This window comes from Streptomyces hyderabadensis (assembly GCF_020404845.1).
Classification (GTDB): domain Bacteria; phylum Actinomycetota; class Actinomycetes; order Streptomycetales; family Streptomycetaceae; genus Streptomyces; species Streptomyces hyderabadensis.
Genome location: NZ_JAIOJZ010000057.1, coordinates 1 through 44,875, shown reverse-complemented (window position 1 = coordinate 44,875; position 44,875 = coordinate 1). Strand labels below are relative to the sequence as shown.

The 44,875-nt window shown below is 72.2% G+C and carries 32 protein-coding genes; 13 read left to right on the top strand and 19 right to left on the bottom strand.

Annotated elements, in window-relative coordinates; genetic code table 11:
- From K7854_RS31470 to K7854_RS31410, 13 genes are all read right to left on the bottom strand, one after another.
- Nucleotides 1-544: SCO3242 family prenyltransferase (locus K7854_RS31470; protein WP_226029958.1), on the bottom strand; the 544-nt coding region annotated here is incomplete at its 3' end.
- Between the two features lie 134 nt (nucleotides 545-678).
- Nucleotides 679-1,863 carry an inositol-3-phosphate synthase gene (locus tag K7854_RS31465; RefSeq protein ID WP_226029956.1) on the bottom strand — a complete coding sequence of 395 codons (1,185 nt, stop codon included), beginning with the start codon at nucleotides 1,861-1,863 and terminating at the stop codon, nucleotides 679-681.
- Between the two features lie 227 nt (nucleotides 1,864-2,090).
- The gene (locus tag K7854_RS31460; RefSeq protein WP_226029955.1) at nucleotides 2,091-5,807 is read right to left on the bottom strand and encodes a ThuA domain-containing protein; all 3,717 of its coding nucleotides are present in this window, start codon (nucleotides 5,805-5,807) and stop codon (nucleotides 2,091-2,093) included.
- Nucleotides 5,808-6,072: 265 nt separating this feature from the next.
- On the bottom strand, nucleotides 6,073-7,071 hold the full coding sequence (locus tag K7854_RS31455; protein WP_226029954.1) for a sugar phosphate isomerase/epimerase family protein: 999 nt from the start codon (nucleotides 7,069-7,071) through the stop codon (nucleotides 6,073-6,075).
- A gap of 16 nt (nucleotides 7,072-7,087) precedes the next feature.
- Nucleotides 7,088-8,389, bottom strand: coding sequence for a Gfo/Idh/MocA family protein (locus K7854_RS31450; protein ID WP_226029953.1), 1,302 nt, complete (start codon nucleotides 8,387-8,389; stop codon nucleotides 7,088-7,090).
- Between the two features lie 89 nt (nucleotides 8,390-8,478).
- Nucleotides 8,479-9,525 carry a substrate-binding domain-containing protein gene (locus tag K7854_RS31445; protein ID WP_226029952.1) on the bottom strand — a complete coding sequence of 349 codons (1,047 nt, stop codon included), beginning with the start codon at nucleotides 9,523-9,525 and terminating at the stop codon, nucleotides 8,479-8,481.
- Between the two features lie 17 nt (nucleotides 9,526-9,542).
- Nucleotides 9,543-10,562, bottom strand: coding sequence for an ABC transporter permease (locus K7854_RS31440; protein WP_226029951.1), 1,020 nt, complete (start codon nucleotides 10,560-10,562; stop codon nucleotides 9,543-9,545).
- Nucleotides 10,559-12,076 carry a sugar ABC transporter ATP-binding protein gene (locus tag K7854_RS31435; RefSeq protein ID WP_226029950.1) on the bottom strand — a complete coding sequence of 506 codons (1,518 nt, stop codon included), beginning with the start codon at nucleotides 12,074-12,076 and terminating at the stop codon, nucleotides 10,559-10,561. Before K7854_RS31435 ends, K7854_RS31440 begins: the two co-directional genes overlap by 4 nt.
- Nucleotides 12,077-12,230: 154 nt before the next feature.
- Nucleotides 12,231-13,412 carry an ROK family transcriptional regulator gene (locus tag K7854_RS31430; protein WP_226029949.1) on the bottom strand — a complete coding sequence of 394 codons (1,182 nt, stop codon included), beginning with the start codon at nucleotides 13,410-13,412 and terminating at the stop codon, nucleotides 12,231-12,233.
- 278 nt (nucleotides 13,413-13,690) lie between these two features.
- A complete protein-coding gene (locus K7854_RS31425; RefSeq protein WP_226029948.1) occupies nucleotides 13,691-14,368 on the bottom strand; it encodes a GntR family transcriptional regulator in 678 nt (225 codons plus the stop codon).
- 125 nt (nucleotides 14,369-14,493) lie between these two features.
- Nucleotides 14,494-15,444 (bottom strand): beta-ketoacyl-ACP synthase III, encoded by a 951-nt coding sequence (locus K7854_RS31420; RefSeq protein ID WP_226029947.1) that lies wholly within the window; start codon nucleotides 15,442-15,444, stop codon nucleotides 14,494-14,496.
- A gap of 162 nt (nucleotides 15,445-15,606) precedes the next feature.
- Complete coding sequence (locus tag K7854_RS31415) at nucleotides 15,607-15,759, bottom strand: MFS transporter small subunit (protein ID WP_226029946.1); 153 nt, start codon at nucleotides 15,757-15,759, stop codon at nucleotides 15,607-15,609.
- Entirely contained in the window at nucleotides 15,728-17,089 is a 1,362-nt protein-coding gene (locus K7854_RS31410; RefSeq protein WP_226029945.1) for an OFA family MFS transporter, read from the bottom strand. Before K7854_RS31410 ends, K7854_RS31415 begins: the two co-directional genes overlap by 32 nt.
- Before the next feature lie 199 nt (nucleotides 17,090-17,288).
- Here K7854_RS31410 and K7854_RS31405 point away from each other — a divergent pair, with 199 nt between their 5' ends.
- From K7854_RS31405 to K7854_RS31380, 6 genes are all read left to right on the top strand, one after another.
- Complete coding sequence (locus tag K7854_RS31405) at nucleotides 17,289-18,260, top strand: 2-dehydropantoate 2-reductase (RefSeq protein WP_226029944.1); 972 nt, start codon at nucleotides 17,289-17,291, stop codon at nucleotides 18,258-18,260.
- A complete protein-coding gene (locus K7854_RS31400) occupies nucleotides 18,257-20,185 on the top strand; it encodes a molybdopterin oxidoreductase family protein (RefSeq protein ID WP_226029943.1) in 1,929 nt (642 codons plus the stop codon). Before K7854_RS31405 ends, K7854_RS31400 begins: the two co-directional genes overlap by 4 nt.
- Complete coding sequence (locus K7854_RS31395; protein WP_226029942.1) at nucleotides 20,166-22,097, top strand: NAD(P)H-dependent oxidoreductase subunit E; 1,932 nt, start codon at nucleotides 20,166-20,168, stop codon at nucleotides 22,095-22,097. Before K7854_RS31400 ends, K7854_RS31395 begins: the two co-directional genes overlap by 20 nt.
- Nucleotides 22,094-22,954, top strand: coding sequence for a 2Fe-2S iron-sulfur cluster-binding protein (locus tag K7854_RS31390; RefSeq protein ID WP_226029941.1), 861 nt, complete (start codon nucleotides 22,094-22,096; stop codon nucleotides 22,952-22,954). The genes K7854_RS31395 and K7854_RS31390 overlap by 4 nt, the downstream gene beginning before the upstream one ends.
- A gap of 31 nt (nucleotides 22,955-22,985) precedes the next feature.
- Nucleotides 22,986-23,834 (top strand): formate dehydrogenase accessory sulfurtransferase FdhD, encoded by an 849-nt coding sequence (gene fdhD / locus K7854_RS31385; protein ID WP_226029940.1) that lies wholly within the window; start codon nucleotides 22,986-22,988, stop codon nucleotides 23,832-23,834.
- 236 nt (nucleotides 23,835-24,070) lie between these two features.
- On the top strand, nucleotides 24,071-25,957 hold the full coding sequence (locus tag K7854_RS31380; protein WP_226029939.1) for an exo-alpha-sialidase: 1,887 nt from the start codon (nucleotides 24,071-24,073) through the stop codon (nucleotides 25,955-25,957).
- 24 nt (nucleotides 25,958-25,981) lie between these two features.
- On the opposite strand, the gene K7854_RS31375 is transcribed toward K7854_RS31380, so the two are convergent.
- Nucleotides 25,982-27,019 (bottom strand): bile acid:sodium symporter family protein, encoded by a 1,038-nt coding sequence (locus K7854_RS31375; RefSeq protein WP_226029938.1) that lies wholly within the window; start codon nucleotides 27,017-27,019, stop codon nucleotides 25,982-25,984.
- Between the two features lie 152 nt (nucleotides 27,020-27,171).
- Between K7854_RS31375 and K7854_RS31370 the strand changes: the two genes are divergently transcribed.
- Nucleotides 27,172-28,053, top strand: a complete 882-nt coding sequence (locus K7854_RS31370; protein WP_226029937.1) for a LysR substrate-binding domain-containing protein — start codon at nucleotides 27,172-27,174, stop codon at nucleotides 28,051-28,053.
- On the opposite strand, the gene K7854_RS31365 is transcribed toward K7854_RS31370, so the two are convergent.
- Nucleotides 28,032-29,015, bottom strand: a complete 984-nt coding sequence (locus tag K7854_RS31365) for an Lrp/AsnC family transcriptional regulator (RefSeq protein ID WP_226029936.1) — start codon at nucleotides 29,013-29,015, stop codon at nucleotides 28,032-28,034. The two genes, K7854_RS31370 and K7854_RS31365, sit on opposite strands and share 22 nt — an antisense overlap.
- A 116-nt stretch (nucleotides 29,016-29,131) precedes the next feature.
- On the opposite strand from K7854_RS31365, the gene K7854_RS31360 reads away from it, so the two are divergent.
- The 3 genes from K7854_RS31360 (at nucleotide 29,132) to K7854_RS31350 (ending at nucleotide 33,603) form a co-directional block, all read left to right on the top strand.
- Nucleotides 29,132-30,646, top strand: coding sequence for an MFS transporter (locus K7854_RS31360; RefSeq protein ID WP_226029935.1), 1,515 nt, complete (start codon nucleotides 29,132-29,134; stop codon nucleotides 30,644-30,646).
- Nucleotides 30,647-30,859: 213 nt separating this feature from the next.
- The gene (locus tag K7854_RS31355; protein ID WP_226029934.1) at nucleotides 30,860-32,686 is read left to right on the top strand and encodes an AMP-dependent synthetase/ligase; all 1,827 of its coding nucleotides are present in this window, start codon (nucleotides 30,860-30,862) and stop codon (nucleotides 32,684-32,686) included.
- A gap of 83 nt (nucleotides 32,687-32,769) precedes the next feature.
- Entirely contained in the window at nucleotides 32,770-33,603 is an 834-nt protein-coding gene (locus tag K7854_RS31350) for an aldo/keto reductase (RefSeq protein ID WP_308112582.1), read from the top strand.
- Nucleotides 33,604-33,667: 64 nt separating this feature from the next.
- On the opposite strand, the gene K7854_RS31345 is transcribed toward K7854_RS31350, so the two are convergent.
- The 3 genes from K7854_RS31345 to K7854_RS31335 all read right to left on the bottom strand — a co-directional run bounded on the left by K7854_RS31345 (nucleotide 33,668) and on the right by K7854_RS31335 (nucleotide 37,316).
- A complete protein-coding gene (locus K7854_RS31345; RefSeq protein ID WP_226029933.1) occupies nucleotides 33,668-34,369 on the bottom strand; it encodes an SDR family oxidoreductase in 702 nt (233 codons plus the stop codon).
- Between the two features lie 111 nt (nucleotides 34,370-34,480).
- Nucleotides 34,481-35,419, bottom strand: coding sequence for a class I SAM-dependent methyltransferase (locus K7854_RS31340; protein WP_226029932.1), 939 nt, complete (start codon nucleotides 35,417-35,419; stop codon nucleotides 34,481-34,483).
- Nucleotides 35,420-35,576: 157 nt separating this feature from the next.
- Nucleotides 35,577-37,316 carry a cellulose 1,4-beta-cellobiosidase gene (locus K7854_RS31335; protein ID WP_226029931.1) on the bottom strand — a complete coding sequence of 580 codons (1,740 nt, stop codon included), beginning with the start codon at nucleotides 37,314-37,316 and terminating at the stop codon, nucleotides 35,577-35,579.
- A 543-nt stretch (nucleotides 37,317-37,859) separates the two neighbouring features.
- Here K7854_RS31335 and K7854_RS31330 point away from each other — a divergent pair.
- Both K7854_RS31330 and K7854_RS31325 read left to right on the top strand, forming a co-directional pair.
- The gene (locus K7854_RS31330; protein WP_226029930.1) at nucleotides 37,860-40,781 is read left to right on the top strand and encodes a glycoside hydrolase family 48 protein; all 2,922 of its coding nucleotides are present in this window, start codon (nucleotides 37,860-37,862) and stop codon (nucleotides 40,779-40,781) included.
- A gap of 138 nt (nucleotides 40,782-40,919) precedes the next feature.
- Complete coding sequence (locus K7854_RS31325; protein WP_226029929.1) at nucleotides 40,920-43,592, top strand: xyloglucanase; 2,673 nt, start codon at nucleotides 40,920-40,922, stop codon at nucleotides 43,590-43,592.
- On the opposite strand, the gene K7854_RS31320 is transcribed toward K7854_RS31325, so the two are convergent.
- Nucleotides 43,585-44,265 (bottom strand): hypothetical protein, encoded by a 681-nt coding sequence (locus K7854_RS31320; protein ID WP_226029928.1) that lies wholly within the window; start codon nucleotides 44,263-44,265, stop codon nucleotides 43,585-43,587. The two genes, K7854_RS31325 and K7854_RS31320, sit on opposite strands and share 8 nt — an antisense overlap.
- Before the next feature lie 281 nt (nucleotides 44,266-44,546).
- Here K7854_RS31320 and K7854_RS31315 point away from each other — a divergent pair, with 281 nt between their 5' ends.
- Complete coding sequence (locus K7854_RS31315) at nucleotides 44,547-44,792, top strand: hypothetical protein (protein WP_226029927.1); 246 nt, start codon at nucleotides 44,547-44,549, stop codon at nucleotides 44,790-44,792.
- Nucleotides 44,793-44,875: the final 83 nt, after the last annotated feature.

Genomic DNA, 44,875 nt, shown 5'->3' with positions numbered 1-44,875 from the left:
CGCCGGTGGTCTCCCGGCGGGAGACGGCGGTGACCGCGAGGGTGTGGCTGCCGAGCAGCGCGGCGGAGGGCAGCGCGGCCCGGGTCCCGCCGCCGGTCGCGGCGGCGCCGAGGAGCAGGTCCAGGCCGCGGGCCGCCGCCATCGCCGCGGGACCGGCCGGGGTGTGCTTCAGGGCCAGGTCGTAGGCCCAGACGGTGGCCGCCAGCGGGGCGGCCACCGCGAGGGCGGGCCGTCCCGCACCGGCCGCGAGCGCCAGGCCGGCGCCGGTGAGGGCCCCGGCGGCGGTCAGCGCGGCGGCGGGGCGGATGCGGCCGGACGGGAGGGGGCGGTGCGGGCGTTCGGCGGCGTCCTCGGCACGGTCGGCCCAGTCGTTGAGGGCCATGCCGGCCTCGTACAGGCACAGGGAGGAGCCGATGGCGAGCAGGGTGCGAGGGCCGGGGCGCGCACCGGCCGCCGCCGCACCGGCCAGGGCGTCGCCGGGGACGGTGAACAGGGCGGGCAGGCGGAGGAGTTCGGCCCAGGCGCCGAGGCGGGCGGAGCGCATGCCGGGGGTGTGCGGTGGGTGCGGCTCGGGGCCGCCTCGGGGCGGTGCGGCGGCCCGGGGGCCGGGAGCGGAGGCCGCCTGCGCCGTTCCGGCCTCCCGTGCGGTCGTCTCCCGGTCCGCGGCGACGGCGCGGTTCATCGCCGCGCCCCGTGTTCGTCGGCCGCGGCATCCCCGGAACCCGAGCCGTCGGCGCCGTCGGCCAGCCGCCTGGCGAAGCGTTTCAGCTCCGTGTACTGCTCGGCCAGGGACGACGGACCGTCGCCCACCGGGTCCTTGAAGAAGAAGCCCAGTTCGCCCAGCGGGCCGGACAGGCCGCGCTCGTGGGCGCGGGCGACGAGACGGGCCAGGTCCAGGACGAGCGGGGCGGCGAGGGACGAGTCGCAGCCCTGCCAGGTGGTCTGGAGGACCATGCGCGCGCCGAGGAAGCCGTCGAAGGCGACGTGGTCCCAGGCGGTCTTCCAGTCGCCGAGCGCGGGCACGTCGTCGATGTGGACCTCGCCCTCCACGGGGGCGCCCAGGGTGTCGGCCAGCACGCGCTCCTTGCCCGCGTTCTTCGCCGCGGCGGCCGCCGGGTCGGCGAGCGCGGCTCCGTCGCCGCCGCCCAGCAGGTTCGTGCCCGACCAGGCGCGCACCGCCAGCGCCCGCTGCGCGAACATCGGGCCCAGCACCGAGCGCAGCAGGGTCTGCCCGGTCTTGCCGTCGCGGCCCGCGTGGGGCAGCCCGCTCGCCGCGGCCGGTGCGGCCAGCGCCGGGTGGTGCAGGCCGGTCGAGGGGGTGAAGTTGACGTATGGGCAGCCGGCCCGCAGGGCGGCGGCCGCGTACAGGGAGCTGGCGGGCAGGGTGTTCCCGGTGGGCGCGGGCTCGGTGGAGGCCACGTTCACGACCACCGTCCGTTCCGCTCCGGTGCGTCGGGCGAAGTCGGTGATGTCCGCGGCGAACGCGGCGATCAGCTCCTCCTCGCCGCGGGTGTCGCCGGGCAGCGGGCCGCCCGGGCGGATCTCGCGGTCGGCCGCGCCCAGCTCGGCGCCGACGGCCGAGGGCAGCCCGTGCGGCAGCACGCCCCCCGCGGCCAGCGCCTCCGCCCGCTTGGGCAGGGGGCAGTCCACGGTGTCGTGGCCGCCGAAGACGAGGGACGGCAGGGCGGGCAGTCCGGCGCCGGCGAAGTCGGGGGTCTCGGTGACCATGCCGGTCGGGGGGTGCAGCCCCGCGGTCACGGCGGCGCAGCCCGCCACCACCGTGGTGGCGACGGAGCCGCGGGCTCCGATCAGCCAGACACCGGTGCGGGAGCCACGGGAGGAAGCAGAGGGGGACGCGGACATGGGCAGCCTCCTTGTCGAGCGCGTCGGGCACACACGAGCGGTGGTGCAGCCTGGCCTGGTGCGGCCGGGCGTGAAACGGCCGGCGTGGGACAGCCGGGGGTGGTGCGGCCGGGGGTTTTGTTCGAGGTGACGGCGGGCGGAGGTCCGGCGTCCTCCGCCCGCCGCCGTTCCGGTCGCCCCTCGGGGGCGCCTCCCGCGGGAGGTCACCCCTCAGGGGCGGGTCCGCCCTAGGAGGGCAGTTCCTTGAGCTGGATGTTGCGGAAGGAGACCTGGTCGTCGGCGCCGTGGTTCTGCAGGCCGATGTAGCCGTCGGTCAGGCTCCGCTCGGGGTCCTTGTTGGTGAAGTCGTTGATCTTGACTCCGTTGAGGAACACCTGGAGGCGTTCGCCCTGGACCTTGATCTCGTAGGAGTTCCACTGGCCGGGCGGCCGCAGGACCTGGTCACGGGCCTTGATGTTCGCCGCCTTGAAGGTGTAGATCGCACCGGTGGTGCGGTCCACGGCGTCCGTGGCGTCGATCTGGATCTCGTAGCCCTTGTTCACCGCCGACCAGGGGTCGTCGGAGGCCGGGAAGCCCACGAAGACACCGGAGTTGTCGTCGCCCCGCATCTTCCAGTCGAGCTTGAGGGAGTACGACTTCAGCTCCTTGGCCTGGTACCAGAGCAGGCCCATGCCGCCCTCGGACTCCAGGACGCCGTCCTTGACGTTGAACTTGCCGGGACCGGCCTGCTTCCAGCCCTCCAGGGTCTGGCCGTTGAAGATGTCCCGGTAGCCCTTGGCCGGCTTGCAGTCGGCCTTGACCTGGCCGGTGGCGTACTGCATGCCGCCGAGCAGGTGGCCGCGGAAGGCCTCGTCCGCGTAGGACTCCTTGGTGTGGCCCATGCCGGTGTAGAAGGAGCGGCCGCCGCCGTAGTTCTGGCACCAGGCGATCGGGTGGTCGCCCTTCATGTTCCCGCCCTGGTAGGTGGTCTCGTCCAGGGTGGCCAGGACCTTGGCCTGCTCGCGCGGGTTGGTGCGGTAGTTGTACCACTCGTCGGTGCGCTCCCAGGCGTCGTCCAGGTGCGCGGTGGCCGGGTGGTCGTGGTCCTCGACGCGGACGGTGGCCTTCTGGATGGCCGGGTGCGAGTCGAAGTAGGCGCCGACCAGGCCGCCGTAGAACTCCCAGTCGTACTCGGTGTCGGCGGCGGCGTGGATACCCATGTAGCCGCCGCCGTTCTTGACGTAGTTCTCGAACGCCTTCTGCTGGTCGGCGTTGAGGACGTCACCGGTGGTGGACAGGAAGGCCACCGCGTCGTACTTGGCGAGGTTGGCCGTGGTGAACTGCCCGGCCTCCTCGGTCGCGGTGACGGAGATCCCGGCCGGGGTGCCCAGCTCCTTCAGGGCGGCGATGCCCGCCGGGATGGAGTCGTGGCGGAAGCCAGCGGTCTTGGAGAAGACCAGGACCTTCTTGCCGGCCTTGAACGGCTCCGTGGAGAACTCGAAGTCGTCGATGTCGAACAGCGCGCCCTCGCCGCCCTTGAAGACCAGGTAGATGTCGGTGGTCTTCTTGGGCAGGGCCCGCAGCGGCACGTCGACGTCCTGGAAGGTCTCCCAGCTGCCGGTCGGCGGGATGTACGCCGAGCCGTGCAGCGGACCGGTGGGCGAGCCGGTGCGCAGCTCGACGTAGCCGCCGGCGCCGCCGGAGGAGGCCCGGACGGTCAGCTTCTTCTGCCCGTCGAACTTGTAGGGGCTGAAGGAGATCCAGTCGCCGTCGTTGATGTCACCGACGGTCTTGCCGCCGTTGGCGCCGGTCTTGTCGATCGGCGACACGCCCTGCTGGGCGGAGAAGTGCTCGGCCTGGCGGTGCGGGGGCTGGATCACGGTGCGGGCGGTCCCGGTCAGGGCCTCCTGGCCGTTGGCCCCGCCGTCGGTGTAGCTGGCGCCGACGACGCCGTAGATGTTGGCGTTGGGGTCGTGGCCGCCGTCGCCGGGCGGCGGGTTGAGGGTGCCCTCACAGCCCATCTCGCTGGTCAGCTCGTGGGCGTGGGAGTCGTGGCCGAGGCTGTAGGCGACCTTGACCTTGGAGCAGTCGATGGTCTCCTCGGGGTCGGTGACCTTCACCTTGAAGGGGATGGGCTCGCCCATGGGCAGCAGGGTGCCGTTGCCCGGGGTCTCGATGACCACCTTCGGCTCGGTGTTGCCGACCACGATCCGGACGCTGGCGTTGCCGGTGTTGCCCTCGGGGTCCTTGGCGGTGAAGGTCGCGGTGTAGGTGCCGACCTTCTTGTACTTGTGGGTGGGCGTGAGGCCCTCGCCCTTGGTGCCGTCGCCGAAGTCCCAGCTGTAGGTGAGGTCCGGGGAGTCGGCGTCCTTGGCGGTGGCGGTGAAGGCGACCTTCAGTCCGGCCGCGCCGGAGGTCTTGTTCGCGCTCACCTCGGCGATCGGTGAGAAGCCGTCCGCGGCGTTCTCGATCCGGTACAGGGCGGAGTCCTTGTCGCCCTGGAACCAGGACAGGCCGTAGTCGAGGACGTAGAGCGCGCCGTCGGGGCCGAACTCCATGTCCATGATCTGGGTGCCGGTCCACGGGAAGTCGTTGATCTTGGCGACCGTGCCGTCCTCGTTCTGCTCGATCCGCTTGATCCAGCGGCGGCCGAACTCGCCGGCGAAGAAGTCGCCGTCGTACTCCTCGGGGAACTTCACCTTGGAGTCGAGGTCCGGGTCGTAGCGGTAGACCGGGCCGCCCATCGGGGACTCGGAGCCGCTGCCGAACTCGGGCACGGAGTCGTCGTCGTACGGAATCCAGGCGGCCTGCGCGGGCGGCAGGTCGGTGAGGCCGGTGTTGTGCGGCGAGGTGTTCTTCGGGGCCGCGCAGTCGAAGGTCTCGCCGGAGGTGCCGGTGGCGAAGTCGTAGTCGACGTACGGGTCGTTGTCACCGGTGCAGAACGGCCAGCCGAAGTTGGCGGCCTTGGTGACCTTGGCGAACTCGACCTGTCCCGCCGGGCCGCGCTTCGGGTCGGCGGCGCCCGCGTCGGGGCCGTAGTCGCCGACGTAGACCGTGCCGGTCTTCTGGTCGACGCTGATCCGGAACGGGTTGCGGAAGCCCATCGCGTAGATCTCGGGCCGGGTCTTCTCGGTGCCCGGCTCGAAGAGGTTGCCCTCCGGGATGGTGTACGAGCCGTCCTCGGCGACCTTGATGCGCAGGATCTTGCCGCGCAGGTCGTTGGTGTTGCCGGCGCTGCGCCGGGCGTCGAAGGCCGGGTTGCGGTCCGGGCGCTCGTCGATCGGCGTGTAGCCGTCGGAGGCGAACGGGTTGGAGTCGTCGCCGGTGGAGAGGTAGAGGTTGCCCTCCGCGTCGAAGGCGATGTCGCCGCCGACGTGGCAGCAGGTGCCGCGGGAGGCCGCGACGTCCAGGACCTTCTTCTCGCTGGCCATGTCCAGCGTGCCGTTGGCGTTGAGGACGAAGCGGGAGAGGCGGTTGACGCCGTCGAACTTCTTGAAGTCCTCGGCGGTGCCGTTCTCCGGGGCGTCGCCCGCGGGGGTGTCGAGCGGCGGGGCGTAGTAGAGGTAGATCGCCCGGTTGTTCTCGAAGTCCGGGTCGATGCCAACGCCCTGCAGGCCCTCCTCGTCGTGGTTGTAGACGGGGATCTTGCCGGCGACCTTGGTGACGCCGCCCTGGTCGGTCAGGCGCAGTGTGCCGTCGCGGGCGGTGTGCAGGACGCTGCGGTCCGGGAGCACCGCGAGCGACATCGGCTCGCCCATCTCGGGCTCGCCCTTGGCGAGGGGTACCTGCTGGAACTGCCCCTCGGCGGCGGCCGCGGTCTCGTCGTGCTCCGGGTGGCCGGGGTGGGCGCCGGCGACGGTCGCCGGGGTGCCCACGGCCAGCAGCAGGCCGGTGAAGAGGGCGAGGGTGGTGCGAAGCCTGGGGCGCCTCGCGGTCGTGGTGCCTTTGAGTCTGGTTCTGTGCACGAAGTCCCTCCGGGAACGGGTGGGCCGTACGGGATGGGTGCGAAGACGTGCGATGCGGGCGCCGGGGTGCGCCGTCACCCCGGAGGCGTGAGTGTCCTGGACACTTCAGGGACGGTAACCGCGTTCTTCCGGGGCCAACACCCCTTGGACCGCAGCTGGTTGAACTTTTTCCCAACTCAGGACAAAGCGGGATTCGGGCAGGGCTGACCGGGGACCGGCGGGTGGTCCGGTCCCCGTCCCGGCCGACCTGCGCCGGGCGCGCGGATCAGCTGTTGAAGGCGGCGTCGAAGGACGCGGTGGGCGGCTCGAAGTCGAAGGCCTTGAGCCGGGTGAGGGCCTCGGGCGCGCCCTGCAGCCGGTCCATGCCTGCGTCCTCCCACTCGACGGAGACGGGGCCCTGATAGTCGATGGAGCGCAGCATGCGGAACACGTCCTCCCAGGGGACGTCGCCGTGTCCGGCCGACACGAAGTCCCAGCCGCGCCGCGGGTCGCCCCACGGCAGGTGGGAGCCGAGCCGTCCGTTGCGGCCGTCGAGGCGCCTGCGGGCCTCCTTGCAGTCGACGTGGTAGATGCGGTCGCGGAAGTCCCACAGGAAGCCGACGGGGTCGAGGTCCTGCCACACGAAGTGGGAGGGGTCGAAGTTGAGGCCGAAGGCTGGCCGGTGGCCGACCGCCTCCAGGGCGCGGTGCGTGGTCCAGTAGTCGTAGGCGATCTCGCTGGGGTGCACCTCGTGGGCGAACCGCACGCCCTCGGCGTCGAAGACGTCCAGGATCGGGTTCCAGCGGTCCGCGAAGTCCTGGTAGCCGCGCTCGATCATGGACTCGGGTGCGGGCGGGAACATGGCCACCAGGTGCCAGATGGCGGATCCGGTGAAGCCGATCACGGTGTCGACGCCGAAGCGGGCGGCGGCCCGTGCGGTGTCCTTGATCTCGGCGGCGGCGCGCTGCCGCACGCCTTCCGCCTCGCCGTCGCCCCAGATGCGGGCGGGCAGGATGGCCTCGTGGCGTTCGTCGATGATGGCGTCGCACACCGCCTGGCCGACCAGGTGGTTGGAGATGGCCCAGCACTTGAGGCCGTACTTGTCGAGCAACTGGTGCCGGGAGTCCACGTAGGAGGGGTCCGCGAGCGCCTTGTCGACCTCGAAGTGGTCGCCCCAGCAGGCGAGTTCCAGGCCGTCGTAGCCGAAGTCGCGGGCGAGGCGGCAGACCTCCTCCAGCGGCAGGTCCGCCCACTGTCCGGTGAAGAGCGTGAAGTTGCGTGGCATGTCGCTGCCGGCCTCCTCAGAGTGCGATGGGGGCGATCGGGGTGTAGACGGAGTTCTTCTCGGCGCTCTCCTCCACGGCGGCGAGCACGCGCTGCACCTGCAGCCCGTCCGCGAAGGAGGGTTCGGGGTCCCGGCCCTCGGCGACAGCGTGCACGAGGTCGCGCGCCTGGTGCACGAAGGTGTGCTCGTAGCCGAGCCCGTGGCCCGGCGGCCACCAGGCGTCCAGGTAGGGGTGTTCGGGTTCGGTGACCAGGATGCGGCGGAAGCCCGCGTGCTCCCCCGGTTCCGTACCGTCGTGGTACTCCAGCTCGTTGAGCCGTTCCAGGTCGAAGGCGAGGGAGCCGCGCTCGCCGTTGAGTTCGATGCGCAGGGCGTTCTTGCGGCCGGTGGCGTACCGGGTGGCCTCGAAGGAGACCAGGGCGCCGGAGGTGAGGCGGCCGGTGAAGACGGCGGCGTCGTCCACGGTCACCTGGCCCGTCACGCCGTCCGCCGAGCCCGCGGACAGGCCCCGGGGTGCGCCGGCCGGCAGCGGGCGTTCCCGTACGAAGGTCTCGGTGAGGGCGGAGACACCCGCGATCCGCTCCCCCGACAGGTACTGGGCGAGGTCGACGATGTGGGCGCCGAGGTCGCCGAGCGCCCCCGAACCGGCCAGCTCCTTGCGCAGCCGCCAGGTGAGCGGGGCCTTCGGGTCGACCAGCCAGTCCTGGAGGTAGGTCACCCGCAGGTGCCGCAGCCGGCCGACCCGGCCCTCGGCGACCATCCGCCGGGCCAGCGCGGTGGCCGGCACCCGGCGGTAGTTGAAGCCGACCATCGCCAGCTGTCCGCGGGCGGCGGCCTCCTCGGCGGCGCGGGTCATCGCCTGCGCCTCCTCGACGGTGTTGGCGAGCGGCTTCTCGCACAGGACGTGCTTCCCGGCGGCGAGCGCGGCCAGCGCGATCTCGGCGTGGCTGTCGCCGGGGGTGCAGACGTCGACGAGGTCGATGTCGTCGCGTTCGACCAGGGTCCGCCAGTCGGTCTCGGTGCTCGCCCAGCCGTGCCGGCCGGCCGCCAGGCGGACGGCGTCGGCGTCCCGCCCGCAGATCGCGGCCAGCACCGGGTTCAGCGGCAGGTCGAAGACCCGGCCCGCGGTGCGCCAGCCCTGGGAGTGGGCGGCACCCATGAAGGCGTAGCCGACCATGCCGACGCGCAGGGGCGGTCTCGTCGCGGACGCCCCCGTCGCCGCCCCGGCCCCGGCGTCGGTCCCGGTATCGGTCCCGCTGTCGGTCCCGGCGGCTGCCTCCTCGGCGCCGGCCCCCTCGGGCTGCTGCGGCTGTCCCATGCGGATGTCCTCCTCGTCGTGGTGGCGCGGTGGGGGTGGGCCCCGCCCCGGCGGGCCGGCTGGTCAGGCCGCCGCCGGGGCGGCACCCGTCACTTGAAGCCCGTGGACATGTACTGGTCGACGTTGGTCTTGTCGACGACGGCCGAGTAGCAGGTGACGGTCGAGGGGATCTCGAACTCGGCGAGGCCGCTGACGCCCTTGCCCTGGCCGAGGGCGCGGGCCAGGTCGATCGCGGAGGCGGCCATGGTCGGCGGGTAGAGCACCGTCGCCTTCAGTACGCCGCGGTCCGACTTGATGGCCTCGAAGGCGGAGAGCGCGCCCGCGCCGCCGACCATCAGGAAGTCGTCGCGTCCGGCCTGCTCGATGGCGCGCAGGGCGCCCACGCCCTGGTCGTCGTCGTGGTTCCACAGGGCGTCGAAGTCCGACTGCGCCTGGAGCAGCTGGGCCATCTTGGCCTGGCCGGACTCGACGGTGAACTCGGCGGCCTGGCGGGCCACCTTCTTGATGTTCGGGTAGTTCTTCAGTCCGTCGTCGAAGCCCTGGGTGCGCTGCTGGGTCAGTTCCAGGTTGTCGATGCCGGCCAGCTCGATGACCTTGGCGTTCGGCTTGTCCTTGAGCTTCTCGCCGATGTAGTGGGCGGCGTTGAGACCCATGCCGTAGTTGTCGCCGCCGACCCAGCAGCGGTAGGCCTGGGGGCTGTTGAAGATGCGGTCCAGGTTGATGACCGGAATGCCGGCCCGCATCGCCTTCAGGCCGACCTGGGTGAGGGCCTTGCCGTCGGCGGGCAGCACCACCAGGACGTCGACCTTCTTGTTGATGAGGGTCTCGATCTGGCCGATCTGCTGCGCGGTGTCGTTGGACCCCTCGGTGACCTCGAGGGTGACCTCCGAGTACTTCTCCGCGCGCTTCTTGGCCTGGTCGTTGATGGCGTTGAGCCAGCCGTGGTCGGCCTGCGGACCGGCGTAGCCGATGGTGATCGGCTTGCCGGGCTTGTCGTCGGCGGCCGGCTGCTCGTTCGAGGCGGCCTTGTCGTCGCCGTCGTCGGGGTCGTTGCTGGTGCACCCGGTGAGGACGGCACCGGCGGACACGGCGGCGGCTCCGAAGAGCAGCCCTCTGCGACTCGTGAGCTTCGTCATGACGGTGAACCCTTTCCTCAGTGCGTGCTTGCGGTACGGCGCTGGACCAGCACGGCGGCGACGATGATCGCGCCCTTGGCGATCTGCTGCACGTCGGTCTGCAGGTTGTTCAGGGCGAAGATGTTGGTGATCGTGGTGAAGATCAGGACGCCCAGCACGGAGCCGAGGATGTGGCCCCGGCCGCCGGTCAGCAGGGTGCCGCCGATGATCGCGGCGGCGATGGCGTCGAGTTCGTAGAGGTTGCCGTTGGTGTTCTGGCCGGAGCCGGCCAGGACGATCAGCAGGAAGGCCGCGATGCCGCAGCACAGTCCGGACAGCAGGTAGAGGTAGAGCCGCTGGCGGCGGACGTCGATGCCGGCGAGGCGGGCGGCCTCCGCGTTGCCGCCGACGGCGACGGTGCGCCGGCCGAAGGTGGTCCGGTTGAGCACCAGCCAGCCGATGACGGTGACGGCCGCGAACACCAGGACCAGCGGCGGGATGCCGAGGACGTAGGCATCGCGCTCGCCGAGGTCGAGGACGCTGGAGACGGTGACGACCTGGGTGCGTCCGTCGGTGATCTGGAGCGCGAGGCCGCGCGCCGAGGCCAGCATGGCGAGGGTGGCGATGAACGGCACCATCTGGCCGAAGGCGATGAGCACCCCGTTGACCAGGCCGCAGCCCACGCCGACCACGATCGCCGTGAAGAGGATGCCGAAGAACCCGTACTCCTGGGTGGCGACCGTGGTCGCCCACACCGAGGCGAGGGCGACGATGGCGCCGACCGACAGGTCGATGCCGCCGGAGACGATGACGAAGGTCATGCCGACGGTGACGACGCCGATCACGGACGCCTGGGTGAGCACCAGCTGGAGGTTGCGGGTGTCGAGGAACGAGTCGGGCTGGGTGATGCCGCCGATGAGGACCAGTACGGCGAGCACGCCGAGCAGGGTGAGGGTGCGGACGTCGGCGCGGCCCAACCGGACCCGCCAGGCGGGCGGAGCGTCCACGGGTGCCGCCTTGCCGGTGCCGTCCCGCGGCGGGGACACGTGCTGCGTCATGACGCCGGACTTCCTTCCATCACGAGGTCGAGTACGCGGTGTTCGTCGAGTTCACGGGCGGGGGCCTCGTGCACGACGCGGCCCTCGCGCAGTACCAGTACGCGGTCGGCGAGACCCAGCACCTCGGGCACCTCGCTGGAGACCAGCAGGACGGCCAGGCCCTCGTCGGCCAGGCGCCGGATGACGGCGTACAGCTCGGCGCGGGCGCCGACGTCGACGCCGCGGGTGGGTTCGTCGAGCAGCAGGACCTTGCAGCCGCGCAGCAGCCAGCGGGCGAGCACCGCCTTCTGCTGGTTGCCGCCGGACAGGGTGCGCACGGGCACGGACGGGTTGTCGGGCCGCAGCGACAGCTCGCGGGTGGCCTTTCGGGCCGCGCCGAGTTCGGCGCCGCGGTCGATCCAGCCGCCGCGCGAGAAGCGGGACATGGCGGAGACCGACACGTTGCGGGTGACGGACTCCAGCATCAGCAGGGCCTGGGCCTTGCGTTCCTCGGGGGCGAGTCCGAGTCCGGCGCGCACGGCGGCGCGCACGCTGCCCGGCCGGAGCGGGCGCCCGTCGACCAGGACCTGGCCGGCGCTCGCCTTCCGGGCGCCGTAGACCGTCTCCAGGATCTCGGAGCGACCGGAGCCGACGAGTCCGGCGAGGCCGACGATCTCGCCGGGGCGCACCTCCAGGTCGAGCGGGGCGAACTCGCCGTGGCGGGCCAGTCCCCGCACGCTGAGCACGGGTTCGGCCGCGGGCGGTGCGATGGGCCGCTCGGGGAAGACGTACTCGACGTTGCGTCCCGTCATCAGCGCCACCACCTCGCGGGTGGGCGTCGACTCGGCGGGCAGCCCGCGAGCCACCGCCCGGCCGTCCTTGAGGACGGTGACCCGGTCGCCGATGCGCCGGATCTCCTCCAGGCGGTGCGAGATGTAGACGACGGCGACCCCGTCGGCGGTGAGGTCGGCGACGATGCGGAAGAGGTTGTCGACCTCGTCCGGGTCGAGTGCGGCGGACGGCTCGTCCATCACGATCAGCCGTACGTCGTGGGACAGCGCCCGGGCCATGGACACGATCTGCTGCTGGGCCGCGGACAGGTCGCCGACCAGCCGCCCGGGGTCGACCTCGGGGTGCCCGAGCCGCTTGAGCAGCGCGGCCGTCGACTCCTTGGCCGCCCTGCCCCGGACCACGAAGCCGGCGGCGGTCGGTTCGTGTCCGAGGTGGACGTTCTCGGCGACCGACAGGTGCTCGACCAGGTCGAGTTCCTGGTAGATGGTGGCGATGCCCAGGCGCATGGCCGCGATCGGCGAGCGCAGGGTGACCTCCTCGCCGCGCCAGCGGATGGTGCCGGTGTCGGGCTGGTGGGCGCCGGCCAGCACCTTGATGAGGGTGGACTTCCCGGCGCCGTTCTGGCCGAGGAGGCAGTGCACCTCACCGGCCTGGACGTCGAGGTCGACGCCGTCGAGGGCCCGGACTCCGGGGAACGACTTGGTGATGCCGGACATGCTGAGCAGCGGTGGTTCTGGTGCCATGTGAGGTCCCCTCGGCGGGCGTGCGGGCCGGTGTCAGGGCAGAGCAGAGCAGGGCAGGGCGGTGCTGGGCGTGGCGGAACGGGACGTGACGGTACGGAGCAGGGCAGGGCGGTGCGGAGCGCTGTGCTGGGTGGAGCTCGGAACCGGTCGGTGACTACGCGGGTGAGAACAGGTGGTCGCTGATCAGCCGGGCCGCGCCGATGACTCCGGCGGTGGGTCCCAGCTCCCCGAGGACGATGGGCAGGTTGCCGGTCGCCAGGGGCAGCGACTGGCGGTAGACCTGGGTGCGGATCGCGGCGAGCAGGTTGTGGCCGAGGCCGGTCACCCCGCCGCCGATCACCACCAGGCCCGGGTTGAAGAAGCTGACCAGACCGGCGATGACCTGGCCGGTGCTGCGGCCGCCCTCCCTGATCAGGTCCAGTGCGGTGGCGTCGCCCGCGGCGGCCGCGGCGGCGACGTCGGCGGCGCTGAGACCGCCGTTCGCCGCCAGCCGGTTCGCCAGCTCGGCCGACTGGCCCTGCTGGGCGGCCTCCGTGGCGTCGCGGGCCAGGGCCGCGCCGCTGAAGTGGGCCTCCAGGCAACCGCGGTTGCCGCAGGCGCACTGGCGTCCGTCGGGCACGGCCTGGATGTGCCCGATGTCGCCGGCGCTGCCCGTGGTCCCGCGGTAGACGTCCCCGCCGACCACGATGCCGCAGCCGATGCCGGTACCGATCTTGACGACGAGGAAGTCGTGCTGGGTGCGGGCGACGCCCGCGTGCTGCTCGCCCAGCGCCATCAGGTTCACGTCGTTGTCGACCATGACCGGGCAGCCGAGTTCCTGGCTGAGCGCCTCCCGCACCGGGAAGCCGTCCCAGCCCGGCATGATCGGCGGCGCCACCGGCACGCCCTCGGGGAAGCGGACCGGCCCCGGGACGCCGATGCCGGCGCCGTCGAAGCCCTCCGCGAGCCCGGAGGCGCGCAGCTTGGCGGCCATGGACAGCACCTGCTCGAAGACCGCGACCGGGCCTTCGCGCACGTCCATGGGCTGGTTGATGTGCCCGAGGATCTCCAGTTCGGCGTTGGTGACGGCGACGTCGACCGAGGTCGCGCCGATGTCGACGCCGAGGAAGCGCAGTTCGGGGTTGAGGCGGACGTTGTGGCTGCGGCGCCCGCCGCGCGAGGCGGCGAGTCCGTCGGCCACGACGAGTCCGGTCTCCAGCAGCCGGTCCACCTCGACGGCCAGCTTGGACCTGGAGAGGTCGACCTGGTCGCCCAGCTGGGCACGGGAGTTGGGCCCGCCGTCGCGCAACAGCTGGAGCAGTCGCGCTTGGTGGGCGTTCGCGGGTCGTGCGGTCATGCGTCTCACGAGCCCCTCCCCGCCTCAATCGGCCTTGGGTCCGCCGGTTTCCGGCCACGTCCGTGTCGTGCTCCCGTGGCGTGCTTTCGGAGGGAACGTAGCAGCGGGCGCCGGGTGTGGGAAGAAGTCACGCATGAATTGCTGCGAACTTTCTCCTCTGAGAGGACAAAGAAGAGTGCCGGGTCCGACGGCGCCGAACGCGGCGAGGCCGCCCGGCACGGTGGCCGGGCGGCCGGTGAACCGCCTTCGAACGGGCTCTGACCTCGGGCTCTGCTGTCTCAGGACTCCGCGCGCGCGTGGTAGGAGCGACGGGTGTGTTCCGTGTGCTCGCGCATCAGCCGGGTCGCCGCCTGCTCGTCCCGCTCGGTGATGGCCGCGATCAGCTTGCGGTGCTCGATCCAGGACTGCCGGCCGCGCTGCCGGGCGATCGGCGTGTAGTACCAGCGCACCCGCCGGTCGACCTGCGCGGCGAGTTCGGCGAGGACCGCGTTGCCCGCCAGCTCCATGACCTTGCCGTGGAAGCGGGCGTTGCAGGCGACGGTGGCGTCCACGTCCTCGGCGGCGACGGCCCGCTCCCCCTCCTCGCACAGCTCCTCCAGCACGGCGATGCCGGCGCTGGAGGCGTTGGCCGCGGCGAGCCGGGCCGCCTCGGCCTCCAGGAGCGTGCGCACGGTCAGGAGCTGGTCCGCCTCCTCCTCCGTCGGCTCGTGCACGAAGGCGCCCTGCGCGGGGCGCAGATCGACCCAGCCCTCGGTGTTGAGCCGCTGCAGTGCCTCGCGCACCGGCTGCCTCGACACCCCGAGGTGACCGGCGAGTTCGCTCTCGACGAGGTGCTGGCCGGGCCGCAGGGCCCGGGTGGTGATGAGTTCGAGCAGCGCCTCGTAGACCCGGTCCCGCAGCGGGCCTGGCCGTTCGAGCCTGGGCACCGCGCCCTGCGGCAGTCCTGCGGACAACATCGGTCCCCCTCGGCAGCCGGAAAGCAATCAACAGGCAAAGTATTGATTGTCTTTCGTCTACAGTCTACGGCGCGCCCGTTCGTGCGGCCGAGGTGTAGGCCACATCACATCCCGGTGCCGGGCGTTCAGGGACAGCGGACGACCTGCCCGGCATAGGAGAGGTTGCCCCCGAAGCCGAACAGCAGCACCGGGTCGCCGGTGGTGATCTCGCCCCGCTCGACCAGTTTGGAGAGGGCGAGGGGGATGCTCGCCGCGGAGGTGTTGCCGGACTCGACGACGTCGCGGGCGACGACGGCGTTGACGGCTCCGATCCTCGCGGCGAGGGGTTCGACGATGCGCAGGTTGGCCTGGTGCAGGACGACCGCGGCCAGCTCGGCCGGTTCGAGGCCGGACCGCTCGCAGGCCTGGCGGGCGATGGCGGGCAGCCGGGTGGTCGCCCAGCGGTAGACGCTCTGCCCCTCCTGCGCGAACCGCGGGGGCGTCCCCTCGATACGGACCGCGCTGCCCATCTCGGGCACCGAGCCCCACAGCACGGGACCGATCCCCGGCTCCTCGCCCGGAGCGCAGGCCTCCACCACGGCGGCCCCGGCCCCGTCGCCGACCAGCACGCAGGTGGTGCGGTCGGTCCAGTCGACGACCTCGGACATCTTGTCGGCCCCGACGACCAGCGCGCGGCTCGACGAACCGGCCCGCACCGCGTGGTCGGCGGTGGCCAGGGCGTGGGTGAAGCCCGCGCACACGACGTTGAGGTCCAGCGCGGCCGGACCGGGCATGCCGAGGCGGGCCGCGACGCGGGCGGCGGTGTTCGGGGAGCGGTCGATCGCGGTGGAGGTGGCGACCACGACCAGGTCCACGTCGGCGGGGGTCAGCCCGGCCGCCGCGAGCGCCTTCGCGGCGGCGTGGCCGGCCAGCTCGTCGACCGGCTCGTCGGGTCCGGCGATCCGGCGCGACCGAATGCCCACCCGGCTCCGGATCCACTCGTCGCTGGTGTCGACCATGCCCGCCAGGTCCTCGTTGGTGAGGACCCGGGCGGGCTGGTAGTGGCCGACGGCGGTGATCCGGGAGCCGTGGTGCATGGGTGGAGTCCTCGCTGCCTCGGGGTACGGGATCCACCAGTGTGATCAGTGACCGACGGGTACGACGGCAGGTGATACGACAGGAAACCGGCGTCCGCCTTGTCGGCTTCGGTCAGCATCCCCCGCGCGCCGCCCCGGCGGCTCCGGGCACCGGCCCGTTCCTCACCCGGTGAAGAGCTGGGTCGCCTTCCGCACGAGTTCGTACACCCCGTAGGCGAGCGGCGCGCCCACCCAGAGCCAGGTGAAGGCGACCAGCGGCCGCCGGTCGGGGATCTCGGCCGCGTCAGGCGGACTCTGGCTGCTGTCGGGTGACATCGTTGCCCTCCTTCGGCGCGGGGCCGGTGGTCGCGGGCACGGTGGCCGCGGGTTCGTGGTGCCGGGCGTGGACGGGGCGGACGAGTTCGTTGGCGACGAACCCGACGACCAGCAGCCCGATCATGATGAGGAAGGAGGTGCCGTACAGCGCCGAGCCGTGCCGCCCCGCCTCCTCCTGGTGGTCGGCGATCCAGTTCACGATCAGCGGCCCGAGCACTCCGGCCAGCGACCAGGCGGTGAGCAGCCGCCCGTGGATCGCGCCGACCTGATAGGTGCCGAAGAGGTCCTTGAGGTAGGCGGGAGCCGTGGCGAAGCCACCGCCGTAGAAGGAGAGGACCACCAGCGCGCACAGCACGAACAGCGGTTTGGAGGAGTCGCCGAACAGGGCGATCAGGGTGTACATGAGCGCCCCGACGCCGAGGTAGACGCGGTAGATGTTCTTGCGTCCGATCAGGTCGGAGGTCGAGGACCAGCCGATCCGGCCCGCCATGTTGGCCGCCGACAGCAGGGCCACGAAACCGGCCGCCGCGGTCGCCGACACCGGGGTGGAGGTGTCCGCGAAGAAGTCCGTGATCATCGGCGCGGCCTTCTCCAGGATCCCGATGCCGGCCGTGACGTTCATGCAGAGCACGAGCCACAGCAGCCAGAACTGCGGGGTGCGCAGCGCCGAGCGCGCCGAGACCTGGACCCCTTCCAGCGGTGCGGGCCGGCCGTCCGCCCGCTCCCTGGGCCTCGGCACCCGTACCAGGAGCACACCGAGGAGCATGAAGACGGCGTACGCCAGTCCGTGGACGAGGAAGGCGAGGGCGATCCCCGCGTTGTCGGTGCCGAAGGACTTCAGCATCTGGGCCGACCAGGGCGAGGCGATGAGCGCGCCGCCGCCGAAGCCCATGATGGCGATGCCGGTGGCCATGCCGGGCCGGTCCGGGAACCACTTGATCAGTGTGGAGACGGGCGAGATGTACCCGATGCCGAGGCCGATCCCGCCGACGAAGCCGTAGCCGAGGACGATCAGCCAGTACTGTTCCGCCGCCGCGCCGAGCGCGGAGAGCAGGAAGCCGGACGAGAAGCAGACCAGGGCGACGGTCATCGCCCAGCGCGGCCCGTGGCGTTCCACGAGCGTGCCGCCGAACGCGGCCGACAGACCGAGCATGACGATGCCGAGTTGGAAGGGCAGCGCGCTCTGGGTGCCGCTGAGGCCGAGCGCGGATTCCAGGGGCGGTTTGAACACGGACCAGGCGTAGGCCTGGCCGATGGAGAGGTGGACCGAGAGAGCGGCCGGGGGGACGAGCCAGCGGCTCCAGCCCGGGGGTGCGACGGGGGGACTCATGGGTCCCCAACCGTAGGCATCCGGAAAGCGCTTGAGAAGACTGTTGAGCACACAACTACAGACCACCACCACTGCTGCACAAAGCCTTGCCGCCCCAACTTCCATACTGTAGACAATATTTCGTCGACATCATCGACCGTCCCGCTCATTCCTCCCCCCAGTTCCTCGGTATCCCTCGACCGGACGGAGCTTGCCCGCCATGAAAGTCGCAGTCCTCGGCGCCGGGGCGATCGGCGCCTACGTCGGCGCCGCGCTCCACCGTGCGGGCGCCGACGTGCACCTCATCGCCCGTGGACCGCATCTGGCGGCCATGCGGCAGTACGGGGTACGGGTGCGCAGCCCGCGCGGCGACTTCACCGCGCACCCGCGCGCCACCGACGACCCGGCCGAAGTCGGCCCGGTCGACTACGTGTTCCTGGGTCTGAAGGCCAACTCGTACGCGGCGTGCGGGCCGCTGATCGAGCCGCTGCTGCACCCGGCCACGGCCGTCGTGGCCGCCCAGAACGGCATCCCCTGGTGGTACTTCCACCGGCACGGCGGCCCCTGGGACGGGCGCCGTCTCGAAAGCGTGGACCCGGCCGGCGCGGTCAGTGCGGTGCTCGCGCCCGACCGGGCCGTCGGCTGCGTCGTGTACGCGGCCACGGAACTGGAACGACCGGGCGTCGTACGCCATGTGGAGGGCACCCGGTTCTCGATCGGCGAGCCCGGCCGGGAGGTCTCGGCGCGGTGCCTGGCGTTCAGCGCGGCGATGCGCGCGGGCGGCCTGAAGTGCCCGGTCGAGCCCGACCTGCGCAGCGACATCTGGCTGAAGCTGCTGGGCAACATCTCCTTCAACCCGATCAGCGCCCTGGCCCGGGCCACCATGCGCCAGATGTGCCTGCACGGCGGCACCAGGCAGGTCATCGAGACCATGATGACCGAGACGCTGGCGGTCGCCGCGGCCCTCGGCTGCGAGGTCGGCGTCTCCATCGAACGCCGGCTCGCGGGCGCCGAGCGGGTCGGCGACCACCGCACCTCCACGCTCCAGGACCTGGAGCGCGGCAAACCGCTCGAACTCGACGTGCTGCTCGCGGCCGTGGTCGAGCTGGCGGAGATCACCGGGGTCCCGGTGCCCACCCTGCGCACCGTGCACGCCCTGTCGGACCTGCTCGCGCTGAGGAGCGCCGCATGAGGAAACGCGACCGAACCCCCAAGACCTACACCCGCCTCACCCACCCCCTGGTCCGGGACTCGCGCGAGGAGCCCTTCCGCCGGGCGACCTGGGCGGAGGCCCTGGACCGCACGGCCCGGGGCCTGGCGGCGGCGCGCGGCGCGTTCGGGATGTTCTCCTGCGCGCGGGCGACCAACGAGATGAACTACGTGGCGCAGAAGTTCGCCCGGGTGGTGATGGGCACCCACAACGTCGACTCCTGCAACCGCACCTGCCACGCGCCGAGCGTCGCGGGCCTGTCGGCCGCCTTCGGCTCGGGCGGCGGCACCTCCTCCTACGAGGAGATCGAGCACACCGACGTCATCGTGATGTGGGGCTCCAACGCCCGCTTCGCGCACCCGATCTTCTTCCAGCACGTGCTGAAGGGCATACGGGGCGGCGCCCGCATGTACGCGGTGGACCCGCGCCGCACCTCCACCGCCGAGTGGGCGGAGAGCTGGCTCGGTCCCAACGTGGGCACGGACATCCCGCTGGCGCACGCGGTCGCCCGCGAGATCATCCACGCGGGCCTGGCCAACGAGGCGTTCATCGACCGCGCGACCACGGGCTACGACGACTACAAGGCGCTGGTCGAACCCTGGACCCTCTCCCTCGCCGAGAAGGTGACGGGCGTTCCGGCCGCCGCCATCCGCGACCTGGCGCACGCCTACGCACGTGCCGAGCGCGCCCAGCTCTGCTGGACCCTCGGCATCACCGAGCACCACAACGGCACGGACAACGTCCGCGCCCTGATCAACCTCTCCCTGCTCACCGGCCACGTCGGCCGCTACGGCTCCGGCCTCCAGCCCCTGCGCGGCCAGAACAACGTGCAGGGCGGCGGCGACATGGGCGCCATCCCCAACCGGCTCCCCGGCTTCCAGGACGTCCTCGACCCGGAAGTCCGCCGGAAGTTCGAGACGGCGTGGGACACGGTGATCGAGCCCCACCACGGCCTCACCCTGACGGAGATGTTCGAGGCCATGGACGACGGCACCCTCCGCGCCGTCTACTGCATCGGCGAGAACCCGGCCCAGTCGGAGGCGGACGCGGACCAGGCGGTGCGCCGCCTGCGCGCCCTGGACTTCCTGGTCGTCCAGGACATCTTCCTCACGAAGACCGCCGAACTGGCCGACGTGGTCCTCCCAGCGACGGCCGGCTGGGCGGAGACCGAGGGCACCACCACCAACAGCGAGCGACGCGTCCAGCGCGTCCGACGCGCCGTGACCCCGCCGGGCGAGGCCCGCGAGGACATCGACATCCTCTGCGACCTCGCGGCCCGCCTCGGCCACGACTGGAAGTACGCCGACGCGGAGGCGGTCTGGAACGAGCTGCGCTCCCTCTCCCCCGACCACCACGGGATGACGTACGCCCGCCTGGAGGAGCACCAGGGCATCCAGTGGCCGTGCCCGAGCACGGAGGACCTGGAACCCTCGTACCTGCACGGCAGGCTGTGGGCCCCGGACCCGGCCGACCGCGGCCGCCGGGCCCCCTTCGGCATCGTCCGGCACGACCCGCCCGTGGACCTCACCGACGAGCAGTACCCGATCCGGCTGACCACGGGACGCCGTCTCGACTCGTACAACACGGGTGTGCAGAGCGGCGGTTACGCCTCCCCGCTGCGCCGCGGCGAGTCGGTGGAACTCTGCCCGGAGGACGCCGAACGCTACGGCGTGGTGGTCGGCGAGGAGGTGCGGGTGACCTCGCGGCGCGGCTCGCTGCTGGCCCCGGTGTGGGTCGACCCGGCCCTGCGCCCCGGCCTCGCCTTCATGAGCTTCCACTTTCCCGACGAGGTGGACACCAACCAGCTGACCATCGAGGCCAACTGCCCCATCGCCGGGACGGCGGAGTTCAAGGCCTCGGCGATCCGGATCGAGAAGGTGAGCACCAGTGGACCTGCGCTTCGGTGACGGCAAGCCGACGGACGAGGAACGCGCGGCCGTCGACGCCCTGCTCGGCCCGCCCGAGTCGTCCTGGGAGGGCGCGGACCGCTCCGACGCCGACCTCAGATGGGCCCGGGGCGGCCGCGAGGCCCGCGACCGCCGCGACCAGCTCCTGCCGGCCCTGCACGCGCTCAACGACCGCGTCGGCTGGATCAGCGAGGGCGCCCTGGACTACGTGTGCCGCCGCCTGACCGTCCCCCCGGCGGAGGCGTACGGGGTGGCCACCTTCTACGCCATGTTCTCGGTCGGCCCCCGCCCGGCGACCGTCCTGCACGTCTGCACGGACCTGGCGTGCACGGCGGCGGGGGCGAGTGAGCTGTGCGCGGCGGTGGAGACCCGGCTCGGCCCGGAGAACGGCGTGAAGGTCGAGCGCAGCCCGTGCCTGGGCCTGTGCGAGCGCGCCCCGGCGGCCTTGGTGATCCGGGCGGGCGACTCAGCCCGTCCGGCGTTTGAGGACGAGGCCGTCCAGGCCGAAAGCGGGGGTCCGGGGGCGGCAGCCCCCGGGGACGGGAAAGGGAAGGGGCGGCGGGGGCGAAACACCCTCCACGCGACGGCGGTATGCGCCCCCGCAACCCCCGACCGGGCGGTCACGGCGGCCACCGCCCCCGAATCCGCCCCCACCGAACCGGCCCCGGAAGCCGCGGTCCCCCAGACCGGCGCCCCCGGCCTGATCCTCCTCAGCCGCATCGGCACCGTGGACCCCGCCTCCCTCGACGACTACCGCGCCCACGGCGGCTACATCGCCCTGCGCCGCGCCTTCGCCCTCGGCCCCGCCGCCGTCATCCGCGAGGTCACCGACGCCGGACTGGTCGGCCGCGGCGGCGCCGCCTTCCCCACCGGCCGCAAGTGGCAGGCCACGGCCGCCCAGCCCGACCATCCGCACTACCTCGTCTGCAACGCCGACGAATCCGAACCGGGCACCTTCAAGGACCGCGTCCTCATGGAGGGCGACCCGTACGCCCTGATCGAGGCCATGACCATCGCGGCCTACGCGACCGGCGCCCACCGGGGCTACCTCTACCTCCGCGGCGAGTACCCCCGCGCGCTGGCCCGCCTCACCCACGCCGTCGAGCAGTCCCGCACCCGCGGCCTCCTCGGCGACGACGTCCTCGGCCAGGGCTACGCCTTCGACATCGAGATCCGGCGCGGCGCGGGCGCGTACATATGCGGCGAGGAGACGGCCCTGTTCAACTCCATCGAGGGCCACCGCGGCGAGCCCCGTTCCAAGCCGCCGTTCCCGGTGGAGAAGGGCCTGTTCGGCAAACCCACGGTGGAGAACAACGTGGAGACCCTGGTCAACGTCCTCCCGATCCTCACGATGGGCGCCGAGGCGTACGCCGCGATCGGCACCCCGACGTCCACCGGCCCCAAGCTGTTCTGCGTCTCCGGCTCCGTGGCCCGCCCCGGCGTCTACGAACTCCCCTTCGGCGCCACGCTCGGCGAGCTGCTCACCCTCGCCGGGGTCCGGGACAACCTCCGCGCCGTCCTGCTGGGCGGTGCCGCGGGCGGCTTCGTCCGCCCGGACGAACTCGGCATCCCGCTCACCTTCGAAGGCACCCGCGAGGCGGGCACGACCCTGGGCTCCGGTGTCGTCATGGCCTTCGACGACACGGTCCCGCTGCCCCGCCTCCTCCTGCGCATCGCCGAGTTCTTCCGCGACGAGTCGTGCGGCCAGTGCGTGCCCTGCCGCGTCGGCACCGTACGCCAGCAGGAGGCGCTGCACCGGATCGTCGACCGCACGGGTGCCGCGGCGGCCGACGACATCGCCCTGCTCCGCGAGGTCGGCCGCGCGATGCGGGACGCCTCGATCTGCGGTCTGGGGCAGACCGCGTGGAACGCCGTGGAATCCGCCATCGACCGTCTGGGGGCGTACCAATGACCGCGATACCGCTCGGCGTGCCGCGCCGCCTGGTGGAGTTCACCCTCGACGGGCAGGAGGCCCGGGTCCCCGAGGGGTCCACGATCCTCGACGCCTGCCGGGCCGCCGGGAAGGACGTCCCGACCCTGTGCGAGGGCGACACGCTCACCCCGAAGAACGCCTGCCGGATCTGCGTGGTGGACGTCGAGGGCGCCAGGACCCTCGCGCCGGCCTGCTCGCGCCGGGCGGAGCCCGGCATGGTGGTCCGCACGGACACCGAGCGCGCCCGGCACAGCCGCAGGCTGGTCCTGGAACTCCTCGCGTCCTCGGTCGACCTCTCCACGACCCCTTCGGCCGACCGGTGGATCAAGGAGTACGAGGCGAAGCCCGACCGCTTCGGCCCGGACGCGGCCCGCGTCGACGAGGAACCGCGGATCGACAACGACCTCTACGTCCGCGACTACGGCAAGTGCGTCCTGTGCTACAAGTGCGTCGACGCCTGCGGCGACCAGTGGCAGAACAGCTTCGCCATCTCCGTCTCCGGCCGCGGCTTCGACGCCCGGATCTCGGTCGAGCACGACGGCCCGCTGACCGACTCGGCGTGCGTCTACTGCGGCAACTGCATCGAGGTGTGCCCCACGGGTGCCCTGTCCTTCAAGTCGGAGTTCGACATGCGGGCGGCGGGCACCTGGGACGAGGAGCGGCAGACCGAGACGACGACGGTGTGCGCGTACTGCGGAGTGGGCTGCAATCTCACGCTCCACGTGCAGGACAATGAGATCGTCAAGGTCACCTCACCGCACGACAACCCGGTGACCCACGGCAACCTGTGCATCAAGGGCCGCTTCGGCTACCAGCACGTACAGAACCGGGACTGACCGGCACACCGACCGGCGCAAGGGGCACGACATGGGACGAGTCACGGAACGACGCAAGGTCATCCGCATCAGGGACGGGGCGGTCTCCTCCCGCCCGGACACGCTCGTCGCCGAGGAACCGCTGGAGATCCGGCTGAACGGCAAACCGCTCGCCATCACGATGCGCACCCCCGGCGACGACTTCGCGCTGGCGGCGGGCTTCCTGGTGAGCGAGGGCGTGCTGGCCGAGCAGGCCGACCTGCAGAACATCGTGTACTGCGCGGGCGCCACGGTCGACGGTTCCAACACCTACAACGTGGTCGACGTGAAGACCGCCCCCGGCGTGCGCATCCCCGACATCACGCTGGAACGGAACGTCTACACGACCTCCTCCTGCGGCCTGTGCGGCAAGGCGAGCCTGGACGCGGTGCGTACGACGGCCCGCTGGCCGATCGCCGACACTCCCCCGGTCCGGCTCACCCCGGAACTCCTCGCGGACCTGCCCGACCGGCTGCGCGCCTCCCAGCGGGTCTTCGACCGCACGGGCGGGCTGCACGCGGCGGCGCTGTTCACCGAGGACGGCGAGCTGGTGGACGTACGGGAGGACGTGGGCCGGCACAACGCGGTCGACAAGCTGGTCGGGCGCGCCCTGCAGAACGGGGACCTGCCGCTGTCCCGGTCCGTGCTGCTGGTGTCCGGCCGGGCCTCCTTCGAGCTGGCGCAGAAGGCCGTGATGGCCGGCATCCCGGTGCTGGCCGCGGTGTCGGCGCCGTCCTCGCTGGCCGTGGACCTGGCCGCCGAGTCCGGGCTGACGCTGGTGGGTTTCCTGCGCGGCAGCTCCATGAACGTGTACGCGGGTGAGGACCGGGTCGCCCTGCGGGCCGCGGCCGCCCAGGCCTGACCTCCCTCCCCGCGGCACGGCGGCGGGGCCCCTGCCGGCGGGGAGCGCCCCCTGCGCCTCGGGGGCCCCGCCTCTTCCACGTCGGGCGGCCGTACGCGGACGCGACCCCGATGAGTCCCGGTCGGAGCCCGACACGCGGGAACCGGCGCGGTCCCCGCGGAGACGGGACGCCTCTTGTACTCATGTCCCGACGAAGGAACCCCTCCCCGCCAGCCGCCCGAAGGGCAGACCGCGCCATGCCGCCTCGACCTCCCCGTCCCTTCTGGCTCGCGCTCGCCGCGTCGTGCACGCTCGCCCTGTCCCCCTCCCCGGCGCATGCGCGAGCCGACGACCGTGCGCCCGCGTTCGAGGAGCAGGTGCTCTTCGACGCGGCCCGCGACCCCGGCGGCTACGCCTGCTTCCGCATCCCGGCGATCGTGCGCACCACGGACGGCACCCTGCTCGCCTTCGCCGAGGGCCGGGTCCTCGACTGCGGGGACGCCGGTGACATCGACGTCGTCCTCAAGCGCTCCACCGACGGCGGACGCACCTGGGGCCCGCTCCAGGTCGTCAACGACGGCGGCGGCGACACCCACGGCAACCCGGCCCCGGTCGTCGACCGGGCCACCGGCCGCGTCCTCCTGCTGGAGACGTACAACGCGGGCCGCACGGACGGCGCCAACTGCGCGGTGCCCTGCGCCCGCAAGCCGCACCTCCAGTACAGCGACGACGACGGCCGCACCTGGTCCGCGCCCCGCGACCTGGGCGCCGAGATCCTGCCGCCCGACTGGAACTCCTGGTACGCCACCGGCCCCGTGCACGGCGTCCAGCTCACCGGCGGCGCCCACGCCGGGCGCCTCGTCGTCGGCGTCAACGCCGAGACCTGGGACGGCACCCGGGTCACCGCCAATCACGCGGCCCTCGTGGTCAGCGACGACGGCGGCGGGCACTGGCGGACCGGCGCCACCGACACCTGGCCGGTGGCCGCCGACGGCACCTTCCGGCAGAAGCCCTCCGAGCTGACCCTGACCGAACGCGCCGACGGTGCGCTCCTGGTCAGCGGCCGGGAGGAGAACGGCACCGACCTCGGCCACCGCACCCAGGCGCTCAGCCGGGACGGCGGCGACAGCTTCGCCGCCCCCTTCCGTGCCCTGCCCGACCTGTACGCCCCGCAGGTGCAGGGCGCGGTACTGCGCCTGGGCGACCGCACCCTGCTGTCCGTACCGGCCGACCCCGACCGCCGCCGGACGATGACGGTCCGCTCCTCCTGGGACGGCGGCGCGAGCTGGGACAGCGTGGACCGCGGCACCGTCGTCACCCGTGACTGGTCGGGCTACTCGGACCTGGTCGCCGTCGACGACGCCACCGTCGGCCTGCTGTACGAGGGCGGGGCGTCCGACGCGCGCGACGAGATCCGCTTCGCCCGCTTCACCGAGGACTGGCTCGCGCCGCGCCGGGCCGCCGACCCCACCACCCCCGACCTCGCGCCCGGTGCCGCGCCCGCGGCCGTGCTCGGCGGCGCCGGGACGACGGACGGCGCGGTGGGCGGCGCGCTCGCCCTCGACGGCGCCGACGACGCCGTACGCCTGCCCTACGACGGGCGGCTGGCGCTCGGGGACGGGGACTTCACGGCGTCGCTGTGGTTCCGGTACGCGGCGGCCACCGGGGAGCAGCCGCTGCTGTGGATGGGGGGCATCGGCACGACGCAGCCCCAGGTGTGGCTGCGCGCCGAGCCCGGCAACGGGCGGGTGCAGGGGCTGATCACCACGCGCGACGGCGCGGCGGCCCCGCGCTCGGCTTGGGCGCGCACCGACCGGGCGTACAACGACGGGCAGTGGCACCGTCTGGCGCTGCGCCGCGGCGGGGGACGGCTCACGCTGTTCGTCGACGGGTCGGCGGTGGCGGACGCGGCGGACGTGCCGGGCTCGGTCAGCCGGAACTCGCCCTTCGGGGTGCACATCGGCGAACGGATGGACGGCCGGGCCCGCTTCACCGGCGCCGTCGACGACGTGCGGGTGTGGAACCGGGCCCTGACGGACGCGGAGATCGCCGCGGGCGCCCCGCCCGCCGCCCTCGGGAACACCGTCCTGCACCTGCCCCTCGACCGGGTGGACGGGGCGGCCGGGACGGGCACGGGTGGCTGACCGGCACCGGAAGGTGCGGACGCCTCAGCGGGAACGCCCTCCGGTGCCGACCGCGGTGCGCGGCGGAGCCGTGTCCCGCCCGGCCGGGAGCGCCTGCGGGTCGCGCGACCGGCGTTTGGCGATGACCGCGCACACCATCAGCTGCATCTGGTGGAACAGCATCAGCGGCAGGACCGCCAGCGAGGCCTGGGCGCCGAACAGCACGCTCGCCATGGGCAGTCCGGCGGCCAGCGACTTCTTGGACCCGGCGAACTGGATGGCGATCCGGTCCTCCCGCGCGAAGCCGAGGCCCTTCGCGCCGTACCAGGTCAGCAGCAGCATCACGGCCAGCAGGACCGCCTCGACGGCCAGCAGTCCGGCCAGCCGCACCGGGCTCACCTGGTGCCAGATGCCCTCGACCATGCCCTCGCTGAACGCCGTGTAGACGACCAGGAGGATCGAGCCGCGGTCGACGAGCCCGAGCACCTTCTTGTGCCGGGCGACGAAGCCTCCGATCCACCGGCGCAGCAACTGCCCGGCCACGAACGGCACCAGCAGTTGCAGCACGATCTCCACCACCGAGTCGGCGGAGAACCCGCCCCCGCTGCCGCCCAGCAGGGCCGCGGCCAGCAGCGGCGTGACGACGATGCCGACCAGTGAGGAGAAGGACCCGGCGCAGATGGCGGCGGGCACGTTGCCGCGGGCGATGGAGGTGAAGGCGATCGACGACTGGATGGTCGACGGGACCAGGGTGAGGAACAGCAGGCCCTGGTAGAGAGGGTCGGTCAGCAGCACCGGGACCAGGCCTCGGGAGGCGAGGCCGAGCAGCGGGAAGACCACGAAGGTACAGGCCAGCACGGTGACGTGGAGCCGCCAGTGCCGCACCCCGTCCATCGCCTCACGGGTGGACAGCCGGGCACCGTAGAGGAAGAAGAGGAACGCGATCGCTCCGGTCGAGGCGCCGGAGGCGACGTCCGCACCGGTGCCGCGGGCCGGCAGCAGCGCCGCGAGGCCCACCGTGCCGAGCAGCAGCAGGATGTACGGGTCGATCGGCATCCAACGCGGCCAACGCAGGCGTTTCACGGTGCTCCACTTGCTCACTGCTCACTCGTTCTGTCCGTACGGCGGGGTCACGGGTCCCCGCTCCATCGTGCTCCGCCGCCCGGCGATCGGGAATCCGGTACACCGCTCTGACTGTCATCACGAACCTCGATGACCGGCGCTACGCTGGCGGCATGTACGACCCCTCCCATCTGCGTACCTTCCTGTCGGTGGCCCAGACGCTGAGCTTCACGCAGGCGGCCCGGCGGCTCGGGCTGCGTCAGTCGACGGTGAGCCAGCACGTGCGCCGCCTGGAGGACGCCACCGGGCGGCAGCTGTTCAGCCGCGACACCCACTCCGTGGAGCTGACGGAGGACGGGGAGGCGATGCTGGGGTTCGCGCGCCGGATCCTGGAGGTGCACGAGCAGGCGACGGCCTTCTTCACCGGCACCCGGCTGCGCGGGCGGCTGCGGTTCGGCGCGTCCGAGGACTTCGTGCTGACCCGGCTGCCGGAGATCCTGGAGGGCTTCCGGCACGACCACCCCCAGGTCGACCTGGAGCTGACGGTGGAGCTGTCGGGCACGCTGCACGAGCAGCTGGCGGCCGGGAAGCTGGACCTGGTGCTGGCCAAGCGGCGGCCCGAGGACCCGCGCGGCGAGCCGGTGTGGAGCGACCGGCTGGTGTGGATCGGGGCGCCGCGACTGCGCCTGGAACCGGACCGCCCGGTGCCGCTCATCGTCTATCCGCCGCCCGGCATCACCCGTGCGCTGGCCCTGGACGCCCTGCAGCGCCAGGGCAGGGCCTGGCACGTCGCGTGCACCAGCGGCAGCCTGAACGGCCTGATCGCCGCCGCCCGGGCGGGCCTGGGCGTGATGGCGCACTCCCGCGGTCTCGTCCCGCCCGGGCTGGTACGGGTGCCGGACCGGGCCGGGCTGCCCGAGCTGGGCCGCGTCGACTTCGTCCTGGTGCACGGCCGGCGCCGCCCCTCGGCGCAGGGTGCGGCCGACGCGCTGGCGGCGGCGATCCTGGCCGGCGGCGACCGGCTGCACCGGCCTCAGCGCACCGGCCTCGGATAGGTGAGCTGCTTGACCCGGCGCAGGAACGGGGACGCCTCCACGTGCTGGACCCCCTCCAGGCGGCCGAGCGGGCCGCTGAGGTAGGCGTAGAGGTCGGCGGTGTTGCGGACGACCGCGGTGGCGACGATGTTGGACGGGCCCGCGGTGGCGGCGGCGTGGGCGATCTCGTCGTGTGCGGCGAGGGCCTCGCCGACCCGGTGCAGCGCGGCCGGACTGGTGGTGAGCCAGAGCACGGCGGCGGTCGGGTAGCCGAGGATCTCCGCGTGGTACTCCACGTCGATGTACACGGCGCCGGAACCGAGCAGTGCCGCCAGGCGGCGTTTGACCGCTGACTCGGACCGGCCGGTGGCGCGCTGGAGTTCGGGGTAGCCGGCCCGCCCGTCGCGTTCCAGGACGTCGAGCAGCGGCTCGTCCTCGGGGTCGATGCGGGCCGGACCCGGCGGGCGCGGTCCGCTCTCCGGCCGCAGCGCCGCGACCTGGTCGTCGCCGAGGATGCGGAACTTGCGCAGCCAGCCGCTGGGTCCGCCGTAGAAGCGGTGCAGGATCTGGTGGGCGTGGATCTCCAGGACGCGCGGGGTGCGCGGCAGCTTGCCGAGGAGCAGGTCGTCCCGGTCGCCGGGGCTGCGCGGCCGGGTGCCGAAGATGACCTCGGTGCCGCCGGCGGCCAGCCCGATCCAGTTGGTGTCGGGCCGCTTGGCGAGGGCGTCCGCGATCGCGAGCGCGCTGTCGGGGACGCAGCGCAGCCGCAGCGTCCAGTGGTCCTGGCCGAGCGCCCCGGCGTCCCGGACGGCGACCACCCGCAGCCCGCCCTCGGCGCACAGCCTGCGGTAGCGGCGGGCGACGGTCTGGTCGGAGACGCCGAGCACCGCCCCGATGCGGCTGAAGGAGGCGCGGCCGTTCACCTCCAGGGCATCGAGCACGCACAGGTCGAGTTCGTCGAAGGTGTCGGATTCCATCCGCATCGCGGGCGCTCCCGTCGGATTCCGTCATGTGGGTGCCATGGACGGGGTCGATCTGCCGGTGTCGATCCATCGTACGGAGGCACGGACACTCGTAGCACACAGGAAGAAGACGGAACATGCGTACATGGGGGCCGCTCACGGCGGTGTGCCTGGGGACGTTCATGCTGCTCCTCGACGTGACCATCGCGGTGGTCGCGCTGCCGGACATGGCCAGGGGGCTGCACGCGTCGCTGAGCGATCTGCAGTGGGTGATGGACGGCTACGCGCTGGCGCTGGCCGCGCTGCTGCTGGGACTCGGCGCCGCGGCCGACGTGCTGGGACGGCGCCGGGTGCACGTGGCGGGCGTGGTGCTGTTCGCGGCGGCGTCGCTGCTGTGCGGGCTGGCCACCGGACCCGGGATGCTGGTCGCCGCGCGCGGACTGCAGGGGGTGGGCGCGGCGGCGATGTTCGCCACCACGCTGCCGCTGCTCGGCTCGGTCTACCAGGGACGCCGGCGGTCGATGGCGCTCGGGGTGTGGGGCGCGGTCAGCGGGGCCGCGGCGGCCGTGGGCCCGGTGCTTGGCGGACTGCTCACCGACGGTCCGGGCTGGCGCTGGATCTTCTGGGTGAACCTGCCGGTGAGCGTGGCGGCGGTCTGGCTGACCCTGCGCGTGGTGCCGGAGTCCCGCGGCGCGGCCGGGCGCCGCGTGGACTGGGCGGGTACGGCGGCCTTCGCGGCCTTCGCCGGGGCGCTGACGTACGGGGCGGTGCGGGCCGGGTCGCACGGCTGGACGGAGGGCGGCACGCTGGCTTCCTTCGCGCTCGCGGCGGTGGCGCTGGGCGGGTTCGTCGCGGTGGAGCGCCGGGTCGCCGATCCGCTGCTGGACCCGCGGCTGTTCCTGCGGCCGGCGTTCTCGGGCGTGATGCTGGGCGGGCTGGCCTTCAACGCGGCGGCGTTCGGTGTGATGGCGTACACCTCCATATGGCTGCAGACGCTGCTGGGGATGAGCCCGGTGCGCGGCGGGCTGGTGTTCGTGTGGCTGTCGCTGGCGTCGTTCCTGGTGGCCGCGGCGGGCGGACGGCTGCTGCACGGGGTGCCGGCCCGGCTGACCATCGGGGGCGGGCTGCTGCTGATCGCGGCGGGCCAGTTCTGCATGGCGTTCCTGGACGCGGGCTCCACCGCGTCCGCCCTGGTGCCGGGGCTGCTGCTGGTGGGCGTCGGCACGGGCCTGGTGTCGCCCGGCATCGCGGGCGCGGCCCTGGCGGCGGTCCCGGCGGAGCGGGCCGGCATGGCCGGCGGAGCGGTCAACACCTTCCGGCAGCTCGGGTACGCGCTCGGCATCGCCGTGTTCGGCACGGTGCTGACCTCGCGGATGCAGGACGCGCTGCCGCACGACGCGGCGCACGGCCTGGCGGGCGGTGCGGCGGGTGCCCTGCGGGGGGTGTTCGGCGAGCACGCGCTGCGGGCCGCGTTCGCCTCCGGACTGAACGCGGCCGCGGTGGCCGCGGGCGCGGTCGCGGCGGTCGCCGGAGTGCTGGTACTCGTCCTGGTGCGGGCCGAACGCGGCGGCCGGGACGCCGGTGTGACGGATTCGGCGAAGCCCGCGCTGGAAGAGGAGGAGGCCGCTCCGGCAGCCCCGTACCGGCGGTAAGCGGCTCGTACAGATTCGGTGGAGATTGCGCCACCGATACTTACTCAACCGTCAGGAAACTGTCCGACCCTTCCCCATGTGAGCGCTTTTTCTCCAGCTGACCAGCGCGAACATGAGCCCTGTTCGAATTTGGCACCCCTCCCGCCCCCGCGCCGGGTGGGGTAGCTTTCACCGCGCTGTGCGGGGGTGTCATCGAAAAGCGGGGAGCGGGGTTTGCGCGAGTTCACCAGTCCTCCGTTGACGTTGGCCCCACCGGTGGGCGGTCTGGCCGACATCGTCTTCGAACATGCCGAGCAGGACCCGCGGCACATCGCGCTCGGCCGCAAGGACGAGGCCGGGCAGTGGCGGGACGTCACCGCCGGCGCCTTCCGCGACGAGGTGCTGGCCCTCGCCAAGGGGCTGCTCGCCCAGGGCATCCGCTTCGGCGACCGGGTCGCCATCATGTCCCGCACCCGCTACGAGTGGACCCTCTTCGACTTCGCCCTGTGGACGATCGGCGCCCAGGTGGTGCCGGTCTACCCGACCTCCTCGGCCGAGCAGTGCCTGTGGATGCTCTACGACGCCGAGGTGACGGCCGCGGTCGTGGAGCACGAGGACCACGCGATGACCATCGCCACCGTCATCGACCGGCTGCCGCACCTGCGCGGCCTGTGGCAGCTCGACTCCGGCGCCGTGCAGGAGCTGTACGACGCGGGCGCGCACCTGGACGACGAGGTGGTGCACCGGCACCGCAAGGCGGTCACCCCGGACTCGGTGGCCACCGTCATCTACACCTCGGGCACCACCGGCCGCCCCAAGGGCTGCGTCCTGACCCACGGCAACTTCATGTACGAGGCGGACACCGTCATCGCGCGCTGGGAGCCGGTGTTCCACTCCAAGCGGGGCGACGAGGCGGCGACCCTGCTCTTCCTGCCGCTCGCGCACGTCTTCGGGCGGATGGTGGAGGTCGCGGCGATCCGCGGCCGGGTCCGCTTCGGCCACCAGCCGCAGCTCAACGCCGCGGCCCTGCTGCCCGACCTGGCCGCCTTCCGGCCGACCTTCATCCTGGCGGTGCCGTACATCTTCGAGAAGGTGTTCAACGCGGCGCGGCGCAAGGCCGAGAAGGAGGGGAAGGCCGGTCCCTTCGAGAAGGCCGTCGACGTGGCCGTGAAGTACGCCGAGGCGGTGGAGGCGAAGGCCTGGGGCGACGGTCCCGGCCCCTCGGCGGGCCTGCGGATGCAGCACCAGCTCTTCGACAAGCTGGTCTACGCCAAGGTCCGGGCCGCGATGGGCGGACGGATCCGCAACGCGATGTCGGGCGGCTCGGCGATGGACCGGCGCCTGGGACTGTTCTTCGCGGGCGCGGGCGTGCAGATCTACGAGGGCTACGGACTGACCGAGTCCACGGCGGCCGCCACCGCCAACCCGCCCGAGCGCACCCGCTACGGCACCGTCGGGCAGCCCATACCGGGTGTGACCGTGCACATCGCGGACGACGGCGAGATCTGGCTGAACGGCGGCAACGTCTTCGAGGGCTATCTGAACAACCCCAAGGCCACCGACGAGACCCTGCACGACGGCTGGCTGGCCACCGGCGACATCGGTGCCCTGGACGAGGACGGCTACCTCACCATCACCGGCCGCAAGAAGGAGATCCTGGTGACCTCCGGCGGCAAGAGCGTCTCCCCGGGCCTCCTTGAGGAGCGGGTGCGGGACCATCCGCTGGTCAACCAGTGCATCGTCGTCGGCAACGACCGGCCCTACGTCGCCGCGCTCATCACCCTGGACCACGAGGCGGTCGAGCACTGGCTGACGATGCGCAACAAGCCGCAGATGGCCCCGGCCGACCTGGTGCACGACGCCGACCTGGAGACCGAGGTGCGGCGGGCGGTGGTCGCGGCCAACACGCTGGTGTCGCAGGCCGAGTCGATCCGCACCTTCCGCATCCTCGCCCAGCCGTTCACCGAGGAGCACGGACTGCTGACGCCCTCGCTGAAGCTGAAGCGCAAGGCCATCGAGAACGCCTACGGCACCGAGGTCGAGGCGCTCTACACAGCGTGACTTCCACGGTCAGGAATGCGTCGGGGCTCGTGATCGTTGACGATGGGAGTACCACCTGACCACAACCGAAGGATCAAGAGCTCGTGAGCAGCAAGGTCCCCCCGATCATCCTGAACAACGGCGTCGAGATGCCCCAGCTGGGCTTCGGCGTCTGGCAGGTGCCGGACGACGAGGCCGAGACGGCCGTCGCCCAGGCCCTGGAGGCCGGGTACCGCAGCATCGACACAGCGGCGATCTACGGCAATGAAGAGGGCACCGGCAGGGCGATCGCCGCCTCCGGTCTGGCCCGCGAGGACCTCTTCGTCACCACCAAGCTCTGGAACAGCGACCAGGGGTACGACTCCACCCTCCGCGCCTTCGACACCTCGATGGCGAAGCTCGGCCTGGAGTACCTCGACCTCTACCTGATCCACTGGCCCATGCCGGCCAGGGAGAAGTACGTCGACACCTACAAGGCGTTCGAGAAGCTCCTGGCCGACGGGCGGGTGCGCGCCATCGGCGTGTCCAACTTCCTGCCCGAGCACCTGGAGCGGCTGACCGCCGAGACGTCGGTGATCCCGGCGGTGAACCAGATCGAGCTGCACCCGCACCTCCAGCAGCACGCCGCCCGGGAGGTGCACGCGGAGCAGGGCATCGCCACCGAGGCCTGGTCCCCGCTCGGCTCCGGCAAGGGCATCCTGGACATCCCGGCGATCGTCGCGATCGCCCAGAAGCACGGGCGCACCCCGGCCCAGGTCGTGCTGCGCTGGCACCTCCAGCTGGGCAACGTGGTGATCCCCAAGTCCGTGACGCCGTCCCGGATCAAGGAGAACATCGACGTGTTCGGCTTCTCCCTGGACACCGAGGACCTCGCGGCGATCAGCGCGCTGAACGAGGACCGGCGCCTGGGCTCGGACCCGGCGGACGTCAACTCCTGAGCGGTGCCGCACACGGGAGGGGCCCGGCCGCGCGTGCGGCCGGGCCCCTCCCGTCTCCCGCGGGTCAGTTGGGCTGCCCCAGCGGCCGTACGACCACGGTGTTGACGTCGACCCCGGCGGGCTGGGTCATGGCCCAGACGACCGAGTCGGCGATCTGGTCGGCGGTGAGCAGGCCGCCGGGCGGCAGGCCGCCGATGCCGTCCCAGAACGGGGTCTCCACCCGGCCGGGCGCGATCAGGGTCACGCCCACGCCCCACTGCGTCACCTCGCGCCGGGTGTTCTCGGCGAGGCCGGTCACCGCCCACTTGGTGGCCCCGTAGATGTTGCCCGGGGTGTTGACGAAGCCCGCGACACTGCCCACCAGCACGATCCGTCCGCGGGTCTCCTTGAGCGCGTCGATGGACGCCCTGATCAGCAGGGCCGGGCCCAGGACGTTGGTCAGCACCATCTCGGTCCAGCCCGCGGGATCGCCCTCGGCGACCGAGTCGTGGGTGGCGAAACCGGCGTTGGCGACGACCGTGTCCAGGCGGCCGAACTCCTTCAGCGTGGCCTCGACCGCGGACACCACCTGCTCGTGCTCGGCGGCACTGCCCCGGATCGTCAGCAGCCCCTCCGGGTCGCCGAGTTCCGCGCTGAACGCCCGCAGCCGCTCCGCCCCGCGTCCCGTGACGGCCACCCGCTGCCCCGCCTCCAGCAACCGCCGGGCGACGGCGGCCCCGATGCCGCTGCCGCCACCGGTGATGAGTGTGACCGGTGTGTCGGGCATGACTCCCCCTGTGTCTGTTCGTCTCTTTCACGGACAGCGGGGAGTCCATCACTTGGAGCGCTCTCGATGTCAAGCGCCGGTGTCGGGCGACGGCCTCGGCGGCGCCAGGCCTCAGACCGGCCGTACCGCCGTGTACACGGTGTGCGCCACCAGCACGAACAGGTCCTGGCGGCGGTGTACGCCCGCCTCGTCGGCGGGGTCGAGCAGCCGGTCCAGGGTGGCGCGGTCCCCGGCGTCGAGCCGCTCGCCGATCCGCTCGCGCAGCCGGGACAGCGACGTGGTGACGTAGTCGCGGGCCGCGTCGGAGAGGGGCGCGGGCAGGTCGAGGAGGAAGCTGCGGGTGCCGGTGTGCTTCAGCCCGGCGGCCGTCAGCATCGCCGGCCAGTCCTCGGTCTCGGCCACGGAATCCGGCAGGTCCGCGCGCATCTCGGCGAACGCGTCCTCCTCCACGGCGCGGATCCTGGCCTGGAGCCCGGGGCGCCCGAACCCGAGGTCGCGGGGCAGGAACCGGGCGGGCAGTCCGCCCTCCAGGATCGCCAGTGTGCCGCCGGGCGCGAGGTGCCCGCCGAGCGCGGCGAGGGCGGCTCGCTGGTCCGGCAGGTGGTGCAGGCTCTGGCTGGCCCACATCAGGTCGGCGGGGTAGTCCAGCTCGGACAGGGCGCCGGGCAGGTCTCCGGTGAGGGTGCCGAAGCGGTCGCCGAACCCGAGCCGCTCGGCACGGGCGCGGGCCCGCTCCAGCAGCGGTCCGGCGCCGTCGGCGGCGACGACCCGGGCGCCGGGGAAGGTGTCGGCGAACAGGCAGGAGACGACGCCGGGCCCGCTGCCGACGTCGACGACCAGGCCGGGCTCGGTCACCTCCCGGGCCAGCCAGGTCAGGGCCTGCCGGTACAGCGGCGTGTACAGCTCGGCCTGCGCCTCCAGGTGCGGGGCCATCTCGGCCCAGTCGATGTCGGCGTGGTCGTGAGTGTGCCCGTTTCCGTGCCCGTTTCCGTGCCCGTGTCCCTGCTGGTGGACGGAGCCGTGTGTGTCGTGGTGGTGGTCGTGCGCCATGCCGGTAGCCTCCCGTTCGCGGTGCCGCCAGCGTGCGACGACTCACCGGCCGGGGGCAACAGATGTTGCCGCTCCCGCAAAAAAGAGGAGGCCACCGGGGCCCGGCCCGCAAGGACCGGACCCCGGCGGCTCATCCGCGCCGCGCGCGGGGACCCGCTCACGACAGGGGCGGGTAGGCGTTCTTCATCAGCTCCTGGAACTGCGCGGAGAACCAGGCCCCGGAGATCGGGGCGTCGGGCAGGGCGCCTGACATGTTGTTGCCGTTGCGCGGGTTGCCCGTGTAGGTGGGGTCGCACATCCGGTCGAAGCCCTTGCCGTCCGGGTTGTCGATCAGCTTGCTGGAGCCGTCGGACTCGCCCGGGGGCTTCATCCACACGTACGCGTCGATCCCGGCGGCCGGGCTGGCCTGCGGGCGCTCGCCGAGGCCGGCGCCGGACTGGTTGCACCAGTTGCCGAGGTGGATGCGGCGGTCGTAGCGTCCGCCGTCCACGTAGGCGTCGACGCTGGTCTGCGGGCCGGGGCCGGCCGGCCTGGCCGAGCCGCCCCAGCCGTTGCGGGAGGTGTCGATCAGCATGCCGAGGTTCGTGTCGAAGCCGAGCGAGACCAGCTTGTCGCGCATGGCCTGGGCGTAGGACAGTTCGTCGGTGTACTGGTTCCAGTCGACCCACTTGGACTGGCGCACGGAGGTCCCGTTGACGGAGTCCGTGATCTTGAAGTTCTCCTCCTTCAGGGCGCTGTAGTTGGCGGTGTTGACGATGAAGCCGTGCACGTCGTCGAGGGTCGCCCCCTCGGTGGTGGCGGCGGTCTTGAACATCTCGGCGGAGGGCCCGAAGTTGCTGTCCCAGCCGAGCCAGCCGTGGTGGCCCGCGTCGACGTAGTTGTAGACGTTGCCGACATCGCCGAGCTTGTTCAGGGCGTAGCCGACGCCCTTCTGGTAGTTGCCGTTGGCCTTCATGATGTCGCAGTTCTCCGTGGCGGTGGGCCGCCCGGAGACGTTGGTGACGAGGTTGGGCAGCGAGTCGATCTCGACCGTGGTGACGATCCGGAGGTCCGCGTACTTCGAGTCGGAGAGGATCTCGGCGATCGGGTCGATGTACTCGGTCTTGTACCGGTCGATCTCGGTCGGGCCCAGCTCGCCGTTGGAGGCGAGGGCGGAGCAGTCGCGGCCCGGCAGGTTGTAGATGACGAGCTGGACGACCATCTCGCCGGAGCCCTTCTGCTCCAGCGCCGCGTCCAGGTGGTCGCGCAGGCCCATGCCGCCGTTGGCGCCCTCGATGGCGGCGATCCGGTCGAGCCACACACCGGTCGGCTGGTCGGCGATGCGGTCGCCGCCGGGCTCGGCGGCGGCGTGGGCGGACCACTCGGGGTTCACGTAGACCTTGGCGCCGTCATAGGGGTTGTCCACCCGGTCGCCCGGGCCGGTGGGGTCGGTCGGCGGGTCGGTGGGGTCCGTCGGCGGGTCCGTGGGGTCGGTTCCGCCGTCGACGTTGCAGGTCACGCCGTTGAGGGTGAAGGTGGCCGGGATCGCGTTGGCGCCGCTGTAGGTAGCCTGGAAGCCGAAGCTCGCCGAACCGCCGGTGGCCAGGGTGCCGTTGTAGGACTCGTTGGCCGCGGTGACGGCGGCACCGCTCTGACTTACCTTCGCGTTCCAGCTGTTGGTGACCTTCTGGCTGCCGGCGTAGGTCCAGCCCAGCGACCAGTTGGACGTGGCGGCGCCGTTGTTGGTGACGGTCACGGCGGCGGTGAATCCGCTTCCCCAGTCGTTCTGCACCTGGTAGTCGACGGTGCAGGCGGCGGCCGCGGCTCCGGCGCTCGCGGAATGGGCGGCCAGTGCCGTGCCGGAGGCGCCGGCGACCAGGGTCAGGGCGGCGAGCATCGCGGTTCTGGTACGGGTCATGAGTGCGGGTTCCTTCTTTCGTGGGGGTGCTGCTGTCGTCCGGCTTTCGTGGGGGTGCTGCTGTCGTCCGGGGCCGCGCCCGCGTCGGCGCGGCCCGCTGCCGATCGGCACACGGGTGCCGTCGTGAGCGGTCAGGAACGGCCCGCGGGCACGGTGGAGCGGCCCGAGGGGTGAGCGAACCGGCGCAGCGGCCGGCGGGGCGTCGGACAGGTGGCGGCCACGACTGCGGCAACGGCTAAAAGTCCTGAACGCGGAAGGTGGAGCGGGGGGTGGCGCATGAGCGACTCCTTGCAGTTCGGACGCGCCGTGACGGCCGCGTCGACTGGTGGAACCGCTCCCACTGGTGCAGCGAAGGTAGCGCCAAGTGACGGTAAAGAACAGAGGAGTTACCGACTTTCTCCCCGCCGGACCTGTCGAATCTTTTCGACTGTTCACACATCTTGACCGCGCCAGGCACCCTCCCCACTATGGGAGCGCTCCCACTGGTTCAAGGCTTGTTGCTCCTCCCCCACCCTCTCCGAGCCGCAAGGAGGAACCAGCACCATGCACTCAGGTCACAGACCCAGACGCCGCACCGCGCGGCGCTGGTGGACCGCCGCGCTGGCGGCCCTCGCACTTCCCCTCACGATGCTGGGCACAGGTTCGACTCCGGCCCAGGCGGCCGCACTTCAGTGCAGCGTGGACTACAAGACCAACGACTGGGGTGCCGGCTTCACCGCGGAGCTGACGCTGACCAACCGCGGCACGGACGCCATCGACGGCTGGACGCTGACGTACTCCTACGCGGGCAACCAGAAGCTCACGAACGGCTGGAACGGCGCCTGGTCCCAGTCCGGGCAGCGCGTCACCGTGAAGAACGCCTCGTACAACGCGCGGATCGCCGCCGGGGCCGCCGTCTCCGCCGGCGGGCAGTTCACGTACAGCGGCAGCAACGCCGCGCCGACCGACTTCGCGGTCAACGGCACCTCGTGCGTGGGCGCGCACCAGCCGCCGATCACCGTGCTGACCAGCCCCGAGGCGGGCGCCGTGTACTCGCAGGGCGAGGCGGTGCCGCTGGCGGCCACGGCGGCCGCCGCCGACGGTGCCACGATCAGCAAGGTGGAGTTCTACGACGACACCACGCTGCTGGGCACCGATACGAGTTCGCCCTACACGTACTCGACCTCTGGTTTGACCGTGGGCAGTCATTCCCTGGTGGCGAAGGCCTACGACAGCATGGGCGCCTCCGCGGACTCCACCCCGGTCGGCGTCACGGTGGCGGCCGGACCGACCGTGGTCGCCTCGCCGGGTCAACTGGGCGTCCAACAGGGCGAGTCGGGGACGTACGAGGTCAAGCTGTCGGAGCAGCCGACCGCCGACGTGACCGTGACGACCGCCCGCGCGAGCGGCAACACCGGCCTGACGCTGACCGGCGGGGCGAGCCTCACCTTCACCCCGTCGAACTGGGACACCGCCCAGGAGGTGACCGTCTCGGCGGACGCCTCGGGCAGCGGCTCGGCCGTCTTCGAGTCGACCGCCCCCGGGTACGGCAAGGCCGCGGTCACCGTGACCCAGCTGGCGGCGGCGAAGGACTACGACGCCCGCTTCCTGGAGCTGTACGGCAAGATCACCGACCCGGCGAACGGCTACTTCTCGCCCGAGGGCATCCCGTACCACTCGGTGGAGACCCTCATCGTCGAGGCCCCGGACCACGGCCACGAGACCACGTCGGAGGCGTACAGCTACCTGCTGTGGCTCCAGGCCATGTACGGCAAGGTGACCGGCGACTGGACCCGGTTCAACAACGCCTGGGAGATCATGGAGACGTACATGATCCCCACCCACGCCGACCAGCCGACCAACTCCTCCTACAACGCCTCGAAGCCGGCGACCTACGCGCCCGAGCTGGACACGCCGGACGAGTACCCGGCGCCGCTGGACGGCACCGTGCCGGTGGGCTCCGACCCGATCGCCGGTGAGCTGAAGTCGGCGTACGGCACGGACGACGTGTACGGCATGCACTGGCTCCAGGACGTCGACAACACCTACGGCTACGGCAACTCGCCCGGCAAGTGCGAGGCGGGCCCCTCGGACACCGGCCCCTCCTACATCAACACCTTCCAGCGCGGCGCGCAGGAGTCGGTGTGGGAGACGGTTCCGCAGCCGACCTGCGACGCCTTCAAGTACGGCGGTAAGAACGGCTACCTGGACCTGTTCACCGGTGACGCCTCCTACGCCAAGCAGTGGAAGTTCACCAACGCCCCGGACGCCGACGCGCGCGCGGTGCAGGCCGCGTACTGGGCGGACATCTGGGCCGGGGAGCAGGGCAAGAGCGACGAGATCTCCGCGACCCTGGACAAGGCCGCGAAGATGGGCGACTACCTGCGCTACGCCATGTTCGACAAGTACTTCAAGAAGGTCGGCGACTGCGTCGGGCCGTCGGCCTGCCCGGCAGGTACCGGCAAGGACTCCTCGCACTACCTGCTGTCCTGGTACTACGCCTGGGGCGGCGCGGTGGACACCTCGGCCGGCTGGGCCTGGCGCATCGGCTCCAGCCACACCCACGGCGGCTACCAGAACCCGCTGGCCGCGTACGCGCTGAGCACCGACCCCGACCTGAAGCCGAAGTCGGCGACGGGCCAGTCGGACTGGGCCAAGTCCCTGGACCGGCAGGTGGAGTTCTACCGCTGGCTGCAGTCCGACGAGGGTGCCATCGCGGGCGGCGCGACCAACAGCTGGCAGGGCCGCTACGCGACGCCGCCGGCCGGGACGCCGACCTTCTACGGCATGTACTACGACGAGAAGCCGGTGTACCACGACCCGCCGTCCAACCAGTGGTTCGGCTTCCAGGCGTGGTCCATGGAGCGGGTCGCCGAGTACTACCAGCAGAGCGGTGACGCCGACGCGAAGGCGGTCCTGGACAAGTGGGTCGACTGGGCCCTGTCGGAGACGACGGTCAACCCGGACGGCACGTTCCGGATCCCGTCGACGCTCCAGTGGTCGGGGCAGCCCGACACCTGGAACGCCGCGTCCCCGGGTGACAACGGCGACCTGCACGTCACGGTCGCGGACTACACCAACGACGTCGGTGTGGCGGCGGCGTACGCCAAGACCCTGACGTACTACGCCGACCGCTCGGGCGACACGGAGGCGGCCTCGACCGCCAAGGCGCTGCTGGACGGCATGTGGGAGAACAACCAGGACGCGCTCGGCATCGCCGTCCCGGAGACCCGCGCCGACTACAACCGCTTCGACGACGGGATCTACGTCCCGAGCGGCTGGAGCGGCACCATGCCGAACGGCGACACGATCGACGCGTCGTCGACCTTCGCCTCGATCCGCTCCTTCTACCAGGACGACCCGGCCTGGTCGAAGATCGAGAGCTACCTCCAGGGCGGTGCCGCGCCCACGTTCACGTACCACCGGTTCTGGGCCCAGGCGGACATAGCCCTCGCCATGGGTTCGTACGCGGAGCTCCTGGAGTAGCCCCGCGAGGCGCTCCGCGTACCGGTCCCGTCACCGGACGACGGGACCAACCGACCGGGCGGCCCCTGCCCGCACCTGGCCCGGGGCCGTCCGGTCCTCGCATGTGTTCTGTTCCTGACGGAAGGACGGTTCCCCACCGTGCGAAGAACCCGGATCCTGACCGTGCTGCTGGCCCTCGCGGCCGGTCTCCTGGCGGGCAGCCCGCCGACCGCCCTGGCCGCCGGGCCGGCGTCGCGGGCGACCGTCGCCGCCGACAGCTACACCTGGAAGAACGCCCGTATCGACGGGGGCGGCTTCGTCCCCGGCATCGTCTTCAACCGGGCCGAGAAGGACCTGGCCTACGCCCGCACCGACATCGGCGGGGCCTACCGCTGGCAGGAGTCCTCCCACACCTGGACGCCGCTGCTCGACCACGTCGGCTGGGACGACTGGGGTCACACGGGCGTGGTCAGTGTCGCCTCCGACCCGGTCGACCCCGACCGGGTGTACGCGGCGGTCGGCACGTACACCAACGACTGGGACCCGACGAACGGAGCCGTGCTGCGCTCGCCCGACCGGGGCGCGACCTGGGAGAAGACGGACCTGCCGTTCAAGCTGGGCGGCAACATGCCGGGCCGCGGCATGGGCGAGCGGCTGGCCGTCGACCCGCACGACAACGACGTGCTGTACCTGGGCGCGCCCAGCGGACACGGCCTGTGGCGGTCCACCGACGCGGGCGTCACCTGGTCCGAGGTGACGGCCTTCCCGAACCCCGGGAACTACGCGCAGGATCCGGGCGACACCTCCGGCTACGCCTCCGACAACCAGGGCATCACCTGGGTCACCTTCGACGAGTCCACGGGCGGCGGCGCGGGCACGCCGACGGGGACGGTCTACGTCGGCGTCGCCGACAAGGAGAACGCGGTCTACCGCTCCACGGACGCGGGCGCCACCTGGGAGCGGCTGGCCGGCCAGCCCACGGGCTACCTGGCCCACAAGGGCGTGCTGGACGCCGAGAACGGCTACCTGTACCTGGCGTACAGCGACACGGGCGGCCCGTACGACGGCGGCAAGGGCCGCCTCTACCGGTACGCGACGGCGACCGGCACCTGGACGGACATCAGCCCGGTGGCGGAGGCGGACACCTACTACGGCTTCAGCGGCCTGACCGTCGACCGGCAGCATCCGGGGACGGTGATGGCGACCGCGTACAGCTCGTGGTGGCCGGACACGCAGATCTTCCGCACCACGGACAGCGGCGCGACCTGGACCCAGGCGTGGAGCTACACGTCGTACCCGGACCGCGAGAACCGCTACACGATGGACGTGTCGTCGTCCCCGTGGCTCACCTGGGGCGCCAACCCGTCGCCGCCCGAGCAGACCCCGAAGCTGGGCTGGATGACGGAGGCGCTGGAGATCGACCCGTTCGACTCGGACCGGATGATGTACGGCACGGGTGCCACGGTCTACGGCACGGAGAACCTGACGGACTGGGACGACGAAGGCGGCACCTTCACCATCGAGCCGATGGTGCGCGGCCTGGAGGAGACGGCGGTCAACGACCTGGCCTCACCCCCGTCGGGCGCCCCGCTGCTCAGCGCGCTGGGTGACGTCGGCGGCTTCCGGCACACCAGCCTGACCGAGGTGCCGTCGATGATGTACACCTCGCCGAACTTCACCTCCACCACGAGTCTGGACTTCGCGGAGACGAAGCCGGACGTCGTGGTCCGGGCGGGCAACCTCGACTCCGGCCCGCACATCGCGTTCTCCACGGACAACGGCGCCAACTGGTTCGGCGGCACCGACCCGGCGGGGGTCAGCGGCGGCGGCACGGTCGCGGCGGGCGCGGACGGCAGCCGCTTCGTGTGGAGCCCGGAGGGCACGGGCGTCCAGTACACGACGGGCTTCGGCACCTCGTGGCGGGCGTCGGCCGGCATCCCGGCGGGCGCGATCGTCGAGTCGGACCGGGTGGACCCCGCGACCTTCTACGGCTTCAAGTCCGGGACGTTCTACGTCAGTACGGACGGCGGCGCCACCTTCACCGCGTCGTCGGCCACCGGGCTGCCCGCCGGGGACAGCGTCCGCTTCAAGACGCTGCCGGGCGGGGAGGGCGACGTCTGGCTGGCGGGCGGGGCGGCGGACGGCCCGTACGGCCTGTGGCACTCCACGGACGGCGGCGAGACCTTCACCAGGCTGCCGGGCGTCGACGCGGCGGACACCGTCGGCTTCGGCAAGGCAGCCCCGGGAGCGTCGTACCAGACCCTGTTCACCAGCGCGGAGATCGGCGGCGTGCGCGGCATCTTCCGCTCCACCGACGAGGGCGCGACCTGGACCCGCGTCAACGACGACGCCCACCAGTGGGGCTGGACCGGCGCCGCCATCACCGGCGACCCGCGGGTCTACGGCCGGGTGTACGTGGCGACCAACGGCCGCGGCGTCGTCTACGGCGACACCTCGGACACCGGCGGGGGCACCGGTCCGGGGCCGGGCCCCGACCCGGGCCCCACCGGCGCCTGCGAGGTGACGTACACCGTCACGAACCAGTGGCCGGGCGGCTTCCAGGCGGACGTCCGGCTGACCAACACCGGCACGTCGGCCTGGAACGGCTGGTCCCTCGACTGGTCGTTCCCCGGCGGCCAGCAGGTGACGCAGATGTGGAACGCCGAGCACCGCCGGTCCGGCGCGGTGGTGACGGCGAGCAACGTCGGCTGGAACGCCGTCGTGGCCCCCGGTGCCTCGGTCGGCTTCGGGTTCACCGGGAGCTGGTCGGGGACCAACGCGGAACCGGAAGGGTTCGCGGTCGCCGGACGGGCGTGCCCGACCGCTACGTGAGGGGGCCGGTGAAGATCGCGGTCTCCGAGTCGAAGTCGGGGGCGACCTCGATCTGGATCAGCTTCTCGCCCTTGGGGAGTTCGCAGCCCCAGGGCACGTTGATCGACCGGCCGGCCAGGAGCTTGGTCTGCGGACTGCCGTCGAGACCGGTTTCGGAGTCGAAGACGGACTCGCTGCTGCGACCGTCCTTGCCGTAGGAGCAGTTGACGGTGAGCAGCGTGATGTCGAGGGTCTTGGTGCCGCTGTTCACCACCTTGACCGTGAACCGGGCGTAGGGGGCCTTCTCGGGCATGGCGTACTCGCTCGACACCGCGCGCTCGAAGCCGGACAGGCTGACCTCGACGTCGGACTCGTAGGTGACCGTCTCGTCGAGCGCGTGGACACCGTCGTCGGTCTCCTCGGAGGCCGCGGGGGCCTCCTCCGCGGCCTCCTCCCCGGCCGCGGGGGCCTCGCCGCCGCTCGCGGACGCCGTCTCGGTGACGGTGACCGTGGGCGCGGGTCCCGCCTCGTCGTCGCCGGTGACTCCCGCGGTGACGGCAGCCGACACGGCCGCGGCCACCACCGCGGCGGCCACGGCGACGACCGCCGTGCGGTTCTTCCTCGGCGGCGGGGGCGGCGGCACCGGTGGCGGCCCGTAGGACGGCATGGGCGGCGGTGTGAAGTTGTTGCTCATGGTTCCCCCCGGGGGATGGTGCTGTTGCGTGGTGCATCATCTCCCGGTGCGCCGCCATGTGGAGATCCTGTGACGAAATCGTGTCCATGATCGCCGGTGCGGGCCCGTCCGTCCGGCCCCGGCCGGGTCCGCGGGCCCACGCGGCCGCCCGTGAGGGCGCGTGCCGACGGCGCCCTCTGCCGGGTCCGTGCCCCATGTGCCCGTTTCACGCCCTTGTGGCGCTGCCGCCCTTCTTCGACCGTTGAGTGGGCGGGAGTGGTGGCGAGGACTGGGGGCACTGCATGGCACGAAGCTGGGAGGGACCGGCGGGGCGGCTGCTGCTCGGACTTGCGGTGCTGCTGCACCGGACGGTCACGGACAGGGCCGCCAAGAGAAGACTCGAACACTGGCGCAACGCCGCGCTGCGCGCCGCGCACCGGCGGGGCGTGCCCGTCGAGGTGCTCGCCTCCCGGACGCGGCTGACGCAGCGGTGGGTCAGGACGGTGGTCACCGGCGGGAAGCCCCCGCCGGTGGACGAGGGCCCGTGAGGGTCAGGGTGGGTAGACCGGCGGGGGCGGGGGGGGGGGGGCGGCCGCGCCGCGGAAGTAAAACTGGGGGGGGGGGTGGGGTT

Bases quoted from the DNA above. Each gene is read 5' to 3' on its own strand.
- K7854_RS31465 (WP_226029956.1), bottom strand. From the start codon at position 1,863: ATGTCCGCGTCCCCCTCTGCTTCCTCCCGTGGCTCCCGCACCGGTGTC.
- K7854_RS31365 (WP_226029936.1), bottom strand. From the start codon at position 29,015: ATGCGGATGGAATCCGACACCTTCGACGAACTCGACCTGTGCGTGCTC.
- K7854_RS31425 (WP_226029948.1), bottom strand. From the start codon at position 14,368: ATGTTGTCCGCAGGACTGCCGCAGGGCGCGGTGCCCAGGCTCGAACGG.
- K7854_RS31430 (WP_226029949.1), bottom strand. From the start codon at position 13,412: ATGACCGCACGACCCGCGAACGCCCACCAAGCGCGACTGCTCCAGCTG.
- K7854_RS31380 (WP_226029939.1), top strand. From the start codon at position 24,071: ATGCCGCCTCGACCTCCCCGTCCCTTCTGGCTCGCGCTCGCCGCGTCG.
- K7854_RS31335 (WP_226029931.1), bottom strand. From the start codon at position 37,316: ATGACCCGTACCAGAACCGCGATGCTCGCCGCCCTGACCCTGGTCGCC.
- K7854_RS31320 (WP_226029928.1), bottom strand. From the start codon at position 44,265: ATGAGCAACAACTTCACACCGCCGCCCATGCCGTCCTACGGGCCGCCA.
- K7854_RS31435 (WP_226029950.1), bottom strand. From the start codon at position 12,076: ATGGCACCAGAACCACCGCTGCTCAGCATGTCCGGCATCACCAAGTCG.
- K7854_RS31340 (WP_226029932.1), bottom strand. From the start codon at position 35,419: ATGGCGCACGACCACCACCACGACACACACGGCTCCGTCCACCAGCAG.
- K7854_RS31455 (WP_226029954.1), bottom strand. From the start codon at position 7,071: ATGCCACGCAACTTCACGCTCTTCACCGGACAGTGGGCGGACCTGCCG.
- K7854_RS31440 (WP_226029951.1), bottom strand. From the start codon at position 10,562: ATGACGCAGCACGTGTCCCCGCCGCGGGACGGCACCGGCAAGGCGGCA.
- K7854_RS31415 (WP_226029946.1), bottom strand. From the start codon at position 15,759: ATGTCACCCGACAGCAGCCAGAGTCCGCCTGACGCGGCCGAGATCCCC.
- K7854_RS31330 (WP_226029930.1), top strand. From the start codon at position 37,860: ATGCACTCAGGTCACAGACCCAGACGCCGCACCGCGCGGCGCTGGTGG.
- K7854_RS31315 (WP_226029927.1), top strand. From the start codon at position 44,547: ATGGCACGAAGCTGGGAGGGACCGGCGGGGCGGCTGCTGCTCGGACTT.
- K7854_RS31410 (WP_226029945.1), bottom strand. From the start codon at position 17,089: ATGAGTCCCCCCGTCGCACCCCCGGGCTGGAGCCGCTGGCTCGTCCCC.
- K7854_RS31390 (WP_226029941.1), top strand. From the start codon at position 22,094: ATGACCGCGATACCGCTCGGCGTGCCGCGCCGCCTGGTGGAGTTCACC.
- K7854_RS31360 (WP_226029935.1), top strand. From the start codon at position 29,132: ATGCGTACATGGGGGCCGCTCACGGCGGTGTGCCTGGGGACGTTCATG.
- K7854_RS31370 (WP_226029937.1), top strand. From the start codon at position 27,172: ATGTACGACCCCTCCCATCTGCGTACCTTCCTGTCGGTGGCCCAGACG.
- K7854_RS31405 (WP_226029944.1), top strand. From the start codon at position 17,289: ATGAAAGTCGCAGTCCTCGGCGCCGGGGCGATCGGCGCCTACGTCGGC.
- K7854_RS31420 (WP_226029947.1), bottom strand. From the start codon at position 15,444: ATGCACCACGGCTCCCGGATCACCGCCGTCGGCCACTACCAGCCCGCC.
- fdhD (WP_226029940.1), top strand. From the start codon at position 22,986: ATGGGACGAGTCACGGAACGACGCAAGGTCATCCGCATCAGGGACGGG.
- K7854_RS31345 (WP_226029933.1), bottom strand. From the start codon at position 34,369: ATGCCCGACACACCGGTCACACTCATCACCGGTGGCGGCAGCGGCATC.
- K7854_RS31400 (WP_226029943.1), top strand. From the start codon at position 18,257: ATGAGGAAACGCGACCGAACCCCCAAGACCTACACCCGCCTCACCCAC.
- K7854_RS31445 (WP_226029952.1), bottom strand. From the start codon at position 9,525: ATGACGAAGCTCACGAGTCGCAGAGGGCTGCTCTTCGGAGCCGCCGCC.
- K7854_RS31450 (WP_226029953.1), bottom strand. From the start codon at position 8,389: ATGGGACAGCCGCAGCAGCCCGAGGGGGCCGGCGCCGAGGAGGCAGCC.